The following is a 56,119-nucleotide window of genomic DNA, read 5'->3' as shown; positions in this document are numbered from 1 at the left end:
CCGCGCCAGGTTGTCCTCGTCCCAGGGGTCGCCGGCCTCCAGCAGTGCAAAGGCCGGCCCCGATACAAAGTAGCCGGTGGCAACGTTGAACAGTGCCAGCAGGTTGACGGCCATGCGTTCGCGCTCCAGATGCTGTTCTTCCGCAACGCTTGCCGCGGCGGCCATGCCTTCGTTGAACAGCCTGGCCAGCCAGCGGTGCAGCACGGTGTTGCCGGCCAGCCCGGCCTCTTCGCGCAGGGCGCGCTGCAGCAGGGGCGCCAGGTGAGGCTGGGCCACCAGCAAGTCCATCAGCAGGCCCGGCAGCTCAATCATCTCCGGCAGTGATCGCGCTTCCGCCAGGTGGCGGGAGAGGGCGGCGCCAACGGGGTCGAGGATGCGGTGCAGCACCGCGGCGTAGATGGCTTCCTTGCTGGCGAAGTGGTTGTAGATGCCGGGTTCCTGCAGGCCGGCGCTGGTGGCGATATTGCGCAGTGAGGTGCCGTGGTAGCCGTTGTCGGCAAAGTGCGCTTCTGCGGCGTCGAGAATCGCCGCGGCGGTGCGCTCGCCCTTGCCCATTTTGCCGCCGTCCTGTTCGCCGGACTTTGCCATACCCTTAGTCCTACCCTCGGCGCTACCCTTGGCCCCGTTATCAGTTGATTGGTAAATATTAGCCGATGATTGGCCGTGCAAGGCCAAATTGCGGAAAAATCGCGCAAAATTTGCCAATAAATGAACGCCTGATAATGAAATTCCGCCCCTGGCGCGGGTGCAGGCTGGGGCTCCCGAGCGCAAACCCACGGATTTTTGCAGGGACGCTTGCATTCATTTTGCTGGCGTATCAATCTGGTGCGCATCTGGCGCGGGCACCCCGCGCGTGCGTTGGCTATCGAGAGACGGAGTGTTCGGCCTTGCGGCGTGGAATTTGGCTGGTTTTGGCGGTGGCCCTGGGTTGTACGGGGTCGACAGCGGCATCTTCATCGCAACTGCAGCAACCGGAATCGTTACGACAGGACTACCACACTGCCCAGCAGGCGCTGGAAAACCGGCAACTCGATGAATACCGCCGGCTGCGCAGCGGCCTCGACAGCTACCCCCTGGCCATCTACCTCGACTACTACGCCCTGCGCCGCCAGCCTACGCGGGTGACCCGCCAGCAGGCGCAGGACTTTGTCAATGCGAGCGTTTATTCGCCGCTCACCAACCGCTTTCTTGGCGGCTATCTGGATCGGGCCGGGCAGGACCGGCGCTGGGACGACTTCCTGGCCCTGATGCCCCAGGAGCCCAACACCATCGAGCTCAAGTGCTATTACTTTCGCGCCCGGCTGGCCGGCGGCGATACTGCGACTGCGTGGGAAGGGGCCCGGCGCCTGTGGATTCACGGCGAGTCCCGGCCCAAGGCCTGCGACCCGCTGTTTGCGGCCTGGATGAAGGCGGGCCAGCTGGATGACACGGCGGTCTGGGGTCGCATGTTGCTGGCCTTTGATGCGCGCCAGCGCTCGCTGATGCGCTATGTGTCGCGCCAGGCAAGCCCGGCCTTAAAGCCCTGGGCTGAACACCTGCAAACCGTTTATGCCAGCCCGGATGGCATGCGAAAAATCCGCATGCCCCTGGGCGACCCGCACGCGGCGGACATTGTCAGCCGGGGGCTTGCCTATCTGGCGCGCTATCGCCCAGAGCGGGCCCTGGACTACTGGCTGCGCTATCAGGGGGAGATGTCCTTCAGCCCCGAGCAGATCCACAGCGTGGAATCCGCCATTGCCCTGCGCAGCCTGTTTGCCAAATCCGACGCCAACCGCTCCTGGCTGGACGGCGCACTGGCCCGGCTGGGGGACGACACCCTGGTGGAGATTCGCCTGCGCTGGGCGCTGGAAGAGCAGGACTGGAACGGCATGGATCAGGCCCTGCAGTGGCTGTCGGCCGAGGGCCGCCAGGCCAGTGTCTGGCATTACTGGCAGGCCCGCATCTGGGAACAGCGCGGCGAAAGCGAACTGGCCCGTGGCGGCTTTGCGGCCCTTGCCGGCGAGCGCGACTACTACGGTTTTCTGGCCGCCGACCGGCTCGGCCTGCCCTATCAATTCAACGAGCAGGCGGCCACGCTGAGTGATGAGGAGCGCGCGGCGCTCACGGCCCTGCCGGCGGTGCAGCGAACGGCGGAACTGATCTACCACGATGAGCCCAACAACGCCCATGCCGAATGGTACGGCCTGCTCAACCGTTTCCAGGACCAGCCGCAGCAACTGCTGGCCCTGGGCCGCCTGGCGATGGAGGAGGGCTGGTTCCGCATGGCCATCGACGCCGCCAACCGGGCCGAGGCCTGGGATGCCCTGGCGTTGCGCTTTCCCACCCCCTATGCCGACACCTTCGAGCGCTACGGCGGCCTGCGCAAGGTGCCGGGCACCGAGTTGATGGCCATTGCCCGGCGCGAGAGCGCGTTTTACCCCCTGGCGCGCTCGCCGGTGGGTGCGCGGGGCCTGATGCAGATCATGCCGGCCACCGGCAAGCAGGTGGCCAGGGGGCTCGGCGTGGCCGACAGCACTGCGGCCCTGTTCCAGGTGGACTACAACGTGATGCTCGGCAGCGCCTACTACCGTGAGTTGCTGGATCGTTTTAGCGGCAACCGCGTGTTTGCCCTGACCGCCTACAATGCCGGCCCCCACCGGGTGGATCGCTGGCGGCGCAAGGCGGGTGACAAGGTGCCGGTGGAGGTGTGGGCCGAAACCATCCCCTACCGCGAAACGCGCAATTATGTGCAGGCCGTGCTGGCCTATAACGTGGTGTTCCAGCACCTGCGCGGGCAGGCGCCCGATCCGGTGCTGAGCCCCGCCGAGCGGGCGGCGGGCTACTGAGGGGGTGGGCGGCGGTCAGGCCCTGAAGCGTGCCGCAGCCTGCGCCGGCGCCGGTTGCTGCTTGTGGCCACCGGCACGCTGGTACAGCAGCCAGGCGATGGCGGTGCAGTAGCTCAGGTTGGTGGTCAGTTCGCTGTCCGGGTCGCTCAGGAAGGCGCGCTGGCTGGCAAGCCCGCGGATGCGGCTGGCCATGTCCGGCTTGAAGGCGAGGTAGCGGTCCCAGATATCCCGGTGCTGGGCAGCGGTGATGTGGAACAGCCCGAGGCCGTCATTGCGCGCCGAGAACAGCCCCAGGTCGGGGGCCGATACCGCGGCGTCGAGCAGGAAAGTTTCGGTGCCGGGGTTCCAGACGCCGAGATATTTCAGGGTAGGCCGAATAACCTGTTCCCTCAGGTGTTCTGCGGTAACGTACATAACCCACTTCCTCGCAGGGATGTCAAATCCGTCAGATACTGCCGTTTCACTCTTGTTATCGCGCCGGGCGCGGTTACAGCAGGGCGGGGTGGTCTTGTCCGTTTTTCACGCTGTTCGCCAGCGGTGTTAGCCCCGACATTCGCGAACAATGTGCGCCCTTGCAGGCATTTTTAGCACAGCGAAAAAATAAATCCAATAAAAATAACGGCTTGAGAGACTTTTCTTTAGAAGATTTTATGAAGGCAGAGCTAAGTTGCAATTCCTGATGGTTTTAAACAAAGCAAAGTGGTTGGCTTTGTGGCGCTAATCAGGGATTTTTTGGCCAAACATCGTCGAAACGGTAAAAAAGAGCGGTTTTATCCGCCAGACAGTTTTACCGTGTGGCCCAGCGACTCCAGTTTGGCCTTGATGGCGTTGCGCTGGTCGCCCTGTATCTCGATATCGCCTTCCTTTACTGCGCCGCCCACTCCACAGTGCTGCTTGAGCGTCTTGGCCAGGGCCTTCAACTCGGCACCGGCCAGCGGCAGGCCGCGCACCACGGTCACCGCCTTGCCGCCACGGCCCTTGGTTTCGCGCTGGATACGCACCACCCCGTCGCCGACGTAGGCGGGGCGATCCTTGCCGCACACACAGTCCGCCACCGGGCGCGCGCACTGGGGGCAGCGCCGGCCGACATCGGTGGAGTACACTAGGGCACTGCCCCGGTCGCGGTTTTTGCCTGACTTTGCCATTGTCGATCACCGTGTCTTGTTGCGGGGGCGGCAGTATATTAGCCTGCCGGCCTCTTTGACATGGACCCGCCCCATGAGTAACGACGCCACCCTGGTCCAGCTGCAGGATCTGCTGCAGGACCTCCAGAGCCAACTCGCCTTCCAGGACGACACCATCGCCGCCTTGAACGATGCCCTTGCCGCCCAGCAGCGCGACATACTGCTGTTGCGGCGCCAGGTGGAATTGCTCAAGCAGCGCCAGGACGAGCAGGCCGGGGCCCTCGATGACCTGCCGGGCACAGATGCCGCCAGCGAGCGCCCCCCGCACTACTGAGCCCGTGGCGCGCTGGTGCAGCGCGACTATTGATACTGCCAGTTGCCAGGGCGGCGGCCCTTGCCCCACACTGCGGCATCCCGACCATACTCATTGATCGAATAATCACAAGGAGGTCTGATGTCGGATTCAGCCCGTAAAGATACCCCCGAACAGGCGGCGTTCCGCCAGCACTGTCGTGATTGGCTGGCCGCCAATACCCCTGGCGAGCCGCCGGTGCGCCTGCCCCAGAGCGCCCTGGAAATCATGACCGAGCCGCAGCTCAATTACCTGCAGGCCTGGCAAAAAGCCGCCTACGACGCCGGCCTGGTGGGGTGCGACTATCCCGTCGCCGTTGGCGGCGGTGGCCGCAAGGACTGCCAGCGCATCGCCAACCAGGAAATGCTGCGTGCCCGCACGCCGTTCTTCCCCAACGTCATTGGCCTTGGCATGGCGGCGCCCACCGTGTTCTACCACGGCCAGGAGGCATTGAAGGAGCGCCTGTTGCCGCGGCTTTTTTCCGGCGAGGACATCTGGTGCCAGGGCTTCAGCGAGCCGGGGGCCGGCTCTGACCTGGCCAGCGTGCAGACCTTTGCCGAGCGCAAGGGCGACAAGTGGGTGATCAACGGCCACAAAGTGTGGACCTCCCTGGCTCATTTCGCCGAGTGGATGATCCTGCTGCTGCGCACCGACAAATCCCACAAGTACGATGGCCTGTCCTACTTCGTGGTGCCCATTCGCTCCGCCATCGGCAAGGGCGTCACGGTGCGGCCGTTGATCAAGATCACCGGCGAAACCGGCTTTAACGAAGTGATCTTCGAGAACCTGGAAGTGGACGACAGCTTCCGCCTGGACGAACTCGGCAAGGGCTGGCAGGTGGCCATGACCACCCTGCTGCACGAGCGCGGCGCCGGCGAGTTGCAAACACCGCGCTCCGGCGGCATGAAAAGCCGCTCGACCCACGAAACCAACGCCGGCGCGGCGATGGAACTGGCCCGCCAGACCGCGCGGGGGCAGGGCAGCGCCGCCGATGACCCGCTGCTGCGCGACCGCCTGATGCAGGCGGTGATTCGCGAGAAGGCCTTTGAGCAAAGCCAGCGCCGCTCGCGGGTGCAAGCCCTGCTGGACCACCCCATGCGCCTGCCGCTGCAGAACAAGCTGCTGGCCAGCGAGCTGGCCCAGGGCGTGTCTGAGCTGGCGCTGGATATTCAGGGTCCGGCGGCCTCTCTGTACCTGGCCGACGCCAATGCCCCTGCCGGTGGCCAGTGGCCACTGGCCTACATGAACACCTTTGGCATGACCATTGCCGCAGGTACCAGCGAAGTACAGCGCAACATCCTTGGCGAGCGTGTGCTCGGCATGCCCAAGTCCAAATAACTCGCCGAACAAGGAGAACAACATGGCGCAACCCAATGATTTCGGCTTCGGCGAAGAAGCGGCCCTGCTGAAAGATTCCGCCCGCAAATTCTTTGCCGACAACCTGCCGGTGGACGCCCTGCACCGGCTGGTGGCAGACAATCCCGACCCTGAGCGGGCGCCGTCTCTGGCCTGGCGCGAAGACCTGTGGCGGCAGATGGTGGAACTCGGCTGGAGCATGCTGGCGGTGCCGGAATCCGCCGGTGGGCTCGGCATGCCGCTGGTGGCGGTGGCCGGCCTGGTGGAAGAACTCGGCCGCGCGGCCTTTCCCTGTCCGCTGCTGGGCACCCTGAGTGCCACCTATGTCCTGGCCGCCTGCGGCGAGAGCGGACAGGGCGCGCTGGAGGACATCTGCGGTGGCCTGTCGGCCGCGCTGGCGCTCACCGGCGCCGACGGCAGCTGGCACCCCGGGGATACCCCCCTCAGCGCCAGTCAGGGCCGCCTGTCTGGCACCGCCTGTTACGTGCAGGATGCCGGCAAGGCCGACCGAATTCTGGCCCTGGCTCACGCCGAGGGTGGCCTCGCCCTGTACTGGGTGGATGCCAGTGCCGAGGGTGTCAGCATCGAGGCCGACGCGATTGTCGACCTGACCCGCGACCAGGCCCGGGTGACCTTCAACGATGTGCCGGCCACCCCGGTGGGCGACAATGGCCTGGCGGCACTGAACGCGGCCCTGCCGGCCATCTGGACCCTGCTGGCCGCAGACATGGCCGGCGCCGCCGAATGGCAACTGCAAACCACTGTTGAATACGTCAGCACCCGCAAGCAGTTTGACCGGCCACTGGGCTTCTTCCAGGCGGTGAAGCACCCCCTGGTGGATGTGATGGTGCAGATCGACGAGACCCGCTCGCTGGTGTACAACGCCGCCTGCGCCTTCGACCACGAGCCGCAAAAAGCCGCCCAGTACGCCCACATGGCCAAGTCCCGCGCCAGCGACCTGGCCGCCTATGCATCCAGCCGCTCGGTGCAGTACCACGGCGGCATCGGGTTTACCTGGGAGTGCTTCGTCCACCTGTACTTCAAACGGCAAAAGCACAGCCAGATGCTGTTCGGTGATGGCCCCTGGCACCGGGCGCAATTGGCCAACATTCTGCTGCCAAGCGCCGCCTGAACCCGCGCGGCGTGGACAGCGCCGCGGGCTTTCGTTATAAATACGCAAACGGCTGGAGTGCTTTTGGTTCCTGCTGTTTGCGTCGTATAACGAACACAACAGCCGGGGCCCGATGCAGCGCAACACTGCCGAGAACACCATTACCTTCAGCACCGATGACCTGGTGCTGTTCCGCCAATCCCCCTTCGCCAGCTGGATGGAACGCCTGACGCTGGAGAACCCCAGCCACGGTATCCCGCCGGATGCCGGCAGCAGTGCCCCCGTGCACAGCACCAGCCGCCCGCAGAACGCCTTTGCCGCCACCCTGCGTGCCAGCGGCCGGCGCTTTGTGCAGATTGACTGGGAGCTGGGCGCGGGCCAGCGCAGCGCGGCGACCCTGGAAGCCATGCGCAAGGGCATCGACTTCATCGTGGACGGCCAGCTGAGCGTTGGCCCCCTGAGTGACAGCATAAACCTGCTGATGCGCACCAGTGGCTTTTCCGAATTGGGGGACTACCTGTACCTGCCCTGCGATACCACCGGCAAACACGGTGCCGATGCCGCCTTTCGCCTCTGCTTTGCTGCCGACCTGCTGCATTCGCTGCAGGGGCAGCTGCCACCCCAGCTGATAGAGGTGCGCCACGGCGAGGATCTCAACGCGCTGCAGGCCGAGCAGCACATTCACTACTACCGGGCGATGAAGCAGCGCTTCATGCTGGCCCAGCGCAACTTCCGCAAGCACCGCATGCCGGACCCTTCCGAGTCGGCCCACTGCGGTCGCTGGAACGCCTGCGCCAACGAAGTGCTGCGCCAGCGCCTTCACCAGCGCCCGGCTGTCGGGGATGCGGCACCGGCCCGCCAGCAGGTTGAACCGCAGGACGCGGTAGTGGAACGAGAGCGCGCAGCGCTCGCAGGCGGCGGCACCCTGGCGGAGCAGGCCCGGCACATGGCGGGGCAGGCAAGCCCGGCCGGGAGCCACCGGGGCGGTAGCAGTGCTCCGTCACCCCGCCTGCAGCCGCTGGCCTTTATTGCCGAAAGCCATCAGCCGCCGGCGTTGATGGGCGTGAGCCCCGCCAGCCTGCCGGAAGACGGTGCGGCGCCGCGCGGCTTGCGGCCAGCGCCTGCGCCGGCGTTGGCAACCGGTGATCGCGACGCAGCCCCGGCGCGTGACACCGGCGAGACGCTGGCAGCGGACTGCACACTGCCACACCCCCTGGACACCCCGGGATTTAACGTTACGGCCTACCGGCGCCCGGCGCGGGCAGCCTCGGCCCACCAGGCCTTCAGCGCGATGCTGCGCACCGGCGAGGATGCGGCGACAGGCAGTAGCGAGCCAGAGCTGACCTGAGGTTCAGCGCTCGCGTTTGCAGCTGCTTCGGTCTGGATATTCTTCAGCGATCCTGGCCATCGGCCACATCAATCGGCTGGCCGTTGCCACCACACTTGCCGGCCAGGGTCTGGATGGGCTGCTGGGGTTCAATAAACAGCCCTTCGGCGGTGGCGGTTACTTCACCATTGGCCAGCATTTCGCCGCGCATGATCGTCTTGCGGCCGCTGGTTTCCGCCATTTGCGCACGCAGGGTCAGCTCGGTGGCCAGCGGGGTGGGGCGCAGGTAGCGCACCGTGAGCGACCCGGTCATGCCCGGCCGGCCGCCGGCAATCTGGGCCATGCCCAGAAACTGATCGAAGATGGCCGCCACATAACCGCCGTGAACAAAACCGGGCGGCCCTTCGTAGGCGTAATGGCAGCGCGCCACACCGTGGGCCACCTTGCCTTCCAGCCAGATGTTCAGCTCCGGGGCCAGCGGGTTGCTGTGCCCGCCCACGGCATTCAGCTCGTGGTTGATCTCGCCGTAACTGCCATGCCCGCCGGTTTCAACAAAGGCCAGGGTGCCCCGGCACTGGGGGCGGGCGGCAAGCGTGTCGGCCAGGCCCTGCAACTCGGCGGTGCGCGCTTCAATATCTTCAACGCTGGCATTGGTGGTAACGGCAAGTTCATTGAGCTGGCGCAGTACCCGTGTCAGTTCGCGCTTGGCAGCCCATTCGCGGGTGTGGGGCGGGGTGATTTCCTCCGAGGCGTAGGGGTTAAAGACAGGGTTGGTCAAAGTGAACATGGTGTTGCTCCGGTTAACGCAGGCTGCTGAAAGCGCTGCGGACTTCCTCAACAAACAGCGCAGGCTGTTCAAACGCGGCGAAGTGACCGCCCCGGTCCAACTCGTTCCAGTGAACAAGCTGGGTGAAGCGCTTTTCGGCCCAGCGCCGGCTGCTGCGGAAAATTTCTTTCGGGAAGATCGAGCAACCCACCGGCATGTGGATCGGGTCGAGGTTGGGGGCGGCAAAGCTTTCCCAGTACAGGCGGGCGGAACTGGCGGCGCTGTTGTTGAGCCAGTAGAACATGACGTTGTCCAGCATCTCGTCGCGGCTGAGGGCGTTTTCCGGGTGCTTTTGTCCGTCGCGCTCGCAGTCTGCCCAGGCGTAGAACTTTTCGAGAATCCAGGCCAGTTGCCCGGTGGGTGAATCCGCCAGGGCATAGCCCAGGGTCTGGGGGCGGGTCGATTGCTGCTTGGAATAGCCCGAGTCCCACTGCTGGTAGAAGTTCATGGATTCCAGCGCCGCCTGCTCGGTGGGCGTCAGCTGATCCATGGTGTCCGGGTCTGGCATTACGATGGGCATGTTTATGTGAATGCCCGCGCAGTGGGTGGTTTCGGTCTGGCCGATGCTCTGGGTAACCATGCTGCCCCAGTCGCCGCCCTGTGCCACGTAGCGATCGTAGCCGAGGCTGGCCATCAGCTGGCCCCACATGCGCCCGATGCGCTCCACCCCGGTGCCGGCGCTGCTGGGCTTGCCACTGAAGCCGTAGCCCGGCAGCGACGGCGCCACCACGTGGAAGGCGTCGCTGGCCTTGCCGCCGTGGGCAACCGGGTCGGTGAGGGGGGCAATCACTTTGTTGAACTCCACCACCGAGCCCGGCCAGCCGTGGGTGATGATCAGCGGCAGGGCGCCCTCGTGGGGGCTGCGGGCGTGGATGTAGTGGATATCCAGCCCGTCGATGGGGCTGATGAACTGGGGCCACTGGTTCAATGCGCGCTCGCGCTCGCGCCAGTCGTAATCGTGGCGCCAGTAGTTGGCCACCTCGCGCACGTAATCCAGGGGAATGCCCTGGCTCCAGTCGGGCACGGTTTGCGCATCCGGCCAGCGGGTGGCGTCGAGGCGGGCGTGCAGGTCATCGATGACGGCGTCGTCAATGGCAATGCGAAAGGGGCGAGCTGTTGCAGGCACGGGGGCCTCCTGGAAACGTCTTATTGTGCAGGCCCTTCACAGTAGTAACGCCGCGCTGGCATTGCAATACGGCGGCCCGGCGCGGGTTGATTCGCCGCCGGGCGGTTCAATTGCTGAGGCTGGGGATGCCTTGGCCCGGGCGGTAGCCGTCCAGCAACTGCAGCAGGGCGGCGCGCTCCTGCTCGCCCTCGCGGGTGCGTTCGAGCAGGTGGGTGCTGCGCGGCTCCCTGTCCAGGAACAGCTCGCCGCTGACTTCGCCGGCCTCGCGGGCGCGGGCCAGCCACACCATGGTGTCGGCCCCCTGTTGTGCATTGCGCAGCACCGGGGCGGTGAGGCGGCGAAAGGTGGGCAGGGCGCTGGCCACGCCCGGGGTGTCTGCCCAGCCCGGGTGCATGGCGTTCACCACGATGCCCTGTTCCCGCCATTGTTCGGCCAGGTGCCGGGTGGCCAGCATCAGCGCGCGCTTTGCCTGGGCGTAGGCAACGCTGCCGTTATAGCGTGCCGACTGGCCTGTCAACTGCCGCAGGTTCAGGCGCTGGGTGTACATGCCGCCAGAGACCACATTGATTACCCGCCCGGCATCGCTTTGTGCCAGCAGGGGCTGTAAACCCAGGGTCAGGCGCCAGGGTGAGAGCAGCAGCAGGGCGTAACTCTGCTCAATGCCTTCGGTGGTGATGGTCTTGTCGTTGAACAGCGCGCCGGCGTTGTTGATCAGCACATCAACCGGCCTGCCGCGCGCGACCAGCTGTTCACACAGGGCGTCCACCTCGCCAAGCAGGCTGAGGTCCGCCAGGGCGAGTTGGATGTCGCTGTTGCCGCTTGCCGCCTGTAATGACTCGACCAGCGCTTTGCCCCGGGGGCGATCGCGCACCACCAGGGTGAGGGCGGCGCCGGCCTGCGCCAGCGCGCGGGCGCAGGCTTCACCCAGGCCCGAGGTGGCGCCGGTAATCACCATGTGGCGGCCGCGAATGTCGGTGGAGCAGGGCGCCCAGCGCTGTTGCCCGCGGCGGTAGCCGTAGCGGGTGAAGTGGGCAAGGCCGGGCAGTAGCCAGCGGTCTGCTCGCACGGTATCGGCCTGGGCCGTGGGTGGCGGGTTGGCATCTTGCAGCGCTGTGGCCAGCCCCGCCATGGTGCGCCGGCCCATGGCGGTGAAGCGCGCCGGGTGGCGCCTGAGGTAGCGCTCCATCGGCGCGGGAAACTGGAAGCGGGCGCGATAGTCGATATGGCAGCCCTCGCCCTCGGCGCGCAGGGTGATCTCGTCATCCACGCTGAACAGGCTGGACTGACCCTGCAGGCACAGGCAGCGGCCGGGCTCGAAGTGGGTGAGTGTGTAGTCCACGCGAATGCTGCCAAGGGGTAGCTTGCAGGTCAGCGCGAAACGGCTGCCCGCGCCGAGTGGCCCGTCATCCAGCCGTTCGGCCGCAACGGTGGTGGGGTCCCAATCGGCGGCGGAGGTGAAATCAGCCAGGTAGTGGGATACGGCATCCGGGCTGCGGGTAACGGTGCATTGCTCGTGCAATTCCAGCATGGGGCTTCCTGTGTGTGCCTTGGGCGCGGCTTGCGCATTTGGCGTGGCTCGCGCGTTGGGCACGTTGTGCGCATTTGAACAGTATACGCAGGGGTTTCCGGCTCGGTTCATTGGCGGCGAGCGTTGGATTTCGGTCAATTGGCCCGGGATGCGGCTGGCAATTTCCCAATAGCGGGTTAGACTCAATGGCAACAGGGCTATGGATCTGCGCTTGGCGGCGCAGGCAAATGGGGGATACACCGCGTCCATGTTAACGAACTGGCGCAAGCGGTTGGTACAAGGTGGAGAGTGGGCCTGCTATGGCGCAGGGCTGCTGTGCACCGGCTTCTTTGTCAGTCAGCTGGCGATGGGCGAAGCGGAGCGGCGCAGCGATATTGCCGCCTTTGAAAGCCTGCAGGCGGCCGTCGCGCAGGACCCAGTTCAAGATCCTGTTAGGCGGTCGGCTCAAGTCCCGGCTGCAAGCACCGCCAACCCGGAGCCCAGCCAGCACGTCCTGCCAGAGGCCGATGAGCCACCCGCCCACCTGCCTTCATTACCCACCGATGCCATTCCTGCGCCGGATACCACCCACTGGGCTCCCGGGCGCATTGCCGATTACCAGGCCAGCCTGCAGCAGGCTCTGCCGCCGGTGCTCGGCATTCTCAACCTGCCTTCACTGGCACTGGAATTACCGGTGTATTCCACCGACTCGGATTTGACCATGGACCGCGGCGCCGGCGTGATCGACGGTATGGCCTACCCCCACGAGGGCGGCAATATCGGCATCGCCGGTCACCGCGACGGCTATTTCCGCGCGTTGAAGGACATCCAACCCGGTGACCCGATTGTGTTGCAGACCCTGTTTGGCCCCAAGCACTTCAGGGTCGATCACACCCAGATAATAGAGATCGAGGATACCCACGTGCTCGCCGATACCGACGAGCAGCGGCTGACCCTCGTGACCTGCTACCCCTTCTACTTCGTCGGGCACGCGCCACAGCGTTTTGTTGTGACCGCATCGCTGGACAATAACTATGTCAATCGAAACTAAGGAGGAATTGACATGCTCAAGAAGTTGATCGTAGCAACCGGTGTGACCGCCGCCCTGAGCCTTAGCGGGCAAGTGGCAGCCCAGTCCGCCCCGACCTGTGCCGATATCGAGTGGTCCGCCTCTGTCACAGCGGAGTATCCCGATATCGCAGAGTCCTGCCGGGGCGTTTATGAAAAGAACGGCGAGCTATATGCCAAGGCGACCGTTGAGGTGCTGCGGGTGCGCGGCAACCGCGTGACCTTCCGCCCGGTGCATGCGGATGGCACCAAGGGTGAAAGCCACAGCATCCAGGTGCCCAGCAGCTGGCGTGCGGACATTGCCGGGCGTAAATACCGCGCCAGCGAGCTTAGCCGTGGCCAGGAGCTGAACGTGTACCTGCCCCACGATCGCTGGGCACTGGCGGTTGCCGATGAGGACGGCCCGGACGAGGTGGAAATCATTGTCATCGAAGAGGAGCAGGTGGCGGAGATGCCGACCACAGCCAGCCCGCTGTTCCTGTTTGGCCTGGCCGGTGGCGTGCTGCTGTCACTGGGTGGCCTGCTGAGCGCGCTGCGTCGCCGTATCGCTGCCTGAGCAGACACGGCGCTGTAACACGAAGGGGCCTGCGGGCCCCTTTTTCGTGGGACTTTTTATAAGGCTTGTCGTGGGATTTGCGCAGAGGCAATGCAAAGGCGATAGAGGGAAGGCAATAAAGAGAAGGCAATGGAGGGAAGAACGGCAGGCTGTTAGTGCCAGCCTCAGTCCTCGTCCCACACACGTCGCAGGGGTTCGCCAAAGTCGTCGTAGATGGTTTTGCGCCGGGGCTTGGGCAGGCGCGAGCGCTTCGGCTCGGGGCTGCGTTTCAGGCGGCTTTTGCGGCGCTCTTCAATGGCCGCCACCACCTCCGGCACCAGGGTGCGCGTGGCGCGCGGCTCCACGAACAGACGCCGCCCCTGGTGGCCGCCGCCAGGGGTCTCGTTGCCACTCACGCCGCGCGGCACGGCGGTCACGGTGCCGCCGGTGCGCAGGAAGCGCTCGGTGGCGCGTTCCAGGTCGGCGCGCAGGTCGGCTTTGGAGAGGGGCTTTTTCACTGGGCCTCGGGTGAGAGTCAGCACTACAAACCGCTTAGTATAGCGCTGGCCCCAGGCAAAACCAGTGTGGCCGCTGCGGCATTTTGTCTGGCGGGGCCATTCTGGTTTAATGCACCCCTCTGCTCTGAGGAGGGTCTCCCATGTTCTGGTTTCTGGTCGCCGTGGCCGCGGTGTGTGCATTTACCGTGTTCAAACTGCGAGGCGCCAATCTCGCCTATCTCGACAATTTCGACCATCCCGACGAGACTCCCCCACAGGCGGCTGCCGCGGCAAGCCCGTCTGCCGCCCACCAGGGCGTGGTGGATTATCTTGGCCAATTAACCCGCGCCAGCCAGGGCAAGCGCGGCAAGGAGCGCCTGCAAATTGTCCGCCGGAATATGGACCGCATCAGCGAAGGGCGCAGCTTCAGCAGTCGCTTTGTGCCGGTGGACGAGGGTGGCGTGCGCGGCGAATGGGTGCTGGCGCCCGGTTGTCGCCCCGATCAGCGCCTGCTGTACATTCACGGCGGCGCCTGGGTGGCGGGCAGCCCCCTCAGCCATCGCAGCATTACCGACAAGCTCTCTGCGCTGAGTGGTTGCGCCGTGCTGTCGCTGGATTACCGCCTGATGCCCGAGCACCGGCGCCTGGACGGTATCGAGGACTGCCGCCGCGCCTACCAGTGGCTGCGGGCCAATGGCCCCCAGGGGCCGGCCCCGGCGACCTTTATGGCCGTGGGCGGCGATTCCGCCGGCGGCAACCTGACCCTGTCGCTGATCGCCTGGATTCGCGACGAAGGATTGCCCCAGGTAGATGCCGCGCTGGCCTTTTCGCCGGCCACCGACACCACGCTGACATCCCCCAGCCTGAAGGACAACCTGGCCACTGACCCCATGCTCGGCCCCCTCTTTGGCACGCTCACCCGCATCCCGCGGCCCCTGTTGTGGTGGGGGAGTTGGCTCAGCAACCGCATCATGCCTTCCGACCCCGTGGTTTCGCCCCTGCGTGGCGACCTGCGCGGCCTGCCGCCGGTGCTGGTGCAGGCCAGCGCGGCGGAGATGCTGCTGGACGATGCCCGCCGCTATGTGCGCCGGGCCCAGGCCGCCGGCTCACCTGTGGAACTGCAGACCTGGCCGCACATGGTGCACGTGTGGCAGATATTCAACCCGGAATTGCCCGAGGCCGACGAGGCCCTGGCCAGCGCCGCCCGCTTCCTGATGGAGGCCGGTGCGAAAGGGCCGGATGCCGCGGCCGGCGAAGTCAGCACCGATAGTGATGAAGGCAGTGACCCTGGCGATCCTAGCGACCACAACCGCCGCGCCGAGGACGACGAGGGCGCGGCACCATGAATGCACTGCGTTCCCTGCTGGTGTTCCTGTGGATGGTGATCAGTGTGATCCCCATCGGCATTGCGCTGCTGCTCGGTTCCCTGTTTCTGCGCGACGACAAACTGTGGTGGTGGTTTGCGGTGCCCTGGCTGCGCGGGGTGATTCTGGTGGCCCGGGTGATTGGTGGCGTGCGCTATCGCCTGCACGGCGCCGACCACCTGCCGGGCCCCGAGGACATGCGCCGTATTGTGTTGTGTCCCAAGCACCAGTCCACCTGGGAGACGTTTTTCTTCCCCAGCATGACGCCCCATCCCCTGGCCTATGTGTTCAAAAAAGAGCTGCTGGCCATTCCCATCTTCGGCTGGTGCATGGCGCGCCTGGGTATGATCCACATCGACCGCAGCAAGCGCGCCGAAGCCTGGAACAAGGTGGCCGAGCAGGGCGCGGCGCTCATGGATCGCGGCAAATGGGTGATCATGTTCCCCGAGGGCACGCGCACCGAACGCGGCAAGCGCGGCAACTACAAATCCGGCGCTACCCGCCTGGCGGTGGCCACCGGCGCCAGCGTAATCCCGGTGGCAGTTACCTCCGGGCGCTGCTGGCCGCGGCGTTCCTTTTTCTTTATCCCCGGTGTGGTGGACGTCTCCATCGGCGCGCCGATTTCCGCCGCCGGCCGTGAGCCGGGGGAGTTAATGGACGAAGTCGAGCGTTGGATTGAGGATGAAATGCAGCGCCTGGACCCTGAGGCCTACCCGCGCCAGGCGGCCTGATCAGCGCTGGAATTTGGTGCTGAGCACAATGGAGGTGGTGGTTTTCTCCACCCCCTCGATGGCGCCGATGGCATCCAGCACGGCGTCCATTTCCTCGGTGGTGGGTGCCTCCACCGCCGTCACCAGGTCGTAGACCCCACTCACCGTTTGCAGAGTTTTTACCGCGCTGATATCGCTAAGGGCACGGGTAATGCCCTGGGCCAGCTTGGGGTTGACCTGGATCATCACGTGGGCGCGCAGCAGGCGCGCCCGAAACTGTTCGTTGAAACGCAGGGTGTAACCCTCGATCACCCCGCGCCGTTCCAGGCGGGCGATGCGGTCCTGCACGGTGGAGCGCGACAGCCCCAACTGCCGGGCCAGGGCGCTGGTACTGGCCCGGGCATTGGCGGCCAGCAAGTCCAGCAGCTGGCGGTCAGTGGCGTCGAGGTCTTGCATGGTGGTGGCCTGGCTCCGTTAAATTGACGGGATTATTGCGTTAAACCGTCAGATTTGTCGATTCAATCTGGCGATGTCTATCCCTACACTGGGAGCTTGTGATCGACACCAGGAGAGATTGTGAGCCCACAGCCCGTGTTGGTCGCCGTGGTCAGCGGCGATGCCCCCTTCCGTGAACAGCTGCTGTCGGCCCTGGCCCGCGGCGCTGCGACAGACGCCCGCCGCCACGGCGACTTCGACCTGCAGTTTGTGGACTGCGCCAGTGCCGCCGAGCTGCTGCAACTGGCCCGGGAGCGCGGCGCCTTGCAGGCCGCGGTGCTGGATGTGCCCGCGCTGATTGGCAGCGCCAGCGATCCGGCGGCGCTGCTGGGTAAACTGCGCGCCGTGCGCCCGGAACTGGACCTGTTCCTGATGGTGGGCGAGGAGGATGAGGCCGGCGACATGCCCGACGCGGGCCGCTCTCGCGCGGAAATGCAAGGCACAGACATGCAAAGCGCGCACATGCAAGGCACAGATATCCCCGGGCGAATAGAGTGGCTCGATCGCGCCGACGTGAAGCCCAGCCAGTTGTGCCGCCTGGTGCGTGGTGCCATTGCCCGGCGCGCCCGCACACCCTTTGCCGACACCCTGCGGGACTACGTGTACAGCGCCAAGGACGCCTGGCACACCCCGGGCCACTCCGGCGGCGACAGCCTGCGGGACAGCCCCTGGGTGGCGGACTTCTACCAGCTGATGGGGGAGCACATTTTCAATACCGACCTGTCGGTGTCGGTGCAGTCCCTGGATTCGCTGCTGGAGCCCCACAGTGTGATTCAGGAGGCCCAGGAGCTGGCCGCCGAGGCCTTCGGCGCGCGGCACACCTTCTTCGTTACCAATGGCACCTCCACCGCCAACAAGGTCATCGTGCAGCACTTGCTGGGCGCCGGCGGCAAGGTGATTCTGGACCAGGCCTGCCACAAGTCGGTGCATCACGCGGTGATCCTGTTCGGCGCCGAACCGGTCTACCTGCCGGCCTCGGTCAACAGCCGCTATGGCATGTACGGACCGGTGCCAAAGGCTGCTATCGACGCGGCTCTGGAGGCCCATCCCGACGCCAAATTGCTGGTGCTCACCTCCTGCACCTACGACGGCTTCCGCTACGACCTGGCGCCCATCGTCGAGGCGGCCCACGCGCGGGGTATTAAAGTGCTGATCGACGAGGCCTGGTACGCTCACGGCCGCGCCCACCCGGCTTTTCGCCCCAATGCGCTGGACTGCGGCGCCGATTACGTGACCCAGAGCACCCACAAAATGCTCTCGGCCTTTTCCCAGGCCAGCATGATTCACGTGGCGGACCCCGGCTTCGACGAACACCGCTTCCGCGAAAACCTCAACATGCACACCTCCACCAGCCCCCAGTACGCGATGATCGCCAGCCTGGACGTGGCGCGAAAACAGCTGAGCCTTGAAGGCTACAGCCAGTTGCAGCGCTGCCTGGGCATTGCCGCGCGCCTGCGCGAGGGTATTGAGCGCACGGGGGTGTTCCGGGTGCTGGGGCTTGCCGACATGCTGCCCGAGAGCCTGGGGGACGATGGCATCCAGCTGGACCCGCTGAAACTCAGCGTGGATGTCAGCGCCTCGGGCCTGAATGCCCGCGAAGTGCAGCTGGCCCTGTTCGAAGACTACGGCATCCAGATAGAAAAGGTGACCCACAACACCATTACCGTGCTGGTGACCCTGGGTGCCACCCAGAGCAAAGTCCTGCGCCTGCTGAACGCCCTGCAGAAGCTGGCCGCCCGCGGCCCGGTGAGCGAGGGCGAAGACTCGCCCCCGGCGCCGGTGAGCGCGCTGCCGCCCCTGTCGGCCTTTGCCATGCTGCCGCGCACCGCGTTCTTCGGGCCGTCGCGGGAGCGCCCCCTGGACAGCGAAGCGGGCGGTATCAACGAGGGCCTGCTGGGCGCGGTGAGCGCCGACCAGGTGGTGCCCTATCCGCCTGGCATTCCGGCACTGAACCCGGGCCAGGTGATCACCCGCGAGGTGGCAAGCTACCTGTTGGCCCAGTTCCGCAGTGGCAATGGCATCGAATTGCACGGGCTGGTGGAGCGCGGCGGGCGGCCCTGGCTGCGCGTGGTGGATGCCTGACTCAAACACGCCTGATTCGCGCATGCGCTATTGCGCAGGCCAGCGAGGCCACCCGCGCGCTGGCTGGCGGGCGCTGCCTGTAATAGGCTATGGCCCCTTTGTCGCAAGCAGGAGCCCACCCCCAGCCATGGCCATCCACACCCGTGAAGTGCAATACCACTATCAGTCCCATACTTTTTCCGGCCTGCTGGCCTGGGACGACAGTCTCGGCCAGCAGCCGCGCCCCGCCGTGGCGGTGGCCCACACCTGGGCCGGCCGCGGCGACTTTGAGCAGGGCAGGGCGCAGGCCCTGGCGGCAATGGGTTACACCGCCCTGGCCCTGGATGTTTACGGGGTGGGCGTGCGCGGCAGCAATCCCGAGCAATGCCAGCAGCTAATGGCTCCGCTCAAGGCCGACCGCGCCCAGTTGCATGGCCGCCTGCTGGCGGGCATTGCCGCCATGGCCGAGCAGCCCGAGGTGGACGCCAGCCGCATGGCCGCCATCGGCTACTGCTTTGGCGGGCTCTGCGCGCTGGATCTGGCCCGGGTCGGCGCTCCTTTGCGCTCGGTGGTGAGCCTGCACGGCCTGTTTGACGCGCCTGAGGGCAGCGCTGTAGGCAGCAACACCATCAGCGCCAGCGTGCTGTGCCTGCACGGCTACGACGACCCGATGGCAGCGCCGGAATCGCTGCTGGCACTGGCTGCGGAAATGTCCGCCGCCGGCGCCGACTGGCAGGTGCACGCCTACGGCAACACCGTGCACGCCTTCACCAATCCCGCCGCCAACAACCCGCAGATGGGCACCCTCTACAGCCCCGTTGCCGACCGCCGCTCCTGGCAGGCGCTGGGTAACTTCCTGCGCGAAACCCTCGAGCCGGCCGCTGGGCAGGCTGTGTAAACACCCGGAGACAGCCACCATGGAACTGTATGACTACATCCGTTCATCCGCCGCCTACCGCGTGCGCATTGGCCTCAACTTCAAGGGCGTGGAGTGGCGCACGGTGCCGATCAACCTGCTGGAGGCGGAGCAGCGCGGCGAGGCCTACCGCGCGGTGAACCCCCAGGGGCTGGTGCCGGCCCTGCGCATTGGGGCAGGTAGTGAGAGTGACAGTGAAGGTGGCAAAGAAGGCGGCGAGGTGCTCACCCAGTCCCTGGCCATTCTGGAATGGCTGGAGGAAACCCACCCCGAGCCGCCCCTGCTGCCGCCCGATGCGCTGGGGCGAGCCCGGGTACGGGCGCTGATGTACGCGGTGGCCTGCGACATCCACCCCGTCAACAACCTGCGGGTGCTGCACTACCTGACCGGTGAGCTGGGGCACAGCGAGGCGGAAAAACTGGCCTGGTACCACCACTGGCTGCACCAGGGCTTTGCCGCGCTGGAGCTGCAGGTCAGCGGGCCGCGCTTTTGCCATGGGGACGCCCTCAGCCTGGCGGATGTATGCCTGGTGCCGCAGATGTTCAACGCCCGCCGCTTTGAGCTGGACCTGGCCCCGTATCCGACCCTGGTGGCCATCTGCCAGCACCTTGAATCGCTTGATGCCTTTGCCCGGGCGGCGCCCTGAGCCTGCCCTGGCGATGGCGCACCTGCTTTTTTGCATTTCACACAACCGACAAAACCTACTCAACCGACAAAACAATAAGGGAACAGCATGAGTGATAACCGGCCCGTACTGATTGGCGTTGCCCAGCAGACCTGGCGCGATAAAGACCCGAGCCGCAGCCTGGTGGATGCCCTGGCCGAGGTGAGCGCCGCCGCCCTGGATGACTGCGGTGCCAAAGGTATCAGCGCCGCCGTGGATACCGTGGCCACCGTGCCCTTTCTGGCGGGGCTGGTGCCGGGTTTGGCGGAGCTGTTGCCCGCCAACATTGGCGATGCCCTGTGCCAGCGCCTGGGCCTGTCTGCGCAAACCTTTACCGCCCACGTGGGTGGCAATACCCCGCAGCAACTGGTGAACCACTTTGCCGGCCGGCTTGCCCGGGGCGAAAGCCGGGGCGTGCTGATCAGCGGCGGTGAGTTGATCGCCACCCTGTCCCAGGCGTTGAAAACCGGCGCCGATGTCAGCCACTGGAAGCAGGGCGGCAGTGTCGAACCCGTGTGGCTGAGTGACAACCGCCGCCCCTGCAGCCCGCTGGAGCAGGCCCACGGCCTGTTCGAGCCGGTCAACACCTACCCCCTGTTTGAGAGCGCCCTGCGCCACGCCCGCGGCTGGTCGCAGCAACAGCACCTGGCGGCACTGGGTGGCTTGATTAGCCGCATGAGCGCGGTGGCGGCGGCCAACCCCCACGCCTGGCGCCAGCAGCAGTGGACGCCAGAGGCGGCCATTTCCACCGCCGATCGCAACCGCATGATCAGCTACCCCTACACCAAGGTGATGAACGCCATCCTGGCGGTGGATATGGCAACCGCGGTGGTGATGACCACCGCCCAGCAGGCCCGCGACCTCGGGGTGGCGCCGGAGCAGATGATCTACCTGCGCGGCGGCGCCGATGGCAACGACATCTGGAACGTCAGCGAGCGCCCGGTGCTGCACCAGTCGCCGGCCATTCGCGCCTGTGCGGGCGCGGCGCTGGCACAGGCTGGCCTGGCCGTGGACGACATGGGCCTGTTCGACATTTACAGCTGCTTTCCCTCGGCAGTCCAGGTGGCCTGCGATGCTATTGGTATTAAAATTGACGACCCGCGCGGGGTGACCCTGACCGGCGGCCTGACCCTGTTTGGCGGCCCGGGCAACAACTACTCCAGCCACGGCATCGTGGAAATGGTGCAGCAATTGCGGGCCGGGCGGGGCGAGCACGGCTTAGTCACCGCTAATGGCAACTACCTCACCAAGCACTCGGTGGGGGTGTACAGCCGCCAGCCCGGGCCCGCGCCGTGGCCCGAAGCGGGCTGTCGCAACCTGCAGCCGGAGCTGGATGCGCAGGACACCATCGCGGTGGATGAGTCACCCAGCGGCCGTGGGACCATCGAGGCCTTTACCGCCAGCTACGAGGGCGAGGCGCCGGCCCGGGGCATTGTGGTCGGGCGCATGGAAGACGGCCGCCGCTTTTTAGCCAACACCGACGCCGATGCCGCCGTGCTGGCGCGCCTGGTATCGGAGGACCTGGTGGGCGTGGCCGGTGAGGTGACGCACACGGCCGAGGGTAACCGCTTCCGCTTTTAGCCTGGCTGGCCCCGGTGCCGTCTCCAGCCCCGGCCGCCTTGTCCCGGTGTTACTTGGGGTCAATTTTTTTAAATCCCGGCATCATTGCCCCGGCTGCGGGGCAATCGCAACATAGTGGCCCCCTGCGGCCTGTGGCCGCAGTTTCTGTTCATCACCGCCAGAGGCCATAACATGTCCAACACCGCGTTTATCTACGACGCCGTGCGCACGCCCCGCAGCAAGGGCAAGCGCGACGGCTCCCTGCACGAAGTGAAACCCGTCGACCTTGGCGCCGGCCTGCTGCGGGCCCTGCAGAGCCGTCACGACCTGGATACCGCCTACGTGGACGACGTGGTGATGGGCTGCGTGACCCCGGTGGGCGAGCAGGGCTCCGACATTGCCAAGATGATTGTGCAGAACGCCGAGTGGGACGAATCCGTGGCCGGCGTGCAGCTGGATCGCTTTTGCGCCTCTGGCCTGGAGGCGGTGAACATCGCCGCCCAGAAAGTGGCCTCCGGCTGGGAGGACCTGGTGGTGGCCGGTGGCGTCGAGTGCATGTCGCGGGTGCCGATGGGTTCCAACGGCGGTGCCATGGGGGGCGATCCGGCCTTCAGCCTGAAGACGGGTTTTGTGCCCCAGGGCATTGGCGCCGACACCATCGCCACCCTGGAAGGCTGGAGTCGCGACGACGTGGATGCCTACGCGCTGGCCTCGCAGCAGCGCGCGGCCCACGCCCGCGACAGCGGCTACTTCGACAAGTCCGTCATCCCGGTGCTGGACAAGAACGGCCTGGTGATTCTGGAGCGGGACGACTTCATCAAGCCCGATACCACGCTTGCGGGCCTGGCCGGCCTCAAGGCGTCCTTCGAAATGCCCGGCAAGATGGGCTTTGACGATGTCATCCTGTCCAAGTACACCACCCTGGATCGCATCAACCACGTGCACACGCCGGGCAACTCCTCCGGTATTGTCGACGGCTCCTCCGCCGTGCTGATTGGCAGCGAGAAAGCCGGCAAGGACCTGGGCCTCACGCCGCGCGGGCGCATCGTGGCCACCGCGGTGCTGTCCACCGACCCCATCATCATGCTCACCGGCCCCGGCCCCGCCGCCGAAAAATGCCTGAAGAAAGCGGGCCTGAAAAAATCCGATATCGACCTGTGGGAAATCAACGAGGCCTTTGCCTCGGTGGCCATGCGCTACATGAAAGACCTGGGCATTGACCACGAGGTAACCAACGTCAACGGCGGCGCCATTGCCATGGGCCACCCCCTCGGCGCCACCGGTGCCATGCTAGTGTCCACCATGCTCGACGAGCTGGAACGCCGCGGGCTCAAGCGCGCCATGCTGTCCCTGTGTGTGGGCGGCGGCATGGGTATCTCCACCATCATTGAGCGCGTGTAAGCGGCCGGCAGACAGAGGGAAAAGCAATGAGTGTATTCAAGTACGAGAAAGACGCCGACGGCATCGTCACCGTGACCATGGACATGACCGGCCCGGTCAATGCCATGAACCAGGAATACCGCGAGGCGATGGCACAAACCATCGAACGACTGGAAAACGAAGAGGGCCTGAGTGGTGTGGTGCTGGCCTCTGCCAAGAAAGTGTTCTTCGCCGGTGGCGACCTGAACGACCTGCTGGCGGCTAAAAAGGGCGACGAAGCCCTGTTCATGGACGAGCTGCACAACACCAAAGACCAGTTGCGCCGGCTGGAAAAACTGCCTGTGCCGGTGGTGGCGGCCATCAATGGTGCCGCCCTGGGCGGTGGCTACGAGATCTGCCTGTGCTGCAACCACCGGGTGGCCTGGGACGACAAGGGCGTGATCGTCGGCCTGCCGGAAGTGAGCCTGGGCCTGCTGCCTGGCGGCGGTGGGGTCGTGCGCCTCACCAACCTGCTGGGCCTGCAGGCCGCGCTGCCCTATCTGCTGGAAGGCACCCGCGTGAAAGCGGCCGATGCGAAGGAGCAGGGCCTGGTGGATGAACTGGTGGCCACCCGCGAGGAGCTGGTGCCGGCCGCCAAGGCCTGGATTCTGTCCCAGAAGGACAACGCCGACGCCGCGGTGCAGCCCTGGGACCGCAAGGGCTTCAAGATTCCCGGCGGCAATGCCAGCCACCCGGCGGTGGCCCAGCTGATCACCGTGATGCCTGCCATGCTGCGCCAGAAAACCCGCGGCCTGTTGCCGGCACCGGAGGAAATTCTCGACTGCGCGGTTAACGCAGCCCGGCTGGACTTTGATACCGCACTGCGGGTGGAATCCCGTGGCCTGGCCTACCTGGTGACCACGCCGGTGGCGAAGAACATGATTTCCACCTTCTTCTTTGGCATGAATCGCCTGAACGGCGGCGCCAGCCGGCCGGACGGCATTGAGCCACGAGCGGTGAAGAAGGTTGGCGTGCTGGGTGCCGGCATGATGGGGCAGGGCATTGCCTATGTGTCTGCCATGGCGGGCATCGAGGTGGTGCTGAAGGATGTTTCCCTGGAGGCCGCCGAAAAGGGCAAGGCCTATTCCGAGGGCCTGCTGGCCAAGCGCGTCGGCCGCGGCAAAATGAGCGAGGCGCAGAAGGCGGACATTCTGGGCCTTATCCAGCCCAGCGCCGACAACGCGGACCTGAAGGGCTGCGACCTCATCATCGAGGCCGTGTTCGAGAACATCGAGCTCAAGCACAAGATCACCCGCGAGACTGAGCCCTGCCTCAGCGAAGACGGCGTGTGGGGCTCCAATACCTCCACCCTGCCGATCACCCAACTGGCCGAGGCCAGCAGCAAGCCGGAGAACTTCATCGGCATTCACTTCTTCTCGCCGGTGGACAAAATGCCGCTGATTGAAATCATCTGCGGCGAAAAGACCTCCGACGAAACCCTGGCCCGGGCCTTCGACTACGCCAGGCAGATTCGCAAAACGCCGATTGTCGTCAACGACTCCCTGGGCTTTTTCACCTCCCGCACCTTTGGCACCTACCTGGACGAGGGCGTGAGAATGCTGAGGGAGGGCGCCCACCCGGTGCAGATTGACAGCCTGGGCAAGGCGGTGGGCATGCCGGTGGGCCCGCTGGCGGTGTACGACGAAGTGAGTCTGGAGCTGACCCGCAAGGCCCAGCAGACCTGGAAAGCGATGGGCGTGGAGGATCAGCACACCGACGCCAGCGTAACCCGCGAGGTGGTTGCCACCATGGTCGAGGAGCACGGCCGCGGCGGCCGCCACCACGGCGGTGGCTTTTACGAGTACAGCGACGACGGCAGCAAGCGCATCTGGCCGGGCCTGTTCGATCTGTACTACCAGGAAGGCACCCACATTCCCGAGCAGGACATGAAGGACCGCATGCTGTTCCGGCAGGTGATTGAGTCCCTGAAGTGCCTGCAGGAAGGGGTGCTGCGCAACGTGGACGATGGCAACATCGGCTCCATCATGGGCATTGGTGCACCGGCCTGGACCGGCGGCTTCATCCAGTTCGTCAACACCTACGGTGTGCAGAACTTTGTGGACCGCTGCCGCGAACTGGCCGCCACCTACGGCGAGCGCTTTGAACCGCCCGCCATTGCGCTTGAGAAGGCCGCCGCTGGCGAACCATTCGCCTGACAGGCCAGCTGTAAACCCTCAACCCGCGCCCTGGTGGCGCGGGTTGTTCCTCCGCCCGCCGGGCAATTCCCGCGCCCAGATGCTAGGCTGGTAAGCAACTATGTCCGGCTGCGGGGAGATTCATGCCAACCAACGATAACGTCAAATCATCCACTGTTCTCATTCCTGTTTTTATTCCCGCTGTTGTGGTGATCGTGCTGCTGGTGGTCGGCACCATCAGCAACCCCGACCTGGCTGGAAAGGTCTTTGATGAAACGCTGATTTTCATCACCCACAACTTCGGCTGGTTCTACATGCTGTCGGTGGCGTTCTTCCTGATATTCATTGTCGGTGTCGCCATGACCCGCTGGGGCAATATCAAACTCGGGCCGGACCACGCCGACCCGCAGTACAGCTTCCCCGCCTGGTTCGCCATGTTGTTTTCCGCCGGCTACGGCATAGCCCTGCTGTTTTTCGGGGTGGCGGAGCCGGTGCTGCATTACGCGGGGCCGCCGGAAGGCGCGGCGGAAACCATCGGTTCGGCCAAGCAGGCCATGCAGATTGCTTTTTTCCACTGGGGCTTTCACATCTGGGCGATCTACGGGCTGGTCGGGCTGGTGCTGGCCTATTTCGCCTTTCGCCACGGTTTGCCCCTGTCCATTCGCTCGGCCCTGTATCCGCTGATCGGCGAGCGCATTTACGGCGGCTGGGGGCACGCGGTGGATGTGTTTGCCATCCTCGGCACCATGTTTGGCATTGCCACCACCCTCGGCCTGTCAGTCACCCAGATCAACACCGGCATTCACTACCTGTGGCCGCAAGTGCCGGTGAGCACCACGGTGCAGATCATCTGCATCGTCAGCATTACCTGCCTGGCTATATTTTCGGTGGTGGCGGGCATGGACAAGGGCGTCAAGCGCCTGTCCATCCTCAACATGGTGTTGGCCATCGCCCTGATGAGCTTTGTGTTTGCTGTCGGCCCCACTGTGCACATCCTCGAGACTTTTTTGCAGAACACCGGCAGCTACTTCAATCACATTATCGAGCGCACCTTTAACCTGCAGGCCTATTCGCGCAGCGACTGGATTGGCAACTGGACCCTGTTCATTTTCGGCTGGACCATCGCCTGGGCGCCCTTTGTCGGCCTGTTCATCGCCAAGATCAGCCGCGGCCGTACCATCCGCGAATTTGTACTGGGGGTGATGCTGGTGCCCTCCATGTTCACTTTTTTGTGGTTCTCCATCTTCGGCGGCACCGCCCTGCACGAAATCATGAACGAGGGCTACACGGTGCTGATTTCCGAGGTGCAGAACAACCAGGCGATTGCCCTGTTCAAGCTCTATGAGATCCTGCCGCTGACCTCGGTGCTGTCGTTTATTACGGTCCTGTTGATCATCACCTTCTTTGTCACCTCGTCGGACTCGGGCTCGCTGGTGATCGATTCGCTGGCTTCTGGCGGTGCCCTGCACACGCCGGTGTGGCAGCGCGTGTTCTGGGCATCGGCGGAAGGGGTGGTGGCGTCCACCCTGTTACTGGCCGGGGGCCTGAGTGCCCTGCAGACCATGACCATCCTGAGCGCATTGCCCTTCAGCTTCATCATGATTGTGTCGGCACTTGGCATGTGGCGGGCACTGACCATCGAGGGCCACCACAACCGCAGCCTGCGCACCGATGTGCAGCAGCGGCTCACCGGCACCAGCGGCCGCAGCCTGTGGCGCGAGCGCCTGCATGCCCTGGTGACTTTCCCCGACCGGGAGGAAGTGAGCGACTTCATGGACAGCACCGTGCGCAAGGCGATGATGCGGGTGGAGCGGGAACTGGCCAAGGAGGGCTGGGACGCCCAGGTGCATACCGACGACGAGCACAGCCGTATTTACCTGGAGGTGATCAAGGACGATCAGGTGGACTTCATCTATGAAATCCGCCTGCTGGAGCATCGCCTGCCGGACTTCGCCTATCCGGAAATGGCCCGCGAAGGGGACGAGGATCGGCTCTACTACCGCGCCGAGGTCTTCCTGCGCCGTGGCGGCCAGTCCTACGATGTCTTCGGCTACGATCAGCAGGACATTATCACCGACATCCTCGACCAGTTTGAAAAACACCTGCACTTCCTGCACATCTCGCCGGCCGTCCTTCCCTGGCGCATGGAGGCCCATGACGACATGCTGGCCACCCCGCCGGAGCCACCGGAAGCGGAGCAGGATGCGGGTGGAGATAAGGGGCGCGAGGGCAAAGACGAAGGGGAGGCCACAGCGCCCAGGCTCAGCGCCGGCTAGGCTGACTGGCCGCCTAGTGAAGGGCTGCCGCGCTAGCGGCAAGCCGCTCAGTGAAGCTTGAAGCGCGGCCGGATGAAGTGGTTGATTTTGTCGGTGAACGCCATCATCAGCGCCCTCGGCCAGCCGTGGATGGCGCCCTGGTGCATGCGGTACAGGGAGACGTAGGCCAGCCGCGCCACCTTGCCCTCCAGGCTGATGCCGCCGCGCGCCAGCCCGCCCATCAACCGGCCGAAGGCGGAGTATTCGCTGAGTGACACCAGCGACCCCATATCCTTGTACACAAAGGGCTGCTGCGGCTTGCCCGCCAGGCGCCGGCGCAGGTTCTTGGCCACGCAGTCGGCCATCTGGTGGGCCGACTGGGCCCGGGGTGGCACCCAGCGCTGCTGGCCGTCGGGCCCGTCCATGGCAAAGCCGGCGCAGTCGCCAAGGGCATAGATGGTCGTATCGCCCTGGACTTCCAGGGTCGGCCCCACCAGTAACTGGCCCATGCGATTGCATTGCAGGCCGTCGATGCCAGCCAGAAAGCCCGGCGCCTTGACCCCCGCCGCCCATACCATCAGGTCGGCGCGAATCAGCTCGCCGTCCTTGGTGGTAAGGCCGTCGCGGCTGGCGGACACCACCGCCGTTGCCGTGCGTACCTTGACCCCCAGCTTCAGCAGCTCCCGGTGGGCGCCAGAGGAAATGCGCTCGTTCAGGGCCGGCAGCAGGCGCGGGCCGGCCTCCACCAGCGATACCTCCAGGTGCTCCGGGGTGATGGTTTTCAGGCCGTAGGTGGAGAACCACTCCCGCGCCTTGAACAGTTCCGCCGACAGTTCCACACCGGTGGCGCCGCCGCCGACAATGGCAATGCGCAGTTTGCGTTCCGACTGGCCGGCTTCCAGGGCCTGGTCCAGGCGGATGAAGCGATCCACCAGGCGCTGGTGGAACACCTGCGCCTGGCCGGGGCTATCGAGAAAAATACAGTGGTCACTGACACCGCTGACATTGAAGTCGTTGGAGACACTGCCAATGGCAAGCACCAGGTAGTCGTAGCGCTTTTCCCGCCGGGGCAGGATCTCCTCGCCGGTGTCGTCCACCAGGGCGTCCAGTTCGATGCACTTGCGCGCCCGATCCACGCCGCACAGGGTGCCCAGTTCAAAGGCAAAACCGTTGCGGTGGGCGTGCACGCGGTAGTTCACCGCATCCAGTTCGGCGTCCAGTGAGCCCGAGGCAACCTCGTGCAGCAGGGGCTTCCAGATATGGGTGTGGTTGCGGTCGATCAGGGTCACCTGGGCCTTGCCCTTGCGGCCGAGCTTGCGGCCCAGGGCAGTGGCGAGTTCAAGCCCGCCGGCGCCGCCGCCTACGATTGCGATCTGTATCATGCGATTGACTTTTGTGAGGCTGGGAGGGGGAATTTCGCCGCCGAAGTATACAGGTGCGGCGGTGCAGGTCCTATAGCCGGTCCATGGATAGCTTGTCTGCGAATAGCCTGTCTGTGAATCGGCCCCGGCTCCCTCGGCTGCGGGAGCGGGGCCGGCAGAGCCGGTGGCGTGAGTGAGGTGCCCCGCGGTTTAGCCCAGTACCTCCAGCACACTCTTGCGGAAGCGCTCGGCGAACAGGTCGATCTCGCTGTCACTGATCGACAGGGGCGGTGACATGACCATGTGGTCGCCCACCGCCCGGCACAGCAGGCCGTTTTCAAAGCAGCGCTGGTGGATCTTCGGCCCCAGGGATTTGGCCGGCATTTCCTGGGGGTCAAAGCTCACCGCGCCGAGCAGGCCGTAGTTGCGAATGTCGATCACCCGGGGCAGGTCGCGCAGGCCGTGCAGGGTATTGGCCCAGTGCTCGCCCCTGGCGCCGCTGGCGCAGGTGAACAGACCCTCTGACTCGTAAATATCCAGCGCCGCCAGGCCCGCCGCTGCCGCCACCGGGGTGCCGGCGTAGGTGTTGCCGTGGAAGAACTCCGGCACGGTGTCCGGGGTGTTGTCGAAAATCGTCTGCTGGATGCTGTCCTTCACGAACACACCGCCCATGGGCACCGTGCCGCCGTTGATGGCCTTGGCGCTGGTCATGATGTCCGGGGTAACACCGAACTCGGTGGCGGCAAAGGCCGAGCCGGTGCGGCCAAAGCCAGTGATCACCTCGTCGAAGATCAGCAGAATGTCGTGGGCATCGCACAGCTCACGCACTTTCTGCAGGTAGCCCACCGGCGGTGGCACCATGCCCCCGGCGCCGGAGATGGGCTCAATGATCACCGCGCAGATGCTGTCGGCGCCGCGCAGGGCAATAATGTGCTCGAAGGCCTCCGCCATGCGCTCGGTGCCGTGTTCCGGGCAACCGCGGCTGAAGGCGTTGCGGCTGATGTCGAGCATGCCGGGCAGGAAGTCCACCTCCTGCAGCACCGGAAAGCCGTGGCGGTTGGTGGGCAAACCCTGCATGGAGGTGCCGCCGATATTGACCCCGTGGTAGCCCTGCTCGCGGGAGATAAACCGCGTTTTGCTGCCCTTGCCCCGGGCGAACTGGTAGAGGTGGGCGATCTTCAAGGCCGTATCCACCGCCTCGGAGCCGGAGTTGGTAAAGAAGATACGGTTAATGCCCTCGGGTGTGTGCGCCATCAGCCGGGTGGCAAACTGGAAGGCCGGCGGGGTGCCAAACTGGAAGGGCGGGGCGTAGTCCAGCTGCATAAGCTGGTCGCGCACCGCGTCGGCCACCTCGCGGCGGGCGTGGCCGATGTTGCAGCACCACAGGCCGGCGGTGATATCCAGCACATCGCCGCCGTCTTCGCGGTACAGGAAGCTGCCCTCGGCCCGGGAGAACACCCGGGGGTTCTTCTGGAAGGCGCGGACATTGGTGAAGGGCTGCCACCAGTGTTCGAGGTTCAGGTCTGTCATGGTTACTCCCTTGTGTTGCCGGTCAGCGGTCGAGGCCGCCCATCAGCATGTACTTGATTTCCACATAATCGTCGATGCCGTACTTGGAGCCTTCGCGGCCACTGCCGGACTCCTTCACGCCACCGAAGGGGGCCATCTCGTTGGAGATAATGCCCTCGTTGATACCCACAATGCCGTAGTCCAGGGCTTCTGCCACCCGCCACACCCGGCCGATGTCGCGGGTGTAGAAGTAAGATGCCAGCCCGAACTCGGTGTCGTTGGCCATGGCGATCACCTCTTCCTCGCTGGAGAAGCGCACCACCGGCGCCACCGGGCCAAAGATTTCATTGCGGAACACCGCCATGTCGGAGGTGACTTCTGTCAGTACGGTTGGCTGGTAAAAACAGCCGCCCAATTCGTGGGGCGCGCCGCCCAGGGCCACCTTGGCGCCGGCGGACACCGAGGCCTGCACCAGGCCGTCCACGTCGGCCACCGCCTTGGCGTTCACCAGCGGGCCAATGCTGATGCCATCCTTCAGGCCATCGCCCACCACCAGTTCGGCGGTGGCCTTCACCAGCTTTTCCACAAAGGCGTCGTAGACGCTGTCCTGCACGAACATGCGGTTGGAGCACACACAGGTCTGGCCGGCGTTGCGGTATTTGGAAATCAGGGCGCCCTGCACCGCGGCATCCAGGTCGGCATCATCGAACACAATGAAAGGTGCGTTGCCGCCCAGTTCCATGGAGGTTTTCTTCATGGTTTCGGCGCACTGGGCCTCCAGCATTTTGCCCACCGGGGTGGAGCCGGTGAAGGTCAGCTTGCGCACCACCGGGTTGGCGGTCATCTCGCCGCCAATGGCAGAGGAGGAGCCCGCCAGCACGTTGATAACCCCGGCCGGCACCCCGGCGCGCTCGGCCAGCTCCGCCATGGCGAAGGCCGACAGGGGCGTTTCGGTGGCGGGCTTGATCACAATGCTGCAACCGGCGGCCAGCGCCGGCGCGGCCTTGCGCGCAATCATGGCGTTGGGGAAGTTCCAGGGGGTGATGGCGGCCACCACGCCCACTGGCTGCTTGATGCAGACAATGCGGCGGTCGGCGCTGGGGCCGGGAATCACATCGCCGTCAATGCGCTTGGCCTCTTCGCCAAACCATTCGACAAAGGCAGCGCCGTAGGCCACTTCGCCGCGGGATTCCGCCAGCACCTTGCCCTGTTCGGCGGTCATGATAATGGCCAGGTCTTCCTGGTTGGCCATCATCAGGTCGAACCACTTGCGCAAAATCTGCGCGCGGGACTTGGCCGGCAGGGCCTTCCACTCGACCATGGCGCGCTCGGCGGCGGCGATGGCGCGGGCGGTTTCGGCCTGGCCCGCCTTGGCTACCTGGGCAATTTCCTCGCCGGTGGCGGGGTTGCTGACGGCAAAGGTGCTGCCGTCGTCGGCGTCGACCCATTGGCCGTCGATATAGGCCTGGGTTTTGAGGAGGCTGGCGTCGCTGAGTGACAGGTTCATGAGCAAATCCTTTTCGTTAAACGTGTCGATGTCACCTGACAAACTAGCATAGAGAGCACCTTCCGGCGCGGCCATACCTGAAGTCAGGTAGGTGGGTAGCGGCCGGCGAGGGGGTCCTCGCCGGGGCGAAACGGCTGGGCCAGGGCGTCAAAGAACAGCGAAAACAGTGCGTTGTGGGAAGACAGCCCCAGCTTCTGGTAGATATTCTTGCGGTGTACCTGCTCGGTCTGGGTGCTGATGCCGAGCTCCCGCGCCACCGCCTTGGAAGGATAGCCCCGCAATACGCGTTGCACCACGTCGCGCTCGCGCGGTGTCAGGCGGCTGCTGCCAAAGGCCTGCAGCACCGCCTCTACCTGGGTGTGCAGCCCGCCGTCGCCACTGGTGCCCCGGGTCAGCCCGGCGGGCCAATGCTGGCGTACCAGGGCGGCCACGGTGGCGGCGATGGACGCAAGGGCGCGGCGCTCGCCGGCGCGGTAGCGGGGCAGGGCGGGGGTGCGCTCCAGGGAGATGGCCAGCGGCGTGCCATCGCCGGTTTCCACCAGAAACCCGCAGTGGTCGACTACGCCGTTGGAGCTGTAATACAGCGCGTAGTACTGGCTGGCCTGAAAACTATCCGGGGCAATGTCGAGAATGTGGAAGAAGCCGCGCACCCCAGCCTTGGCGCTCAGGTACAGGGGCGAGAGCAGCCAAAGCCCATCGCGGTAGGGGCCGCCGAAGCCGCTCTGGTCGCCGGCGTGCAGGGCGTTGTGAACAACCCGCAGCTCGCCGTTGGCGGGGTAGCCCATGATCACCCCGCTGTCGAAGGGCGTTACCTGGTGAATGAAGTCGAGCAGGGCCGGGCAGAAGTTATCGCTGCCGAGGGTGTCGATCAGCCCGGGCAGGGTTGCCAGTGCCCGGGCAGCGGCGGAATCGGTCATGGTTTGCGGCGGCGCCGGCGGCCTCCCAGTTGGTGTTTGCGCACCATACCGCGCAACTGGTCGTAAGACAGCCCCAGGGCTTGGGCAGTGCGGCGCTGATTATGCCCGTTTTCCGCCAGCGCATCCGCAAGCAGCTGTTTTTCAATACCGGCCAGCCGGCTTGCAAAGTCGGTGGGGGCGGCTGGCGTGCCGGGGTGCTGGTTCAAGGGCTGGCTCAGGGGCTGGCCCGTTTGCCGGTATGGGTGCTGGCCTGAACCCGGTGCATCAAACAGGGTTGGGTTGTCCGTTGACTCGCCGGGCGGGCGGCCGTGGGCCGCGTCGGGTTCGGTGTAGGGCGAGCGAAAGGGGTCGATAACAATCGTATCCACCGGCACCTCGGGGCTGTCCCAGCGGTGCAGGGAACGCTCCACCGCGTTTTTCAGTTCGCGAATGTTGCCCGGCCAGTGGTGGCCGGCCAACGCCTGAAGCGCCGCCTGCGAGAAGCCGGGAAACAGCTCCCAGCCGAGTTCCGAAGACATCTGCACGGCAAAGTGCTCGGCCAGCAGGGGAATGTCCTCCGGCCGCTGGCGCAGGGCGGGCAGGTGCACCACATCAAAGCTGAGGCGGTCCAGCAGGTCGTAGCGAAACTCGCCGGCCTCGGCCATGGCCCGCAAATCGGCGTGGGTGGCGGCCACTACCCGCACATCCACCTGCAGGGTCTGGTGGCCGCCCAGGCGTTCAAACTCACCGTACTCCACCAGGCGCAGCAGTTTTTCCTGCAGGCGCGGCGACATGGTGCCCACCTCGTCGAGGAACAGGGTGCCGCCGTCGGCGCGTTCAAAGCGGCCCCGGTGGGCGCGGGTGGCGCCGGTGAAGGCGCCGGCTTCGTGGCCGAACAACTCCGACTCCAGCAGGGATTCGGCCATTGCCGCGCAGTTCACCTTGAGCAGGGGGGCGTCCCAGCGCGCCGACAGAAAATGCAGGCGCTCGGCAGCCAGTTCTTTGCCGGTGCCCCGTTCCCCGAGCACCAGCACCGGGCGGTTGATGGGCGCCAGGCGGGAGATCTGCTCCAGGGCCTGGGCGAGGGCGGCGGAATCGCCGATCATGCTTTCGGGGCTTCTCATATCGGCAAGATACACCGATTTATAGGGTTTCATATACCTTTAAATAGGTCTGAGACACCTTTTGCGTCGCTGCAATTTTTTAGTTACTGATCAGGAAATTCATTCAAGTTACTGAAAATAAAAGGAAATCGACTTGGTTGGCACGCTTCCTGTAATACCTGCACCAGCTGCGCCGGGGGCGCAACGCCAACCCACACAAGGAACTGTCATCGTGAAATCCAGGGAGGAACGCTGCCTTATCTACACCGCGCTGCTGGCGGTGAGCGCCATCGCCGCCGCGCTGGCCGGCTGGAAGGCGGCCCTTTGGACCCTTTTACAGATGGGCCTGGTGATGGAGGGGGTGTACTGGCTGTGCCGCCCTCTGTCCCGCTCGCTGGCCCGCACCACCGAATTTGACACTGAGTACCGCGCCTGAGCGGACACACGATTAAGGAGCATGACGATGGGTATTTTTTCCCGTATGACCGACATCATTAATTCCAACCTCAACTCGCTGCTGGATTCCGCCGAGGACCCGCAGAAAATGATCCGCCTGATCATTCAGGAGATGGAGGACACCCTGGTGGAGGTACGCAGCTCCTCCGCCCGGGTGCTGGCGGATCGCAAGGCCGCCGCCCGCCGGCTGGAGCAGGTGCAGGCCGAGGCCGACACCTGGGAAGCTAAGGCCAAGCTGGCCATTTCCAAGGGCCGGGAAGACCTGGCCCGGGCCGCCCTGCAGGAAAAACACGCCATTGTTGACGAGGTGGCGGTGGTCGAGGCGGAGCTGAAGGCGCTGGACGAGCACATTGCACAGCTTGGCGACGAGGTGTCGCAGCTGCAGCAGAAGCTCAGCGACGCCAAGGCCCGCCAGAAGGCGATGATCATGCGCAGCCAGACGGTGGAGTCGCGCATCAAGGTGAAGCGCCAGATGCAGCGCGAGGCCCTGGATGATGCCTTCAGCCGCTTCGACCACTTCGAGCGCCGCATGGACAACCTGGAAAGCCAGCTGGAATCCATGGACCTGGGCCGCGAAGTGCCGCCGGATCTGGCGGCGGAGATCGACGCCCTGGCCGAGGACGAGCGCATCAACGATGAGCTGGCGCGCCTGAAGGGCGAACTGGGCGGCGGCGAGCCCGCGGCGAAGCCGGCCGCAGCGCCGTCAGCTACCTCCACCGCCACAACAGCCACCGGCAACGCCGACTAAGGTCCGCCGCTTGGCGATTTTCAAGGACAATGGCAGCATGGCCTGACGGCCTGCCTGCCCAGGGAAGACAACAATGCAATTCTGGAATTTCATGTTTGTGCCCACGATCCTGTTTCTGGTGATCGTGGCGCCGCTCTGGCTGATCATGCACTACCGCAGCGTGAATCGGTCCACCCGCGGCCTCAGCGAGGACGACCGGGAATCTGTGGAGCAGCTGCTGGAGACAGTGGACAAACTGACCGACCGAATCACGGCGCTGGAATCCATCCTGGATGCGGAGCATTCCGACTGGCGCACGCAGACCGGCCGCGAGTCGCGGCACAAGGAGTAGGCCATGACACGACATCACTATCGCTCTCGCCAGCACAGCTTTAGCGACGGGACGCGCCGCTGCCAGCGCACCATTGGTTCGCGCAAGCGCAGTGGCTGGGGTATGAACCTGTACCGCAACACCCGCCGCGGCAAAATCGCAGGCGTGGCCGCCGGCCTTGCCGACCACTGGGACGTGGCCCACTGGGTGGTGCGCCTGCTGTGGGTGGGGGCCTTTATCTTCACCGGCACCCTGGCCCTGTGGGTTTACCTCGGCGCCTGGCTGCTGCTGTCGCCGCGCCCCAGTGGCCGCTGGGGACAGGACGCCGCCTACGCCGATGACCCCGCCGACGACCCGGATCTGGAAATGGAGTACGACGAGCGCTACCAGCACTACCGGCCGCGCAAGGTCTTCCAGTACACAGAGCCCAGCAACGTGCGCCTGCAGCGCGCCCGGGAGCGCCTGGACGCCGCCCTGAAGCGGGTGGAGGACATGGAGTCCTACGTGACGTCGCGCCAGTACGAACTCAACCGGGAGTTTTCCCGGCTGTAACTGACCCTAAAACGGCGCCCGCGGGCGCCGTTTTCACAGCACCACCAACAATAAATCCATACCGCCCCACCAAGAGGGCAGGGCGGGAGTGTGCCCCGGCAACGGCCCCTGGCCTGTTGCAGGGCACACAACAACAGGGAGCTCCCCCGGGAGAGTGGGGAATGCAGGTAGGGATAACAATGGCTGTGTGGGTGGATGTGCCCGGCTGGGCGCTTCACTATCTGCCGGCACAGGAACACTGGCAGCTCACCTGGCAGTGGCTGGAACTCAGCCTCCGCCTGGTGTGCTACTGAGCCTCGCCGGGTTCAGCCCGGCATGGCGTTGCCGGCGTAGGTCACCACATCCGCGTCGCCGGAGAAGTCGCGCATCTGTACCCAGTGGGGCTTGAAGTGGCTGCGCACAATGCGCCACTGGCCGTCGATGCGCTGGTAGGCATCGCGGTACTGGCCCGCTAGCTGGAAGGCGGTTTTGTCGCGGGTATTCAGGCTGTGAAAATGCAGCCCCACGCGGCCTTCGGCGCTGTCCGGCCCGGTAAAGGTGATCACCGGGTTCTGGGCGTGGTGCAAATCCACGATGTGGTCGTGGCAGCCGAGTTCCTCGAACACCGCCACAAAATCTTCCCGCCGCTGAAACTGCCCGATATGGCCAAAGTTGATATCCACCTCACCCTCGGCAAAGCAGTCGAGCACCTCCGCCGGGCGCTTGGCGTCGCAGGCATCGAGATAGCGGTGCTTGAGTTCGAGGATGGCCTGGCGATCCTTCAGTTCGCGGATTTCAGCCTGCAGGGCCTGCAGTTCCGACATGGGCGGTCTCCTTGGTCATTGGTGTTAGTCATTGGTGCTAGTCATTGGTGATGGTCAATGGTGCCAGTCAATGCTATAGCCGATGGATGTTGATGAGCCGGGCTCAGTATGTGCGCGCGTGGGAGAGCACCGAATACACTGCCGCGCGCCCTCATTCACTGTAGGTGATTGCCGCGCCGGGCTCGACCGGCGCGGTTCAAGGGGTTGCCCCGCGGGTGAGCTTATCTGCCTGCGCCGGGCGTGGCCTGCCAGCGCAGTACGTGGTGGGTCAGCGGTTGCCGGGTTGGGGGCAGGTGACGATGTCGCCGCTGTGCGCATCCACATGCAGTTGCAGTCGCCGCCCGGCGAGCACGGCAAACAGGGCCGCGGCGCACAGGATGGTGACCAGCAGGGCGGTGATGCCATCCAGGCCCACCTGCCAGTCCAGCAGCAGGCCCACGGCAAAGGGGCCGAGGGCGGCAATGCAGTAGCCCAGGCCCTGGGCCATGCCCGAGAGCTGGCCGGCAATGTCCGGGGTGGCGCTGCGCAGCACCAGCAGGGTCAGGGCCAGGCTGAAGGTGCCGCCCTGGCCCAGCCCCAGCAGCACCATGGCACTCCAGCGCCACTGCGCCGGGCCCAGCAGGGCCAGCACCAGCCCGGCGCCGCTCAGGAATAACAGCCCCAGCAGGGCCGGGCGCTGGTCGCGCCCCAGGCGGGCCAGCCAGGGCGCCGCTAGGGCAGACCCCAGTTGCATCAGCACCGAAAAGCCCACCAACAGGCCGGCCTCCGCCTCGTTGATGCCGCGCTTTTGCAGCAGCACCGGCAGCCAGCCAAACACGATGTAGGCCATGGACGACTGGCTGCCCATCAGCAGCGTAACCTGCCAGGCCAGCGCATTGCGCCCAAGGCCTGGGTGCTTGACGCGCCGGCTGCCCGGCGCGCGCTGGGGCCAGGGGTGGGGGATCAGCAGCCGCCAGGCCACCAGCGCCAGCACGGCCGGCGCCGCCCAGAAGGCGATGGCCGGCACCCAGCCTCCCAGCCAGTTGGCCAGCGGCACACTGAGGCCAGCTCCCAGGGCGCCGCCCAGGCACAGGGCCATGGTGTACACCCCGGTGAGCAGGTCGGCGCGCTCGGGCATTTCGCGCTTCACCAGCACCGGCAGCAGCGTGCCGCCAATGCCAATGGCGGCGCCGGCCAGCACAGTGCCGCCAAACAGCGCCGGCAGCAGGTGCTGGGCGCGCAGCAACAGGGCCGCTCCCAGCAGGAGCAGGGCGCAGGACAGGGCGCGCTCGATGCCAAGGCGGTGGGCCAGGCGCGGCGCCAGGGGCGCAAACAGGCCCAGGCACAGCACCGGCACTGTGGTGAGGGCGCCCACCGCCGCCGGCGACAGCTGCAGGTCGCTCTGCAGGCGGGTCAGCAGGGGGGCCAGCGATGACAGGGCCGGGCGCAGGTTCAGTGCCACCAGCACCATCAGCAGCAGAAAGGCCGCCGGGCGCAGGCCGGAGGGGGCGGTACCGGACATAAGGCTCAGTCTTCAGCCAGGGACTGTTCCAGTGCCCGTGCGTGGAAGGCAATGTGGCTGCCGATGAAGCTGCTGATAAAAAAGTAGCTGTGGTCGTAGCCGCTCTGGCGGCGAATAGTGGCCTCGTAGCCGGTGGCCTGGCAGGCGGCCTCCAGCAGCGGGGTTTTCAATTGCTCTTCGAGGAAGTTGTCCGCCTCGCCCTGGTCCACCAGCAGCGGCAGTTGCAGGGCGCCGGCCTCAATCAGGGCGCAGGCGTCGTAGTTCTTCCAGCTCTCCCGATCCTCGCCCAGGTAGCGACCCAGGGCCTTTTCGCCCCAGGGGCACTGGCTGGGCGCCACGATGGGGGCGAAGGCCGATACCGACTGGTAGCGGGCGGGGTTGCGCAGGGCAATCACCAGGGCCCCGTGGCCACCCATGGAGTGGCCGAAGATGGAGGCGCGCCCGGTGTCTACCGCAAAGTGCTCTGCCAGCAGGATCGGCAGTTCCTCGGTGATGTAGTCGTACATGCGGTAGTGCCGGTCCCAGGGGGCTTCGGTGGCGTTCACGTAAAAGCCCGCGCCGTAGCCGAAGTCCCAGGCGCCCTCCGGGTCGTCGGGTACGTCATCGCCCCGGGGGCTGGTGTCCGGGGCGACAATGGCCACCCCGTGCTCGGCGGCGTAGCGCTGCGCGCCGGCCTTCTGCACAAAGTTTTCGTCGGTGCAGGTCAGCCCCGACAGCCAGTACAGCAGGGGTACCTCGCCGCCGCGCGCCGCCGGGGGCAGGTAGAGGGAGAAGTGCATGTCGCAGTCGAGGCTGTCGGCGCGGTGTTTCAGGCGCAGTTGCTCGCCCTCAAAGCAGCGCTGGCTGGCGATGGTTTCCACAGTCATTCCTTTTTCAGTACAACACAACCGAGCGGATACTCTCGCCCCGGTGCATCAGGTCGAAGCCCTGGTTGATGTCATCCAGCGACAGGGTGTGGGTGATCAGGTCATCGATGTTGATCTTGCCGTCCATGTACCAGTCCACAATGGTGGGCACATCGGTGCGCCCGCGGGCGCCACCGAAGGCCACGCCCTTCCAGGAGCGGCCGGTGACCAGTTGGAAGGGGCGGGTGCTGATCTCCTGGCCGGCGCCCGCCACGCCAATGATGTAGGACTCGCCCCAGCCCTTGTGGCAGCACTCCAGGGCCTGGCGCATGACGTTGACATTGCCGATGCACTCGAAGCTGTAATCAGCGCCGCCGCCGGTCAGGTCCTGGATGGCTTCCACCACGTTGTCCACTTCGCTGGGGTTGATGAAGTGGGTCATGCCAAACTGCTCCGCCAGCGCGCGCTTGCCGGGGTTGAGGTCTACCCCGATGATCTTGCCGGCGCCCACCATACGCGCGCCCTGGATCACATTCAGGCCGATGCCGCCAAGGCCAAACACCACCACATTGCTGCCCGGCTCCACCTTGGCGCTGTACACCACGGCGCCAATGCCGGTGGTAACGCCGCAGCCGATGTAGCAGATTTTGTCGAAGGGCGCGTCTTCGCGCACCTTGGCCAGGGCAATCTCGGGCAGCACCGTAAAGTTGGCGAAGGTGGAACAGCCCATGTAGTGCAGGATCGGCTTGCCATCCAGCGAAAAGCGGCTGCTGCCGTCGGGCATGACGCCCTGGCCCTGGGTTTCGCGAATGGCCTGGCACAGGTTGGTTTTGGGATGCAGGCAAAAGTTGCACTGCCGGCACTCGGGTGTGTACAGGGGGATAACGTGATCGCCGGGTTTGAGCGAGGTCACCCCGGCGCCCACTTCGCGCACAATGCCCGCGCCCTCGTGGCCGAGAATGGCGGGAAAGGCACCCTCGGGGTCGTCGCCGGAAAGGGTAAAGGCGTCTGTGTGGCAGATACCGGTGGCCATCATCTCCACCAGCACTTCGCCGGCGCGGGGGCCTTCCAGGTCAACGTCGACCACTTCCAGGGGGGTGCCAGCCTTAAAGGCAACGGCGGCGCGTGTTTTCATGCCGGGGACTCCATTGGGGAAAGCGCATGCCGGCGGCGCCAGGCGCGCCGGCCATTGGTGTTTCAGTCGAACAGTTCGCCCTGGGCGCTGCTATCGCTGGCGGGCCGGCGCGAAGCCGGCGCAACCTGCGGTGGCGTGAACAGGTCACAGCGCGCGGCGAAGGTTTCGCCCATGGTAAGGCCCAGCTTTTTGCAGGACAAGCGGAAGCGCTGCGACAGCAGCTCGGCGAACACACCGCTGCCGCGCATGCGGTGTCCGAAGCGGCTGTCGTTGTCGGCGCCGTCGCGGCACTGGCGCAGCAGGCTGATGACGTGACTGGCCCGCTGCGGGTAATGCTGGTGCAGCCACTCGAAGAACAGATCGCGCACCTCCAGCGGCAGGCGCAGCAGAATGTAGGCAGCGCGCTCGGCACCGGCCGCGCGGGCGGCTTCCAGCAGATGTTCCATTTCGCTGTCGTTGAGCGCGGGAATCACCGGTGCAAACAGCACATTCACCGGCACGCCGGCGGCGCTCAGTTCCGCCATCGCCCGCAGCCGCGCCCGGGCCGAGGGCGCGCGCGGTTCCAGCTGCCGCTTGAGGGTGTCATCCAGGGTGGTCAGGCTGACAGCGACAGAGGCCAGGCCCTCGGCGGCCATGTCGGCGAGAATATCGATGTCCCGGGTTACCAGCGCGCCCTTGGTGATAATGGCCACAGGGTGACGGCAGTCGCGCAGCACTTCCAGAATCTGCCGGGTAATGCGGTGCTCGCGCTCCACCGGCTGGTAGGGGTCGGTGTTGGCCCCCAGGGTAATGGTGGCGCAGCGATAGCCCGGGCGGGCCAGTTCCCGGCGCAGCTGCTCGGCGGCATTGGCCTTGTAGGTCAGCCGGGTTTCAAAATCCAGCCCCGGCGATAAGTCGAGGTAGGCGTGGGTGGGGCGGGCGTAGCAGTAAATACAGCCGTGCTCGCAGCCCTGGTAGGGGTTGATCGACTGGGCAAAGGGAATGTCCGGCGAGCGGTTGCGGGCAATGACACTGCGCGCCTGCACCGCGCGGCACTCGGTGACAGGGCTTGCGCCCTCGATGCCATCTTCGCCGGCGTCCCATTCGCTGTGGGTGGCGAGGTAGCGGGAGCTGTGGTTGCTGAGGGCCCCGCGGCCCTTGCGGGGCCGCAGCGCCCCGGGATGCTCGTTGGCCATGGCGATGGGGTAGTTGGCGGTCTGGTGCTGGATGGATATACAGTACACGCCCGGCTGGCGGCTTCGCAAGCTTTTGCCCGCGGCGACATTGCATTAGGCTGTCCGCTTTCTCAGGATCAGGAGTCAACCCGCGGATGAAAGACCGCCTGGAATCTTTTGGCGGCCGGGGCTCTACCCTGGTCTTTGCCCACGCCAACGGTTATCCCCCCGGCGCCTACCGCCAGCTGCTGGAGCCTTTGACCGCCCACTGCGAGGTGATTGGCTACCGCCACAGCCCCCTGTGGCAGGGGCGCCAGGCGCAGCCTGCGCCAGCGCGGGCCAACTGGCGCCAGTTTGCGGAGGATTTGGCCGATACCCTAACGGACAGAGCCGCCGGCGGTGCTGAGCCGGTGTGGATGATGGGACATTCGCTGGGGGCAGTGGTGTCGATGATGGCGGCGGTGAAGCGTCCGCAGCTGTTTCGCGGGCTTATCCTGCTGGACCCGGTGTTTTTACCCGCGCGGCAGGCCATTGGCATGGCCCTCACGCCGGACAGTGCCATGCGGCGGATGCCACTGGTACGCAAGACCCTGTTGCGCCCGAGCCGCTTCAGCGATGCCCAGGCGGCCTTTGATTTCCACCGCGCCAAGCGCCCCTTTGCCCGCATGAGTGACGAATCCCTGTGGGACTATGTGCGCGCGGGTACGCGGCCGGGCGACAGCGGCCAAAATGCGCTGCAAGACACCGGTGAGCCGGCGGGCCCCGGCGTGGAACTGGCCTGGTCGCCGGCCTGGGAGGCGGCGGTGTACGCTTCGGTCCCGCTGGTGTGGCCGCGCCTGCTGCGCCTGCGCCTGCCCACCCTGGGGCTACGCGGTGAGGCGTCGGATATTCTGAGCCCCGCCGCCTTGCGCCGCTGGCAGCGGCTGCAGCGCGGCGCCCAGCTCGAAACCTGCCCCGGCGGCCACCTGTTCCCCATCGAACACCCGGCGGCCACGGCGGCGCGGGTGGCCCGCTTCATCACTGAACAGGGCGGCTGATGCTGCACCGTATCTGGCTTGGCTTTTTCCTGCTGGCCTTTGCCAGTGCGCTCTACCAGTGGCTGGGGCAGGGCGATTCCGAGGTCTTCCAGCGCATGGTGTCGAGCTTGTTCGACATGGCCTCGCTGTCGGTAGAGCTGGCTATCGGGCTCATCGGCCTGATGGCACTGTGGCTGGGGGTGGTGGCGCTGGGCGAGGCCAGCGGCCTTGTCGACAAACTGGCGCGTCTGCTGTCGCCGCTGTTTCGCCGCCTGATGCCAGAGGTGCCGGCGGGGCACCCGGCCATTTCCTCCATGACCCTGAACCTGTCTGCCAATGTGCTGGGCCTGGACAACGCCGCCACGCCCCTTGGCATCAAGGCAATGAAGGACCTTCAGAGCCTGAACCCGACGCCGGCGGTGGCCAGCAACGCCCAGGTGCTGTTCCTGGTGCTCAACACTTCATCCGTCACCCTGTTCCCGGTGGCGGTGTTGCTGTACCGCGCCCAGATGGGAGCGGAGGACCCGGCGGCGGTCTTTTTGCCCATTCTGATTGCCACATCGTGCTCCACCCTGGCGGGCCTGCTGGTAACGGCCTGGGTGCAGAAGATCGACTTGCGCGACACCGTCGTGCTGGGCAGCCTCGGGCTGGCCTTTGCCAGCTTGCTGGCGCTGGTGGCGTGGCTGGGTACGCTGGGTGCCGACGAGTTGCAGCGCCAGTCCAGCCTGCTCAGCAACTTCCTGATCTTCAGCCTGATTGTGCTGTTTTTGCTGGCCGCCCACCGCAAGGCGGTGAACGTGTACGAGACCTTCATCGAAGGCGCCAAGCAGGGTTTTGAAACCGCCATCGGCATCATCCCCTACCTGCTGGCCATGCTGGTGGCCATTGGCTGCTTTCGCTCCAGCGGCGCCCTGGACTTGCTGATGGACGGCCTGCGCCAGGGGGTGGCGCTGTTTGGCTGGGACACCCGCTGGGTAGACGCCATGCCCACGGCACTGATGAAGCCCCTGTCCGGCTCCGGCGCCCGGGCCATGATGATCGACACCATGAACACCTTCGGGGTGGATTCCTTCCAGGGCCGGCTTGCGGCCACCATGCAGGGCTCCACCGAAACCACCTTCTATGTGCTGGCGGTGTACTTTGGCTCAGTGGGCATTCGCCACGCCCGTCATGCCCTGGCCTGTGGGCTGGTGGCAGATGCGGCGGGTATCAGCGCCGCCATCGCCGTGGCGTACTGGTTTTATACCTGAGCCCGTACCCCGTCCCTTGGCCCTGTTGCTCCGGCTGCGCCTGCGATAGTCTGGCAGGCACGGCAGGTTCGATGGCAGCACAACAACACGCACACGGATTGCGGCATGGTAGGGGACGCACAGCAGAACGCCTCGGTGATGGGGGCCTTCATTTTGCCGGTGGCGACGGCCCTGCGCCTGCGCGGGGAAGACCCGCTGCAGGTGATGGCCGACATCGGGCTGGATCCGGCGCGGGTGGCCAATCCGGAATGGCGCTTGCCCGAGGCGGACATGCAGCGGCTGTTGCAGCGCGGGGTCGCCCTCACTGGCGATGAGGCCTTCGGGCTGTTTGCCGCCCTGCAACTGCAGCCCCAGGTGCTGCGCAGCCTGGGCCTGGCCTGGCTCGCCAGCGACACCGTTTACGATGGCCTGCGCCGCATGATTCGCTTCAGTCAGCTGCTGACCACCGGGTCCGACCTCCGGCTTGAGGAAGATGAAGAGCTAGTGCGCCTTTACAGCCACCACGCGCTGGGGCTGGGGGATATGATTCCCTGTGCGGTGGACTTTGGGCTGGCGGTGATTGTGCGTATGTGCCGCCTGACCATGGGCGAATACTTGGCACCGGTGTCGGTGCAGATGGTGCGCCCGCCGCCGACTGACAGCCAGCGCTGGGAGTACCAGTTCGCCGCGCCGGTGAGTTTTGGTGAGTCGGAGAATTGCCTTAGCTGGTCGCGTTCGGACATCGAAGAGCCCCTGGTGACCGGCGACCCGGGGCTGGCGCGGGTCAACGATGAGCACAGCCAGGCCTATCTGGACAGTTTCTTCAACCACAGCACCAGCCGCGACGTGGTGGGCCGCATTATCGAGCGCCTGCCGGACGGGCCGCCCAGCCAGCGGCAGATTGCCGACGCCTTGCATCTCAGCAACCGCACCCTGCAGCGCAAGCTGAAGGAGGAGGGCACCAGCTTCATGGACCTGCTACAGGACACCCGCCTGCAACTGGCGCGCAAATACCTGCGCAGCCCCGGCCGCTCGGTGGTGGAGACTGCCTACCTGCTGGGCTTTTCCGAGCCCAGCACCTTCTCCCGCGCCTTCAAGCGCTGGACGGGCCAGGCTCCGGCACAGTACCGCGAGCAGAGCCACCACTGACGCTGACGCCGTGCTGCTGCTCGATGTGCTGGTGACCATGGCCGGCTGACGTAGCTGGCGCCGGGAATGGGTGTGTGGCCAGTGCCGCAAAATCTACCGCGCCGCGCTGGCCCCTGGCATCTAATCGCCCCGCGCCCTGTTCAGGCGGCCCCGCGGGTCACTATAATCCGGCGGGAATAAAACCGGATACGAGGCAATGCCATGGCAAAAATTCTGATTGTCGCCGACAACCGCAAACGCTGCGCCGCCACTTCCCGCGGGCTGGAGCTGGCCCGGCGACTGGGCTGCAAGGTGGAGGTGGTGGCCTTTGTGTGGACTTCCCTCAAGGCGCTGGATGTCAGCGCCGCCGAGCGCGCCGAATGTCGCCAGCGCCTGCTCAACGAGCGCGAGCAGGAAATGGAGACGCGCATCGCCAAACTGCGCCCCGAGGGGGTGCAGGTCAGCCTGAAGGTCATCTGGGACAAAGACCTGGTGGCCTGGGTCAACCGGCGCGTGGCCGGCGGCAAGTACCGCATGGTCGTCAAAACCGGGCGGCGCACCGAGAGCATGACCCATACCCCCAGCGACTGGCAGCTGCTGCGGGAGTGCCCGGCGCCGGTGCTGATTGTTGCCGACGACAAGTGGCAGCAGACCAAGCCGGTGCTGGCCGCTATCGACCTCGGCACCCGCAACAAAGACAAACTGCGCCTGAACCGGACGATTATCGAACAGGCCCGTGATGTGGCTGCAGCCCTCGGCGCCAGTCTCAAACTGGTGTGCGCCGTGGAAGTGTCGGCGCTACTGGCGGAGCTGGACTTGGTGGACCCCGCCACCCACGCCCGGCAGCAGAAGCAGGCCATGGCCCCGCGCGTGGCGGAGCTGGCCGAGGCCTACGGCCTGTCGCGCAGCGATTTTGTGATCAAGCGCGGGCCGGTGGCCAAGGTGATTACCAGTGAGGCGGCCCGTGTGCGGGCGCAGTTGGTGGTGATGGGTACAGTGGGGCGGCGCGGGGTCAAGGCGCGCCTGCTTGGCAACACGGCAGAGTCGGTGCTGGAGCTGCTCCACACCGATGTGCTGGCCCTCAAGCCCTGATAAAAAGCCCCGGCGCGGCGCGCCGGGCGCTTTTTTCGCACCACAACTTGCCATTTGCCAGAAGGGGGCTATGTTGAAATAAGCATGTGACTCCCCGTTGCATGCTACACGTCCCCTGGCCGATGTTTCCGCCCCGAAACATACGGCTGTTTTAGCCCGCCATCTCTTCCCGATTCGCGGGCTTTTTTCTTTTTTCCTCAAGCGTTTGCAGCCTCTTCCTGCAGTGGTTTTCAGCACTTTGGCAGCGCCATTTCCCGCCTTTTTGCACCCATGTTGACACTGTCGCAAATGGCCATGCTGTTGTCGCTGGCTGCCATGTGGTGCGTTCCGTCGGCGGCGTAGTCTGGGCACCGTGGTCAACGAACGAGGTTTCAACCTCGCAGACAGAACGGTAGGAGAAAGCCCATGCACGATCTGGTACTTCGCATCAGCGACCCTGACAAATGCTACGTGTTTGCCCGCAACGCCGAGCGCCAGGGCCACCCGGAACTGGCCCTGCAGGCCTACCGCCGGGCCGTCGATTTGCGCGCCGAAGGCTACGGCACCGACAGCGACCTGGAATTTGCCGCCGTGCGCGCCATTTACGCCTACGAAGAGGCACTTAGCTACCGCAAGGGCAAGCGCACCCGCGCCACCGGTACCTGGCAAATGGCCAACCGGCACGGTGTGGTAGAGGCGGTACAGAAGCGCCTCGGCTCTCGCGCGGGGGACGACCTGCAAGCGGTGCTCAAGGAACTGGGCATGGAGGATTACAGTTTTTCGGCGGTGCGCGCCGCCTACCCCGACGTGTTTACCCAAGCCGCGGCCTGAGCAACACCGCCACGGCTGTATGAGGGAGAAGTCCCTACCTTGGCCCGGCCATGTCCTAGACCAACCGGGCCCTTTTTCCCTTACCCATTCTGGAGATTGCACCATGAAGACCATCGCCCTGGACCACTGCCTGCAGCGCCATTCACCCCTGGTGACACTGCAGTTCGACGAGTTTGAGCTGATTACCCTGGTGGCGCTGGTGGAAGAGGGCCGCAAGGCACTGCACGCTGGCTTCGACGGCAGCGAACTGCACCAGCGCATGGACGCCATCGCCGGCGAATTCACCACAGTGCTCGGCCATCTCGAACTGGCGGCGGCCAACGCATGAATCCCCTGTAGGTATCAAACCCTACCTTTGCCCGGCCCAGCGCCGGGCTTTTTTTGTCCGTCACAAAACTGTCATACTCTTGCCACACAATGTTTCGCTTGGCGGAGCAATTCCGTTCCGCATCCATCCGTCACAGTGCTAAGGAGCGGTATGCCCAGCCCGATCAAGTTGCGCCTTGCGGAATCTCACCAGGAGTTGTTCATTCCCCGGGAGATGAGCTGGCTGCAGTTCAATGGCCGCGTGTTGCAGGAGGCGGCCGACACCACGGTGCCGGTGATCCAGCGCCTGCGCTACCTGGGTATTTTTTCCAACAATATGGATGAGTTCTTCCGGGTGCGGGTGGCCGAGGTGCGGCGCCTGATCTCGGTGAGCACCGGCAAGCCCCACCAGCAGGCGAAGGATTTGCTGGCCGCCATCCAAACCCGGGTAGTGGAGCAGCAAAAAGAGTTCGAGCGCGTCTATACCACGGTGCTCAAGGACCTGCGCAAGCGCCGCATCTATATGATCAACGAGCGCCAGTTGGATGCCGGCCAGGCGGCCTTTGTGCAGGACTACTTCACCCAGACCGTGCTGCCGGAACTGGAGCCGATTCTGCTGCGCCCGGAGCAGCCCATTCCCACCCTGAACGATGAGTCCATCTATCTGGCAATGGATATCCGCTCGGGCGAGGACTACAACTACGCGGTGGTGGAAGTGCCCACCGACCGCCTTGACCGCTTTGTGGAAATTCCCCGCCACAAGGGCAAGCAGGGCAAGGTGTTCATCGCCCTGGACAACGTGATTCGCGCCTGCCTGCCGCAGATGTTTCGCGGCGTGTTCCCGGTGGATGAGGCCGCCGCGTACTGTTTTAAATTCTCCCGCGATGCGGAGCTGGAGATCGACCCGGACATTACCGAAAGCCTGATTGAGAAAATGGCCAGCAGCCTCAAGCAGCGCCGCAAGGCCGATGCAGTGCGTTTCGTTTATGACGCCAAAATGCCCCCGCGCCTGCTGGAGTACCTCAATTCCCGCTTTGGCTTTGGCAAGTACGACAGCCTGATCCCCGGTGGCCGCTATCACAACTCCAAGGATTTTATCTCCTTCCCCAACGTGGGCCCCCGCTACCTGGAGTTCAAGCCGCAGCCGCCGGTGCGCATTCCACGCCTGGACGAACCGGGCAGCCTGTTTGACAGCATCCGCGAGAAGGATGTGTTCCTCTATTATCCCTACCACCCCTTCAACTACATTGTTGACCTGCTGAAGACAGCGGCCCTGGACCCCCAGGTCACCAGCATCAAGATCTGCCTGTACCGCGTGGCGCGCATATCGCGGGTGATCGACGCGCTGGTGAACGCGGTGCAGAACGGCAAGCGGGTGCTGGCGGTAGTGGAACTGGCCGCGCGCTTTGACGAAGCGGCCAACATTACCTGGGCCGAGCGGCTGACCGAGAACGGTATCGACGTTATGTTTGGCGTGCCGGGACTGAAGGTCCACAGCAAGCTGTTGCTGATTGAACGCAAAGAGGGTAACGGTACGCGCTACTACTCCCACGTAGGGACTGGTAACTTCAACGAAAAAACCGCGCGCCTGTATACCGACTTCACCCTGTTGACCTATGACCAGGAGATCGGCCGCGACATCTACAACGTGTTCGACTTTCTGCAGTACAACTACAAGCGCCCGGAATACCAGCACCTGCTGGTGTCACCGCACTCCACCCGCAGCGGCATCGAAACCCTGATTGATCAGGAAATCGCCAATGCCCGCAATGGCTACCGCGCGCTGATGATCCTCAAGTGCAACAACCTGGTGGACAACGCCCTGGTGGACAAACTCTACGAGGCCTCCGACGCCGGTGTGGAGATTCGCCTGCTGGTGCGCGGCATGTGTTCGCTGCGTCCGGGCATCCCCGGCATTTCCGAGAACATCAGCGCCATCAGCATTGTCGATCGCTACCTGGAGCACCCGCGGGCCTATGTGTTTTACAACCGCGGCAAGCCGCGCTACCTGATCGGCTCGGCCGACCTGATGACCCGCAACATCGACTACCGGGTGGAGGTGCTGTGTCCTGTGTACGACAGCGAAGCGCAGCAGATCATCCAGGACGTGCTGGACCAGCAGTGGCACGACAATGTCAAAGCGCGGGTGATCGACGCCGACCAGACCAACACCATGGTGAAGGGGCGCAAGAAGGCCGCGCAGATACGCTCCCAGGAGAGCATCCACCGCTACCTGGCCACCGGCAAATTGCCCCGTTACCCGCGTACCGACATCCGCAGCCCCGCCAAGCGTCGCCGCCATCAGGACCAGCACGATTAGCCGGTGGCCGATTAACCGATAGTCGATTAACCGATGGCCTTGTGCCACGGCGCGGCTGGGTTACACTCGCGGTCACACAGAGCGCCAGGAGGCGACACTGACATGCGAGACGTAATGCCCGGGGTGAACTGTGGCGGGTAGCAGTTTGCTGGTTTTGATCGACGATATTGCCACCATCCTCGACGATGTGTCGGTACTGTCGAAGGTGGCGGCGAAGAAAACTGCCGGTGTGCTGGGGGACGACCTGGCGGTGAACGCCGAGCAGGTATCGGGGGTCAAGGCCGACCGTGAGTTGCCGGTGGTGTGGGCCGTGGCCAAGGGCTCCTTCCGCAACAAGTGCATCCTGGTGCCCGCCGCGCTGCTGATTTCCGTGGTGGCTCCATGGCTTATTACGCCCCTGTTGATGCTGGGTGGCCTGTTCCTGTGCTACGAGGGTTTTGAGAAGCTCGCCCACCCGCTGCTGCACTCCAAGGCCGAGGACGACGCCCACCAGAAAGCCCTGCTGGACCGGGCGGCCGACCCGGCCCGCGACCCGCTGCAGGAAGAAAAGACCAAGATCAACGGCGCCATTCGTACCGACTTCATTCTGTCAGCCGAGATTATCGTGATTACCCTCGGCACGGTGGCGGACGCCGTATTCAGCACCCAGGTGCTGGTGGTAACCACCATTGCCCTGGTGATGACGGTGGGCGTGTACGGCCTGGTGGCGGGCATCATCAAAATGGACGATGCCGGGCTCTACCTGAGCCAGCGCGAGGGGGAGGGCGTTGTCACCGGCCTGCTGCGCTGGCTGGGCCGTTTTTTGCTGGGCTTTGCGCCCTGGCTGATGAAGGCCCTGGGCATTGTCGGCACGCTGGCCATGTTCATGGTGGGTGGCGGCATTCTGGTACACGGCCTGCACCCGGTGGAGGTGGTGATTGAGCATGTGGTTGCTGCGGGCAGTGGCATAGCCGCCATCGGCCCGGCCATTCATTTTGCCGGGCCCACGCTGCTCGCCGCCCTGTTCGGTGTGGTAGCCGGGGCGCTCACCCTGGCGGTGGTGGCTGCGGTGCAGCGGGTGCGGGGCAAGGGCGCCGCCCACTAGGGCGCGCGCTTTTCAGCTTCGCACATAATTTGGCTCAGCGCTGGTCCGCCCAAACACCAGAAGCGGCAAAGGCCGCGCTATTTTTTCAGCAGGGAACCCAGCAGGCCGCGAAACAGCTGCCGGCCCAGGCTGCTGCCGGCGGCCCGGGCCAGGCTCTTGAAAAAGGCCTCGCTGGTGCTCTGGCGCGATGAGCCGCCGCTGCGCCCCTTCTGCGCCCGCTTTTCCAGTTCTGTCTCTTCTGCCTGTGCCAGTGCCGCCGCGGTGCGCTCGGTGAGTATTTCGTGGGCAGAGCGCGGGTCGACCGCATCGCGGTAGCGCCGCTGGTTCGGGTCGTGGGCCAGCACAGCTTGGCGCTCGGCGTCGCTGGCCGCGCCCATGCGGGAGCAGGGCGGGCGCACCAGTATCCGTTCCACCTGGCCGGGAATGCCCTTGTCCTGCAGGGTGGACACCAGGGCCTCGCCCACGCCCAGCTCACTGATGGCGGTGACTGTGTCCAAGGCCGGGTTTTCGCGGAAGGACTGGGCCGCCACCCGCACCGCCTTGCGTTCGGCGGGGGTGTAGGCGCGCAGGGCGTGCTGCACCCGGTTGCCGAGTTGGGCCAGCACAGCATCGGGAATGTCGGCCGGGCTCTGGGTAACAAAGTACACGCCCACGCCCTTGGAGCGAATCAGCCGCACCACCTGCTCGATTTTCTCAAGCAGCGCCTTGGGGGCATCGCGAAACAGCAGGTGGGCCTCGTCGAAGAAAAACACCAGCACCGGCTTGTCCGGGTCGCCCAGCTCCGGCAGGTTCTCGAACAGCTCCGACAGCAGCCACAGCAGGAAGGTGGAGTACACGCGGGGGCTGTTGATCAGCGTATCCGCCGCCAGAAGGTTGATCACCCCGCGGCCGTCGCGGGTGGTTTGCATGAAGTCGGTGAGTTGCAGGGCCGGCTCGTTGAAGAAGTGGTCGGCGCCTTCGCGTTCCAGCACCAGCAGGCGCCGCAGGATGGCGTTGACCGAGGCGGCGGGCACCGAATAGTTGCTGCCCAGCGCCTTGCGGTTGTCCGCCAGGTACTGGAGGGTGGAGCGCAGGTCCGCCAGGTTCAGCAGCAGCATGCCCTCCTGGTCGGCAAACTCGAACACCAGGGTCATTACCCCTTCCTGGGTTTCGTTCAGGTCAAGCAGGCGCGACAGCAGCTGCGGCCCCATTTCCGACACGGTGGCGCGCACTGGCGTGCCTTTTTTGCCGAACAGATCCCACAAGGCCACCGGAAAGCCGCGCTGCTGGTAGTCGCTGATGCCGATGCTCTGCACCCGTTCGTCGACCTTGGGGTGGGGCTTGCCCGGCTGGCTGAGGCCGGAGATGTCGCCTTTGACATCAGCCAGAAAGACCGGCACCCCAAGGTCGGAGAAGCCCTCGGCCAGGCACTGCAGGGTGACGGTTTTGCCGGTGCCGGTGGCGCCGGCCACCAGCCCGTGCCGGTTGGCGTAGCGCGGGTTGAGATAAACCTTGCCGGATGCGTTGCCGCCGATGAGAATGCCGTTTTCCATGTCGTTTTATCCTGCCTGTCCGTGCTGCTATCGCCAGCGGTTACCGGGCCATGATAGGCAGCTTGCGGTGGGCTTGCCAGCAACAGGGCCCATGCTAAGGTAAAAAGGCATTATCCGGGCAGCAGGCCCCCAGGCGGAGACAGCACCATGCGATGGAAAGATGGCCGGCGCAGCAGCAACGTGGAAGACCGGCGCGGCGAGACGCCGTCCTACAGCAGTGCCGCCTCGGCGGCGCCGCTGTTGCTGCGTTTTCTGCCGGCGCTGATTCGCAGCAAAACCGGCCGCACCCTGCTGATTGTCGGGGTGCTGGTGATTGTGGGCGGGCGCCTGCTGGGGGTTGATGTGCTGTCGCTGTTCCTTGGCGGTGGCGGCAGCACCAACCAGGCGCCGCCGTCCTTCAGCCAGCAGGAACAGGAGCTGGCGGACTTCACCTCGGTGGTTCTGGCGGACACCGAGCAAACCTGGCACAACTACTTCCGCCATCTGGGGCGGGACTACCGCGAACCCACCCTGGTGCTGTTTTCCGGCCGGGTCAGTTCCGCCTGCGGCATGGCCACGGCTGCCGTCGGGCCCTTCTACTGCCCGGGCGACCAGCAACTGTATATCGACCTGTCCTTCTTTCATGACCTCAAGGCCCGCCACGGGGCACCGGGTGACTTTGCCCAGGCCTATGTGATTGCCCACGAGGTGGGCCACCATGTACAGACCCTGCTCGGCATCAGCCGGCAGGTGCAGGCCGCCGGGCAGGGTCGTAGCAAGGCCGAGGTGAACGCCCTGTCGGTGCGCCAGGAATTACAGGCGGACTGTTTTGCTGGACTTTGGGGTCATGCGGCCAATACCGAGCGCAACCTGCTGGAGGCGGGCGACTTGGAAGAGGCGCTGCGTGCCGCCACCGCCATTGGCGACGACCGCCTGCAGCGCGAAGCCGGCCAGCGGGTGGTGCCGGACAGCTTCACCCATGGCACCTCGGCCCAGCGGGTGCGCTGGTTCCGCACCGGCTTTGACGGTGGCGACATCAACGCCTGCGATACCTTCTCGGGCGAAAGCCTTTAGGCTAACGAAAGCCTTTCGCCCCGGGAAGGCTTTAGCTCAAGGGAAGCATTTAGCCCTTGCTGCCTTTGGGCCGCGCCTTGCTGGATGGCGCCGTTTTCCTGCCGCCTCCGGTTGTGGTTCGGGCTTTGGTGACTTTGGCTTTTGGTGCCTTGGTTCTAGGCGTCTTGGCTTTAGTGGTTTTGGCCTTGGCGGTCTTGGTGTTAGTCGCTTTGGCCGCGCCGCCACCCGGGCGAATGCCCACCATGTCCTCCAGTTCCTGCAGGGCTTCTTCCAGATAGTCGATAACCCGTTGCACATGGGGCAGTGAGCGGCGGCAGGCCACAATGCCAAAGTGCAGCTGCTTGTTGTAGCTCAGCAGTGTGATGTTCATGGCAAAGCCGTCGAACACGATGGACGCCGGGTACATGCCATCGACCCGCGCGCCATTCCAGTACAGTTGCTCCTGGGGCCCCGGCACGTTGGAAATCACCGTGCTGAAGGCCGGGAAGCGGGTGGCCAGGCCCATCAGTGAGGTGAGTAGTGCCGGCACCTGGGTGATCTGCATGAACAGCATGGCCTCGCGCCGTGACAGGCTCTGCAACAGGGACTTGCCGGCGCGCATGGACTCCTGGGTGCGGCGCAGGCGGCCTTCCGGGTCGGCGATATGGGTGGCCAGGTCCGCGACCATAAAGCCAACGGCATTGGAGGAGTCGAAGTCGGACTCCTCGCGCAGGGAAACCGGCGTCATGGCTTTCAGGGAGTGCTTGGGCAATTCATCCTGGGCCAGCAGGTAGCGGCGCAGGGCGCCACCGCACATGGCCAGCACTATGTCGTTCACGGTGCCGTCCGCCGCCTTGCAGACGGCGCGTATGCGGTCGAAGTCCCAGCTCTGGGCCACAAAGCGCCGCGAGCCGGTCACCTGGGTGTTCAGCGAGGTGTGGGGCACCTGGTGCCAGGGCACCGCCAGGCCATCGCCACGGCCGATGAAGGCGCTGCCAAACCGGCGAAAGGCCCCCATCAGGTTGGCGGTGGTGTCGAACTGTTCCCGCAGGATTTCTGCCACATTGCGCAGCTCCGCTTCCTTGGGCACCACGCGCGCCTGCCGCGCCGCGCGGCGCCGCGTCTTGTACTCCTCGTAGGCCGCCAGCGAAAAGGGCGAGCGCTGGGTACGATCGGTTTTACGGGTGGCATACATGGCATTGATCATGTGCATGGCACCGGCGCCATCAGTGGCTGCGTGGTGCATCTTCATGTACAGGGCAAACTGGCGGTTCTGCAGGCCTTCGATCAGGTACATCTCCCACAGGGGGCGGTTGCGATCCAGTAGCATGCTGTGCAGGCGGGACACCAGCATGAACAGTTCGCGGAAGCGGCCGGGGCGGGGCAGGGCGGAGTGGCGGACATGGTAATCCATGTCGAAGTTGCGGTCCTTTTCCCAGTACAGCGGCCCCAGGGCGCCGGCCCGGCCGTGGCGCACGTATTCGCCAAAGGGCTTGCGGTAGGGTTCTTCGGTGCGCAGCACCGCCATCAAGTCATTGAGAAATTCCGGCCCGTCGGCGCCGTCGGGCAGGGTAAAAAGGTGCAGCCCACCCACGTGCATGGGGGTCTGGCGTTTTTCCATGTAGAGAAAGCCGGCGTCTGCCAATTCAATTCTGCGCATTGTTTTATCCTTATCAGTAGCAGCTTGCCCCTTTACAATAAGAGGGCCTGCCACCCAGAAATAGCAAGTTGGCGACATTTTAACCAGCTCTTTTTTCGCCCCTTTGTCCCGGAGTTATGCATGAAACGTCTTACCTGCCTGCTTGGCGCCCTGCTGTTACCGGCACTGGTTCACAGTGCCGATGAGGTGCGATCGGCCCACGCCAGCCGCACCCTGGATATCTACCGCACCCTGGTGCAAACCGATACCTCCAAAGAAAAAGGCAATACCCTGGCGGTGGCCAATTACCTCGCCGGGCAGCTGCGCGCGGCGGGCTTTGCGGCGCAGGATGTGGAAGTGCTGCCCAAGGGGGATTTTGCCGCCCTGGTGGCACGCTATCGCGCTGCGCCGGGTGGCACTCAGGCGCCGATTCTCTTCCTTGGGCACATGGACGTCGTGGAGGCCCTGGCCAGTGACTGGGAACGCCCACCCTTTGAACTCACCGAGGATGAACACTATTTTTACGGCCGCGGCACCATCGACAACAAGTTCGGCATCGCCCAGCTCACGGCCACGTTTATCCGCCTGCGCGAAGAGGGCTTTGTGCCCACCCGCGATCTCTACCTAGTGTTCTCCGGCGATGAAGAAAGCGGCATGACCACCACCCGCATGCTGGCCTACGAACGGCCAGACCTGGCAAAGGCGGCCTTTGCGCTCAATTCCGATGCCGGCGGCGGCCAGCTGGATGCCAGCGGCGAGGCCCTGGTGTACCGGGTTCAGGCGGCGGAGAAAACCTACGCCACCTGGGAACTGACCGCCCGCAATCCGGGTGGCCACAGCTCCCGCCCGCGGGACGATAACGCAATTTATGACCTGTCCGCAGCCATTCACAACATCCAGGCCTTCCGCTTTCCAGTACGCTGGAGCGAGATGACCCTGTCCTACTTCCAGCAGACCGGCGAGTTGATGGGCGGCGAACTGGGCGAAGCCATGACCCGTTTCGCTTACGACCCGAAGGACGAGGCTGCCGCCGCGCGCCTTGCCCGCGAGCCGTCTTATATTGGCAGCACCCGCACCACCTGTGTGCCCACCATGTTGCGGGCCGGCCATGCGGAAAATGCCCTGCCGCAGTCGGCCACGGTGACGGTGAATTGCCGTATTTTCCCCGGCGATTCAGTGGCGGAGGTAGAGCGCACCCTGAAGCAGGTGGTGGGCAACGAGGGCATTGAGTTCGCCCTGTTGGGCGAGCCCACCGAAAGCCCCATTTCCGAGGTGCGCGAGGATGTGATGGCGGCCGTTGGCAAGGCGGTACACAGCCGCTATCCCAAGGTGAAGCTGCTGGCCTATATGGAGTCCGGCGGCACCGACGGCATGCACTTTCGCAAGGCCGGCATTCCCACCTGGGCGGTGAGTGGCGTGTTCATGAACCCGGATGAAATGTTTGCCCACGGGCTCAACGAGCGTGTGCCCAAGGCAACCTTCTACGGTGCCCTGGATCACTGGCGTATTATTATTCGGGAATTGGCCGGCCAGCCCTGAGGCCGGCCCGTCACAGCCAGCGAATGCGGCGGAACAGCCACAGCATGCCGCTGGCGATGCTGATCATCAAAAACAGCACAAAGAAGTACCCGTAGCGGAAGTGCAACTCCGGCATGTTCTCGAAGTTCATGCCGTAGAGGCCGGCGAGAAACCCCAGCGGTACGAAAATCGCGGTGATGATGGTCAGCACCTTCATGGTGTTGTTCAGCTGGTGGGAGGTGAGGGAAATGTAGCCCTCCACCAGGTCACCGCAGATTTCGTAGTACATGTTGCACAGGC

Annotated in this window: 51 protein-coding genes (2 of these 51 cut by a window edge); 30 read left to right on the top strand and 21 right to left on the bottom strand. The window is 65.0% G+C overall.

The window, feature by feature from the left end:
- Positions 1-588, bottom strand: partial view of a TetR/AcrR family transcriptional regulator gene (locus DDZ17_RS22675; RefSeq protein ID WP_206613413.1) — the 5' portion only. It extends 48 nt beyond the left edge of the window; 588 of the gene's 636 nt are visible here — the first part of the coding sequence; its start codon is at positions 586-588; its stop codon lies beyond the left edge, outside the window.
- 299 nt (positions 589-887) lie between these two features.
- Here DDZ17_RS22675 and DDZ17_RS02460 point away from each other — a divergent pair, with 299 nt between their 5' ends.
- Positions 888-2,825 (top strand): transglycosylase SLT domain-containing protein, encoded by a 1,938-nt coding sequence (locus DDZ17_RS02460; protein ID WP_170150135.1) that lies wholly within the window; start codon positions 888-890, stop codon positions 2,823-2,825.
- A 15-nt stretch (positions 2,826-2,840) separates the two neighbouring features.
- Here the strand turns inward: DDZ17_RS02460 and DDZ17_RS02455 are convergent, their stop codons facing one another.
- On the bottom strand, positions 2,841-3,239 hold the full coding sequence (locus DDZ17_RS02455) for a hypothetical protein (protein ID WP_116364353.1): 399 nt from the start codon (positions 3,237-3,239) through the stop codon (positions 2,841-2,843).
- Positions 3,240-3,595: 356 nt separating this feature from the next.
- Positions 3,596-3,970, bottom strand: coding sequence for a translation initiation factor Sui1 (locus DDZ17_RS02450; protein ID WP_116364352.1), 375 nt, complete (start codon positions 3,968-3,970; stop codon positions 3,596-3,598).
- Between the two features lie 73 nt (positions 3,971-4,043).
- Here DDZ17_RS02450 and DDZ17_RS02445 point away from each other — a divergent pair, with 73 nt between their 5' ends.
- The 4 genes from DDZ17_RS02445 (at position 4,044) to DDZ17_RS02430 (ending at position 8,116) form a co-directional block, all read left to right on the top strand.
- Positions 4,044-4,283, top strand: coding sequence for a SlyX family protein (locus DDZ17_RS02445; RefSeq protein WP_116364351.1), 240 nt, complete (start codon positions 4,044-4,046; stop codon positions 4,281-4,283).
- A 120-nt stretch (positions 4,284-4,403) separates the two neighbouring features.
- Positions 4,404-5,639: an acyl-CoA dehydrogenase family protein gene (locus DDZ17_RS02440; protein WP_116364350.1), complete on the top strand. Its 1,236-nt coding sequence runs from the start codon at positions 4,404-4,406 to the stop codon at positions 5,637-5,639.
- A 22-nt stretch (positions 5,640-5,661) separates the two neighbouring features.
- Positions 5,662-6,789, top strand: coding sequence for an acyl-CoA dehydrogenase family protein (locus DDZ17_RS02435; RefSeq protein ID WP_116364349.1), 1,128 nt, complete (start codon positions 5,662-5,664; stop codon positions 6,787-6,789).
- Positions 6,790-6,901: 112 nt separating this feature from the next.
- Positions 6,902-8,116 carry a hypothetical protein gene (locus tag DDZ17_RS02430; protein WP_116364348.1) on the top strand — a complete coding sequence of 405 codons (1,215 nt, stop codon included), beginning with the start codon at positions 6,902-6,904 and terminating at the stop codon, positions 8,114-8,116.
- Between the two features lie 43 nt (positions 8,117-8,159).
- Here the strand turns inward: DDZ17_RS02430 and DDZ17_RS02425 are convergent, their stop codons facing one another.
- The 3 genes from DDZ17_RS02425 to DDZ17_RS02415 all read right to left on the bottom strand — a co-directional run bounded on the left by DDZ17_RS02425 (position 8,160) and on the right by DDZ17_RS02415 (position 11,575).
- Positions 8,160-8,882: a PaaI family thioesterase gene (locus tag DDZ17_RS02425; RefSeq protein ID WP_116364347.1), complete on the bottom strand. Its 723-nt coding sequence runs from the start codon at positions 8,880-8,882 to the stop codon at positions 8,160-8,162.
- Positions 8,883-8,895: 13 nt separating this feature from the next.
- Positions 8,896-10,047, bottom strand: coding sequence for an alpha/beta fold hydrolase (locus DDZ17_RS02420; protein ID WP_116364346.1), 1,152 nt, complete (start codon positions 10,045-10,047; stop codon positions 8,896-8,898).
- A 106-nt stretch (positions 10,048-10,153) separates the two neighbouring features.
- Positions 10,154-11,575 (bottom strand): SDR family NAD(P)-dependent oxidoreductase, encoded by a 1,422-nt coding sequence (locus DDZ17_RS02415; protein ID WP_116364345.1) that lies wholly within the window; start codon positions 11,573-11,575, stop codon positions 10,154-10,156.
- Between the two features lie 247 nt (positions 11,576-11,822).
- On the opposite strand from DDZ17_RS02415, the gene DDZ17_RS02410 reads away from it, so the two are divergent.
- Positions 11,823-12,605 (top strand): class D sortase, encoded by a 783-nt coding sequence (locus DDZ17_RS02410; protein ID WP_206613412.1) that lies wholly within the window; start codon positions 11,823-11,825, stop codon positions 12,603-12,605.
- 12 nt (positions 12,606-12,617) lie between these two features.
- The gene (locus DDZ17_RS02405) at positions 12,618-13,178 is read left to right on the top strand and encodes a hypothetical protein (protein WP_116364344.1); all 561 of its coding nucleotides are present in this window, start codon (positions 12,618-12,620) and stop codon (positions 13,176-13,178) included.
- 164 nt (positions 13,179-13,342) lie between these two features.
- Here DDZ17_RS02405 and DDZ17_RS02400 read toward each other — a convergent pair whose 3' ends face one another.
- On the bottom strand, positions 13,343-13,675 hold the full coding sequence (locus DDZ17_RS02400) for a hypothetical protein (protein WP_116364343.1): 333 nt from the start codon (positions 13,673-13,675) through the stop codon (positions 13,343-13,345).
- A gap of 140 nt (positions 13,676-13,815) precedes the next feature.
- On the opposite strand from DDZ17_RS02400, the gene DDZ17_RS02395 reads away from it, so the two are divergent.
- Both DDZ17_RS02395 and DDZ17_RS02390 read left to right on the top strand, forming a co-directional pair.
- A complete protein-coding gene (locus DDZ17_RS02395) occupies positions 13,816-15,000 on the top strand; it encodes an alpha/beta hydrolase (protein ID WP_116364342.1) in 1,185 nt (394 codons plus the stop codon).
- Positions 14,997-15,749 (top strand): lysophospholipid acyltransferase family protein, encoded by a 753-nt coding sequence (locus DDZ17_RS02390; RefSeq protein WP_116364341.1) that lies wholly within the window; start codon positions 14,997-14,999, stop codon positions 15,747-15,749. The genes DDZ17_RS02395 and DDZ17_RS02390 overlap by 4 nt, the downstream gene beginning before the upstream one ends.
- Here the strand turns inward: DDZ17_RS02390 and DDZ17_RS02385 are convergent, their stop codons facing one another.
- Complete coding sequence (locus DDZ17_RS02385; protein WP_116364340.1) at positions 15,750-16,184, bottom strand: Lrp/AsnC family transcriptional regulator; 435 nt, start codon at positions 16,182-16,184, stop codon at positions 15,750-15,752.
- Positions 16,185-16,304: 120 nt separating this feature from the next.
- Here DDZ17_RS02385 and DDZ17_RS02380 point away from each other — a divergent pair, with 120 nt between their 5' ends.
- The 7 genes from DDZ17_RS02380 to DDZ17_RS02350 all read left to right on the top strand — a co-directional run bounded on the left by DDZ17_RS02380 (position 16,305) and on the right by DDZ17_RS02350 (position 27,254).
- Positions 16,305-18,305: an aminotransferase class I/II-fold pyridoxal phosphate-dependent enzyme gene (locus DDZ17_RS02380; protein WP_241505756.1), complete on the top strand. Its 2,001-nt coding sequence runs from the start codon at positions 16,305-16,307 to the stop codon at positions 18,303-18,305.
- Positions 18,306-18,432: 127 nt separating this feature from the next.
- Complete coding sequence (locus DDZ17_RS02375; protein WP_116364338.1) at positions 18,433-19,182, top strand: dienelactone hydrolase family protein; 750 nt, start codon at positions 18,433-18,435, stop codon at positions 19,180-19,182.
- Positions 19,183-19,201: 19 nt separating this feature from the next.
- The gene (gene maiA / locus DDZ17_RS02370) at positions 19,202-19,846 is read left to right on the top strand and encodes a maleylacetoacetate isomerase (protein WP_116364337.1); all 645 of its coding nucleotides are present in this window, start codon (positions 19,202-19,204) and stop codon (positions 19,844-19,846) included.
- 87 nt (positions 19,847-19,933) lie between these two features.
- The gene (locus tag DDZ17_RS02365) at positions 19,934-21,445 is read left to right on the top strand and encodes an acetyl-CoA acetyltransferase (RefSeq protein ID WP_116364336.1); all 1,512 of its coding nucleotides are present in this window, start codon (positions 19,934-19,936) and stop codon (positions 21,443-21,445) included.
- 171 nt (positions 21,446-21,616) lie between these two features.
- Positions 21,617-22,825: an acetyl-CoA C-acetyltransferase gene (locus DDZ17_RS02360; RefSeq protein ID WP_116364933.1), complete on the top strand. Its 1,209-nt coding sequence runs from the start codon at positions 21,617-21,619 to the stop codon at positions 22,823-22,825.
- Between the two features lie 26 nt (positions 22,826-22,851).
- Positions 22,852-24,999 carry a 3-hydroxyacyl-CoA dehydrogenase NAD-binding domain-containing protein gene (locus DDZ17_RS02355; RefSeq protein ID WP_116364335.1) on the top strand — a complete coding sequence of 716 codons (2,148 nt, stop codon included), beginning with the start codon at positions 22,852-22,854 and terminating at the stop codon, positions 24,997-24,999.
- A gap of 122 nt (positions 25,000-25,121) precedes the next feature.
- Positions 25,122-27,254: a BCCT family transporter gene (locus tag DDZ17_RS02350; protein ID WP_116364334.1), complete on the top strand. Its 2,133-nt coding sequence runs from the start codon at positions 25,122-25,124 to the stop codon at positions 27,252-27,254.
- 47 nt (positions 27,255-27,301) lie between these two features.
- Here DDZ17_RS02350 and DDZ17_RS02345 read toward each other — a convergent pair whose 3' ends face one another.
- The 5 genes from DDZ17_RS02345 to pspF form a co-directional block, all read right to left on the bottom strand.
- Complete coding sequence (locus DDZ17_RS02345; RefSeq protein WP_116364333.1) at positions 27,302-28,615, bottom strand: NAD(P)/FAD-dependent oxidoreductase; 1,314 nt, start codon at positions 28,613-28,615, stop codon at positions 27,302-27,304.
- Positions 28,616-28,804: 189 nt separating this feature from the next.
- Complete coding sequence (gene aptA / locus DDZ17_RS02340; RefSeq protein WP_116364332.1) at positions 28,805-30,124, bottom strand: omega-aminotransferase AptA; 1,320 nt, start codon at positions 30,122-30,124, stop codon at positions 28,805-28,807.
- A gap of 22 nt (positions 30,125-30,146) precedes the next feature.
- Positions 30,147-31,610, bottom strand: a complete 1,464-nt coding sequence (locus DDZ17_RS02335; RefSeq protein ID WP_116364331.1) for an NAD-dependent succinate-semialdehyde dehydrogenase — start codon at positions 31,608-31,610, stop codon at positions 30,147-30,149.
- Between the two features lie 83 nt (positions 31,611-31,693).
- A complete protein-coding gene (locus DDZ17_RS02330; protein ID WP_116364330.1) occupies positions 31,694-32,527 on the bottom strand; it encodes a response regulator transcription factor in 834 nt (277 codons plus the stop codon).
- Complete coding sequence (pspF, locus tag DDZ17_RS02325; protein WP_241505755.1) at positions 32,524-33,630, bottom strand: phage shock protein operon transcriptional activator; 1,107 nt, start codon at positions 33,628-33,630, stop codon at positions 32,524-32,526. Before pspF ends, DDZ17_RS02330 begins: the two co-directional genes overlap by 4 nt.
- Before the next feature lie 211 nt (positions 33,631-33,841).
- Here pspF and DDZ17_RS02320 point away from each other — a divergent pair, with 211 nt between their 5' ends.
- The 4 genes from DDZ17_RS02320 (at position 33,842) to DDZ17_RS02305 (ending at position 35,675) form a co-directional block, all read left to right on the top strand.
- A complete protein-coding gene (locus tag DDZ17_RS02320) occupies positions 33,842-34,045 on the top strand; it encodes a hypothetical protein (RefSeq protein WP_116364329.1) in 204 nt (67 codons plus the stop codon).
- A gap of 27 nt (positions 34,046-34,072) precedes the next feature.
- Positions 34,073-34,813, top strand: a complete 741-nt coding sequence (pspA, locus tag DDZ17_RS02315; protein ID WP_116364328.1) for a phage shock protein PspA — start codon at positions 34,073-34,075, stop codon at positions 34,811-34,813.
- Positions 34,814-34,886: 73 nt separating this feature from the next.
- Positions 34,887-35,144, top strand: a complete 258-nt coding sequence (gene pspB / locus DDZ17_RS02310; RefSeq protein ID WP_116364327.1) for an envelope stress response membrane protein PspB — start codon at positions 34,887-34,889, stop codon at positions 35,142-35,144.
- Positions 35,145-35,147: 3 nt separating this feature from the next.
- Positions 35,148-35,675, top strand: coding sequence for a PspC domain-containing protein (locus DDZ17_RS02305; protein WP_116364326.1), 528 nt, complete (start codon positions 35,148-35,150; stop codon positions 35,673-35,675).
- A 305-nt stretch (positions 35,676-35,980) separates the two neighbouring features.
- Here the strand turns inward: DDZ17_RS02305 and DDZ17_RS02300 are convergent, their stop codons facing one another.
- From DDZ17_RS02300 to DDZ17_RS02280, 5 genes are all read right to left on the bottom strand, one after another.
- Positions 35,981-36,478: a nuclear transport factor 2 family protein gene (locus DDZ17_RS02300; RefSeq protein ID WP_116364325.1), complete on the bottom strand. Its 498-nt coding sequence runs from the start codon at positions 36,476-36,478 to the stop codon at positions 35,981-35,983.
- A 268-nt stretch (positions 36,479-36,746) separates the two neighbouring features.
- The gene (locus DDZ17_RS02295; protein ID WP_206613411.1) at positions 36,747-37,979 is read right to left on the bottom strand and encodes an MFS transporter; all 1,233 of its coding nucleotides are present in this window, start codon (positions 37,977-37,979) and stop codon (positions 36,747-36,749) included.
- Positions 37,980-37,984: 5 nt separating this feature from the next.
- Positions 37,985-38,845 (bottom strand): S-formylglutathione hydrolase, encoded by an 861-nt coding sequence (gene fghA, locus DDZ17_RS02290; protein WP_116364324.1) that lies wholly within the window; start codon positions 38,843-38,845, stop codon positions 37,985-37,987.
- A gap of 7 nt (positions 38,846-38,852) precedes the next feature.
- On the bottom strand, positions 38,853-39,959 hold the full coding sequence (locus DDZ17_RS02285; RefSeq protein WP_116364323.1) for an S-(hydroxymethyl)glutathione dehydrogenase/class III alcohol dehydrogenase: 1,107 nt from the start codon (positions 39,957-39,959) through the stop codon (positions 38,853-38,855).
- 62 nt (positions 39,960-40,021) lie between these two features.
- The gene (locus DDZ17_RS02280) at positions 40,022-41,203 is read right to left on the bottom strand and encodes a PA0069 family radical SAM protein (protein ID WP_206613410.1); all 1,182 of its coding nucleotides are present in this window, start codon (positions 41,201-41,203) and stop codon (positions 40,022-40,024) included.
- A 65-nt stretch (positions 41,204-41,268) separates the two neighbouring features.
- Here DDZ17_RS02280 and DDZ17_RS02275 point away from each other — a divergent pair, with 65 nt between their 5' ends.
- The 8 genes from DDZ17_RS02275 to DDZ17_RS02240 all read left to right on the top strand — a co-directional run bounded on the left by DDZ17_RS02275 (position 41,269) and on the right by DDZ17_RS02240 (position 50,098).
- On the top strand, positions 41,269-42,150 hold the full coding sequence (locus DDZ17_RS02275; RefSeq protein WP_116364322.1) for an alpha/beta fold hydrolase: 882 nt from the start codon (positions 41,269-41,271) through the stop codon (positions 42,148-42,150).
- The gene (locus DDZ17_RS02270) at positions 42,150-43,379 is read left to right on the top strand and encodes a nucleoside recognition domain-containing protein (RefSeq protein WP_116364321.1); all 1,230 of its coding nucleotides are present in this window, start codon (positions 42,150-42,152) and stop codon (positions 43,377-43,379) included. Before DDZ17_RS02275 ends, DDZ17_RS02270 begins: the two co-directional genes overlap by 1 nt.
- A gap of 105 nt (positions 43,380-43,484) precedes the next feature.
- Positions 43,485-44,507 carry an AraC family transcriptional regulator gene (locus tag DDZ17_RS02265; protein ID WP_116364320.1) on the top strand — a complete coding sequence of 341 codons (1,023 nt, stop codon included), beginning with the start codon at positions 43,485-43,487 and terminating at the stop codon, positions 44,505-44,507.
- A 201-nt stretch (positions 44,508-44,708) separates the two neighbouring features.
- Positions 44,709-45,578 carry a universal stress protein gene (locus DDZ17_RS02260; protein ID WP_116364319.1) on the top strand — a complete coding sequence of 290 codons (870 nt, stop codon included), beginning with the start codon at positions 44,709-44,711 and terminating at the stop codon, positions 45,576-45,578.
- Between the two features lie 405 nt (positions 45,579-45,983).
- Positions 45,984-46,388: a hypothetical protein gene (locus tag DDZ17_RS02255; protein ID WP_116364318.1), complete on the top strand. Its 405-nt coding sequence runs from the start codon at positions 45,984-45,986 to the stop codon at positions 46,386-46,388.
- Positions 46,389-46,491: 103 nt separating this feature from the next.
- Positions 46,492-46,716, top strand: a complete 225-nt coding sequence (locus DDZ17_RS02250) for a hypothetical protein (RefSeq protein WP_116364317.1) — start codon at positions 46,492-46,494, stop codon at positions 46,714-46,716.
- Between the two features lie 150 nt (positions 46,717-46,866).
- On the top strand, positions 46,867-49,014 hold the full coding sequence (gene ppk1 / locus DDZ17_RS02245; RefSeq protein ID WP_116364316.1) for a polyphosphate kinase 1: 2,148 nt from the start codon (positions 46,867-46,869) through the stop codon (positions 49,012-49,014).
- 130 nt (positions 49,015-49,144) lie between these two features.
- Complete coding sequence (locus DDZ17_RS02240; RefSeq protein ID WP_116364315.1) at positions 49,145-50,098, top strand: DUF808 domain-containing protein; 954 nt, start codon at positions 49,145-49,147, stop codon at positions 50,096-50,098.
- A 77-nt stretch (positions 50,099-50,175) separates the two neighbouring features.
- Here DDZ17_RS02240 and DDZ17_RS02235 read toward each other — a convergent pair whose 3' ends face one another.
- Positions 50,176-51,630, bottom strand: a complete 1,455-nt coding sequence (locus tag DDZ17_RS02235; protein ID WP_116364314.1) for a helicase HerA-like domain-containing protein — start codon at positions 51,628-51,630, stop codon at positions 50,176-50,178.
- A gap of 147 nt (positions 51,631-51,777) precedes the next feature.
- Here DDZ17_RS02235 and ypfJ point away from each other — a divergent pair, with 147 nt between their 5' ends.
- Positions 51,778-52,683, top strand: coding sequence for a KPN_02809 family neutral zinc metallopeptidase (ypfJ, locus tag DDZ17_RS02230; RefSeq protein ID WP_116364313.1), 906 nt, complete (start codon positions 51,778-51,780; stop codon positions 52,681-52,683).
- A 49-nt stretch (positions 52,684-52,732) separates the two neighbouring features.
- Here ypfJ and DDZ17_RS02225 read toward each other — a convergent pair whose 3' ends face one another.
- Positions 52,733-54,322 (bottom strand): WS/DGAT/MGAT family O-acyltransferase, encoded by a 1,590-nt coding sequence (locus DDZ17_RS02225; RefSeq protein WP_116364312.1) that lies wholly within the window; start codon positions 54,320-54,322, stop codon positions 52,733-52,735.
- A 120-nt stretch (positions 54,323-54,442) separates the two neighbouring features.
- Between DDZ17_RS02225 and DDZ17_RS02220 the strand changes: the two genes are divergently transcribed.
- On the top strand, positions 54,443-55,840 hold the full coding sequence (locus DDZ17_RS02220) for a M20/M25/M40 family metallo-hydrolase (RefSeq protein WP_116364311.1): 1,398 nt from the start codon (positions 54,443-54,445) through the stop codon (positions 55,838-55,840).
- Between the two features lie 10 nt (positions 55,841-55,850).
- Here the strand turns inward: DDZ17_RS02220 and DDZ17_RS02215 are convergent, their stop codons facing one another.
- Positions 55,851-56,119, bottom strand: partial view of a magnesium transporter CorA family protein gene (locus DDZ17_RS02215; protein WP_116364929.1) — the end only. 751 nt of this gene lie beyond the right edge of the window; the window shows 269 of its 1,020 coding nt (coding positions 752-1,020); the start codon falls outside the window, past its right edge; its stop codon occupies positions 55,851-55,853.

It is taken from the genome of Parahaliea mediterranea, assembly GCF_003402235.1.
Taxonomy (GTDB): domain Bacteria; phylum Pseudomonadota; class Gammaproteobacteria; order Pseudomonadales; family Halieaceae; genus Parahaliea; species Parahaliea mediterranea.
Note: the sequence above shows the minus strand (reverse complement) of the source record. Positions and strands in the feature narration are given on the sequence as shown.

What these genes read in the sequence shown, in the direction of transcription:
- DDZ17_RS02440 (WP_116364350.1), top strand. Translation starts at nt 4,404, where the DNA reads ATGTCGGATTCAGCCCGTAAAGATACCCCCGAACAGGCGGCGTTCCGC.
- ypfJ (WP_116364313.1), top strand. Translation starts at nt 51,778, where the DNA reads ATGCGATGGAAAGATGGCCGGCGCAGCAGCAACGTGGAAGACCGGCGC.
- DDZ17_RS02435 (WP_116364349.1), top strand. Translation starts at nt 5,662, where the DNA reads ATGGCGCAACCCAATGATTTCGGCTTCGGCGAAGAAGCGGCCCTGCTG.
- DDZ17_RS02305 (WP_116364326.1), top strand. Translation starts at nt 35,148, where the DNA reads ATGACACGACATCACTATCGCTCTCGCCAGCACAGCTTTAGCGACGGG.
- DDZ17_RS02295 (WP_206613411.1), bottom strand. Translation starts at nt 37,979, where the DNA reads ATGTCCGGTACCGCCCCCTCCGGCCTGCGCCCGGCGGCCTTTCTGCTG.
- DDZ17_RS02405 (WP_116364344.1), top strand. Translation starts at nt 12,618, where the DNA reads ATGCTCAAGAAGTTGATCGTAGCAACCGGTGTGACCGCCGCCCTGAGC.
- DDZ17_RS02300 (WP_116364325.1), bottom strand. Translation starts at nt 36,478, where the DNA reads ATGTCGGAACTGCAGGCCCTGCAGGCTGAAATCCGCGAACTGAAGGAT.
- DDZ17_RS02395 (WP_116364342.1), top strand. Translation starts at nt 13,816, where the DNA reads ATGTTCTGGTTTCTGGTCGCCGTGGCCGCGGTGTGTGCATTTACCGTG.
- DDZ17_RS02450 (WP_116364352.1), bottom strand. Translation starts at nt 3,970, where the DNA reads ATGGCAAAGTCAGGCAAAAACCGCGACCGGGGCAGTGCCCTAGTGTAC.
- DDZ17_RS02445 (WP_116364351.1), top strand. Translation starts at nt 4,044, where the DNA reads ATGAGTAACGACGCCACCCTGGTCCAGCTGCAGGATCTGCTGCAGGAC.
- DDZ17_RS02225 (WP_116364312.1), bottom strand. Translation starts at nt 54,322, where the DNA reads ATGCGCAGAATTGAATTGGCAGACGCCGGCTTTCTCTACATGGAAAAA.
- DDZ17_RS02285 (WP_116364323.1), bottom strand. Translation starts at nt 39,959, where the DNA reads ATGAAAACACGCGCCGCCGTTGCCTTTAAGGCTGGCACCCCCCTGGAA.
- DDZ17_RS02265 (WP_116364320.1), top strand. Translation starts at nt 43,485, where the DNA reads ATGGTAGGGGACGCACAGCAGAACGCCTCGGTGATGGGGGCCTTCATT.
- DDZ17_RS02330 (WP_116364330.1), bottom strand. Translation starts at nt 32,527, where the DNA reads ATGACCGATTCCGCCGCTGCCCGGGCACTGGCAACCCTGCCCGGGCTG.
- DDZ17_RS02250 (WP_116364317.1), top strand. Translation starts at nt 46,492, where the DNA reads ATGAAGACCATCGCCCTGGACCACTGCCTGCAGCGCCATTCACCCCTG.
- fghA (WP_116364324.1), bottom strand. Translation starts at nt 38,845, where the DNA reads ATGACTGTGGAAACCATCGCCAGCCAGCGCTGCTTTGAGGGCGAGCAA.
- pspB (WP_116364327.1), top strand. Translation starts at nt 34,887, where the DNA reads ATGCAATTCTGGAATTTCATGTTTGTGCCCACGATCCTGTTTCTGGTG.
- DDZ17_RS02220 (WP_116364311.1), top strand. Translation starts at nt 54,443, where the DNA reads ATGAAACGTCTTACCTGCCTGCTTGGCGCCCTGCTGTTACCGGCACTG.
- DDZ17_RS02390 (WP_116364341.1), top strand. Translation starts at nt 14,997, where the DNA reads ATGAATGCACTGCGTTCCCTGCTGGTGTTCCTGTGGATGGTGATCAGT.
- DDZ17_RS02350 (WP_116364334.1), top strand. Translation starts at nt 25,122, where the DNA reads ATGCCAACCAACGATAACGTCAAATCATCCACTGTTCTCATTCCTGTT.
- DDZ17_RS02365 (WP_116364336.1), top strand. Translation starts at nt 19,934, where the DNA reads ATGAGTGATAACCGGCCCGTACTGATTGGCGTTGCCCAGCAGACCTGG.
- DDZ17_RS02385 (WP_116364340.1), bottom strand. Translation starts at nt 16,184, where the DNA reads ATGCAAGACCTCGACGCCACTGACCGCCAGCTGCTGGACTTGCTGGCC.
- pspF (WP_241505755.1), bottom strand. Translation starts at nt 33,630, where the DNA reads ATGAGAAGCCCCGAAAGCATGATCGGCGATTCCGCCGCCCTCGCCCAG.
- DDZ17_RS02255 (WP_116364318.1), top strand. Translation starts at nt 45,984, where the DNA reads ATGCACGATCTGGTACTTCGCATCAGCGACCCTGACAAATGCTACGTG.
- DDZ17_RS02270 (WP_116364321.1), top strand. Translation starts at nt 42,150, where the DNA reads ATGCTGCACCGTATCTGGCTTGGCTTTTTCCTGCTGGCCTTTGCCAGT.
- ppk1 (WP_116364316.1), top strand. Translation starts at nt 46,867, where the DNA reads ATGCCCAGCCCGATCAAGTTGCGCCTTGCGGAATCTCACCAGGAGTTG.
- DDZ17_RS02415 (WP_116364345.1), bottom strand. Translation starts at nt 11,575, where the DNA reads ATGCTGGAATTGCACGAGCAATGCACCGTTACCCGCAGCCCGGATGCC.
- DDZ17_RS02455 (WP_116364353.1), bottom strand. Translation starts at nt 3,239, where the DNA reads ATGTACGTTACCGCAGAACACCTGAGGGAACAGGTTATTCGGCCTACC.
- DDZ17_RS02375 (WP_116364338.1), top strand. Translation starts at nt 18,433, where the DNA reads ATGGCCATCCACACCCGTGAAGTGCAATACCACTATCAGTCCCATACT.
- DDZ17_RS02425 (WP_116364347.1), bottom strand. Translation starts at nt 8,882, where the DNA reads ATGTTCACTTTGACCAACCCTGTCTTTAACCCCTACGCCTCGGAGGAA.
- DDZ17_RS02410 (WP_206613412.1), top strand. Translation starts at nt 11,823, where the DNA reads ATGTTAACGAACTGGCGCAAGCGGTTGGTACAAGGTGGAGAGTGGGCC.
- DDZ17_RS02360 (WP_116364933.1), top strand. Translation starts at nt 21,617, where the DNA reads ATGTCCAACACCGCGTTTATCTACGACGCCGTGCGCACGCCCCGCAGC.
- DDZ17_RS02345 (WP_116364333.1), bottom strand. Translation starts at nt 28,615, where the DNA reads ATGATACAGATCGCAATCGTAGGCGGCGGCGCCGGCGGGCTTGAACTC.
- DDZ17_RS02260 (WP_116364319.1), top strand. Translation starts at nt 44,709, where the DNA reads ATGGCAAAAATTCTGATTGTCGCCGACAACCGCAAACGCTGCGCCGCC.
- aptA (WP_116364332.1), bottom strand. Translation starts at nt 30,124, where the DNA reads ATGACAGACCTGAACCTCGAACACTGGTGGCAGCCCTTCACCAATGTC.
- DDZ17_RS02430 (WP_116364348.1), top strand. Translation starts at nt 6,902, where the DNA reads ATGCAGCGCAACACTGCCGAGAACACCATTACCTTCAGCACCGATGAC.
- DDZ17_RS02235 (WP_116364314.1), bottom strand. Translation starts at nt 51,630, where the DNA reads ATGGAAAACGGCATTCTCATCGGCGGCAACGCATCCGGCAAGGTTTAT.
- pspA (WP_116364328.1), top strand. Translation starts at nt 34,073, where the DNA reads ATGGGTATTTTTTCCCGTATGACCGACATCATTAATTCCAACCTCAAC.
- DDZ17_RS02335 (WP_116364331.1), bottom strand. Translation starts at nt 31,610, where the DNA reads ATGAACCTGTCACTCAGCGACGCCAGCCTCCTCAAAACCCAGGCCTAT.
- maiA (WP_116364337.1), top strand. Translation starts at nt 19,202, where the DNA reads ATGGAACTGTATGACTACATCCGTTCATCCGCCGCCTACCGCGTGCGC.
- DDZ17_RS02275 (WP_116364322.1), top strand. Translation starts at nt 41,269, where the DNA reads ATGAAAGACCGCCTGGAATCTTTTGGCGGCCGGGGCTCTACCCTGGTC.
- DDZ17_RS02355 (WP_116364335.1), top strand. Translation starts at nt 22,852, where the DNA reads ATGAGTGTATTCAAGTACGAGAAAGACGCCGACGGCATCGTCACCGTG.